The 57,671-nt window shown below is 72.5% G+C and carries 50 protein-coding genes (2 of these 50 cut by a window edge); 16 read left to right on the forward strand and 34 right to left on the reverse strand.

Annotated features, from left to right (window positions below; genetic code table 11):
* The 3 genes in view from LX83_RS23385 to LX83_RS23395 are tightly spaced (at most 19 nt apart) and all read left to right on the forward strand, a layout consistent with a single transcriptional unit that may run on beyond the window.
* Window positions 1-1,080: the 3' portion of a TldD/PmbA family protein gene (locus tag LX83_RS23385; RefSeq protein ID WP_253774924.1), read on the forward strand. 408 nt of this gene lie to the left of the window's left edge; the window shows 1,080 of its 1,488 coding nt (coding positions 409-1,488); its start codon lies off the left edge, out of view; the stop codon is at window positions 1,078-1,080.
* A complete protein-coding gene (locus tag LX83_RS38505; RefSeq protein ID WP_253774926.1) occupies window positions 1,077-2,441 on the forward strand; it encodes a metallopeptidase TldD-related protein in 1,365 nt (454 codons plus the stop codon). The genes LX83_RS23385 and LX83_RS38505 overlap by 4 nt, the downstream gene beginning before the upstream one ends.
* A 19-nt stretch (window positions 2,442-2,460) precedes the next feature.
* The gene (locus LX83_RS23395; RefSeq protein WP_253774928.1) at window positions 2,461-3,087 is read left to right on the forward strand and encodes a class I SAM-dependent methyltransferase; all 627 of its coding nucleotides are present in this window, start codon (window positions 2,461-2,463) and stop codon (window positions 3,085-3,087) included.
* A 287-nt stretch (window positions 3,088-3,374) separates the two neighbouring features.
* On the opposite strand, the gene LX83_RS23400 is transcribed toward LX83_RS23395, so the two are convergent.
* From LX83_RS23400 to LX83_RS23420, 5 genes are all read right to left on the reverse strand, one after another.
* The gene (locus LX83_RS23400) at window positions 3,375-3,983 is read right to left on the reverse strand and encodes a DUF2017 family protein (protein WP_301328755.1); all 609 of its coding nucleotides are present in this window, start codon (window positions 3,981-3,983) and stop codon (window positions 3,375-3,377) included.
* Entirely contained in the window at window positions 3,983-4,228 is a 246-nt protein-coding gene (locus tag LX83_RS23405) for an ATP-dependent Clp protease adaptor ClpS (RefSeq protein ID WP_253774932.1), read from the reverse strand. The genes LX83_RS23400 and LX83_RS23405 overlap by 1 nt, the downstream gene beginning before the upstream one ends.
* 28 nt (window positions 4,229-4,256) lie before the next feature.
* Window positions 4,257-4,784 (reverse strand): MOSC domain-containing protein, encoded by a 528-nt coding sequence (locus LX83_RS23410; protein ID WP_253774934.1) that lies wholly within the window; start codon window positions 4,782-4,784, stop codon window positions 4,257-4,259.
* The gene (gene msrA, locus LX83_RS23415) at window positions 4,763-5,266 is read right to left on the reverse strand and encodes a peptide-methionine (S)-S-oxide reductase MsrA (RefSeq protein ID WP_308204032.1); all 504 of its coding nucleotides are present in this window, start codon (window positions 5,264-5,266) and stop codon (window positions 4,763-4,765) included. Before msrA ends, LX83_RS23410 begins: the two co-directional genes overlap by 22 nt.
* 158 nt (window positions 5,267-5,424) lie before the next feature.
* Window positions 5,425-6,024: a lipase family protein gene (locus tag LX83_RS23420; protein WP_253774936.1), complete on the reverse strand. Its 600-nt coding sequence runs from the start codon at window positions 6,022-6,024 to the stop codon at window positions 5,425-5,427.
* An 823-nt stretch (window positions 6,025-6,847) separates the two neighbouring features.
* Between LX83_RS23420 and LX83_RS23425 the strand changes: the two genes are divergently transcribed.
* Entirely contained in the window at window positions 6,848-8,455 is a 1,608-nt protein-coding gene (locus LX83_RS23425) for an ABC-F family ATP-binding cassette domain-containing protein (RefSeq protein WP_253774938.1), read from the forward strand.
* A 134-nt stretch (window positions 8,456-8,589) separates the two neighbouring features.
* On the opposite strand, the gene LX83_RS23430 is transcribed toward LX83_RS23425, so the two are convergent.
* The 3 genes from LX83_RS23430 to LX83_RS23440 all read right to left on the reverse strand — a co-directional run bounded on the left by LX83_RS23430 (window position 8,590) and on the right by LX83_RS23440 (window position 10,756).
* Window positions 8,590-9,420 (reverse strand): universal stress protein, encoded by an 831-nt coding sequence (locus LX83_RS23430; protein WP_253775195.1) that lies wholly within the window; start codon window positions 9,418-9,420, stop codon window positions 8,590-8,592.
* Between the two features lie 45 nt (window positions 9,421-9,465).
* Window positions 9,466-9,900, reverse strand: a complete 435-nt coding sequence (locus LX83_RS23435) for a universal stress protein (protein ID WP_253774940.1) — start codon at window positions 9,898-9,900, stop codon at window positions 9,466-9,468.
* Window positions 9,901-10,018: 118 nt separating this feature from the next.
* Entirely contained in the window at window positions 10,019-10,756 is a 738-nt protein-coding gene (locus LX83_RS23440) for a class I SAM-dependent methyltransferase (protein WP_253774942.1), read from the reverse strand.
* 143 nt (window positions 10,757-10,899) lie between these two features.
* On the opposite strand from LX83_RS23440, the gene LX83_RS23445 reads away from it, so the two are divergent.
* A complete protein-coding gene (locus LX83_RS23445) occupies window positions 10,900-11,538 on the forward strand; it encodes an HD domain-containing protein (protein WP_253774944.1) in 639 nt (212 codons plus the stop codon).
* Between the two features lie 114 nt (window positions 11,539-11,652).
* Here LX83_RS23445 and LX83_RS23450 read toward each other — a convergent pair whose 3' ends face one another.
* The gene (locus LX83_RS23450; protein WP_253774946.1) at window positions 11,653-12,273 is read right to left on the reverse strand and encodes a TetR/AcrR family transcriptional regulator; all 621 of its coding nucleotides are present in this window, start codon (window positions 12,271-12,273) and stop codon (window positions 11,653-11,655) included.
* A gap of 84 nt (window positions 12,274-12,357) precedes the next feature.
* On the opposite strand from LX83_RS23450, the gene LX83_RS23455 reads away from it, so the two are divergent.
* Entirely contained in the window at window positions 12,358-13,890 is a 1,533-nt protein-coding gene (locus LX83_RS23455; protein ID WP_253774948.1) for an FAD-dependent oxidoreductase, read from the forward strand.
* A gap of 77 nt (window positions 13,891-13,967) precedes the next feature.
* Here the strand turns inward: LX83_RS23455 and LX83_RS23460 are convergent, their stop codons facing one another.
* The 4 genes from LX83_RS23460 to LX83_RS23475 all read right to left on the reverse strand — a co-directional run bounded on the left by LX83_RS23460 (window position 13,968) and on the right by LX83_RS23475 (window position 19,319).
* Window positions 13,968-15,104, reverse strand: a complete 1,137-nt coding sequence (locus LX83_RS23460) for a right-handed parallel beta-helix repeat-containing protein (protein ID WP_253774950.1) — start codon at window positions 15,102-15,104, stop codon at window positions 13,968-13,970.
* Between the two features lie 330 nt (window positions 15,105-15,434).
* Window positions 15,435-16,403, reverse strand: coding sequence for an ArsR/SmtB family transcription factor (locus LX83_RS23465; RefSeq protein WP_253774952.1), 969 nt, complete (start codon window positions 16,401-16,403; stop codon window positions 15,435-15,437).
* A gap of 9 nt (window positions 16,404-16,412) precedes the next feature.
* Window positions 16,413-18,155, reverse strand: coding sequence for a right-handed parallel beta-helix repeat-containing protein (locus LX83_RS23470; RefSeq protein WP_253774954.1), 1,743 nt, complete (start codon window positions 18,153-18,155; stop codon window positions 16,413-16,415).
* A gap of 246 nt (window positions 18,156-18,401) precedes the next feature.
* Window positions 18,402-19,319, reverse strand: a complete 918-nt coding sequence (locus tag LX83_RS23475; protein WP_253774957.1) for a peptidoglycan-binding protein — start codon at window positions 19,317-19,319, stop codon at window positions 18,402-18,404.
* A 140-nt stretch (window positions 19,320-19,459) separates the two neighbouring features.
* Here LX83_RS23475 and LX83_RS23480 point away from each other — a divergent pair, with 140 nt between their 5' ends.
* The 6 genes from LX83_RS23480 to LX83_RS23505 all read left to right on the forward strand — a co-directional run bounded on the left by LX83_RS23480 (window position 19,460) and on the right by LX83_RS23505 (window position 28,599).
* Complete coding sequence (locus tag LX83_RS23480) at window positions 19,460-21,151, forward strand: glycoside hydrolase domain-containing protein (RefSeq protein ID WP_253774959.1); 1,692 nt, start codon at window positions 19,460-19,462, stop codon at window positions 21,149-21,151.
* 221 nt (window positions 21,152-21,372) lie between these two features.
* Window positions 21,373-22,860 (forward strand): hypothetical protein, encoded by a 1,488-nt coding sequence (locus LX83_RS23485; RefSeq protein WP_253774961.1) that lies wholly within the window; start codon window positions 21,373-21,375, stop codon window positions 22,858-22,860.
* Between the two features lie 10 nt (window positions 22,861-22,870).
* Window positions 22,871-24,400, forward strand: a complete 1,530-nt coding sequence (locus LX83_RS23490) for an alkaline phosphatase D family protein (RefSeq protein ID WP_253774963.1) — start codon at window positions 22,871-22,873, stop codon at window positions 24,398-24,400.
* Between the two features lie 161 nt (window positions 24,401-24,561).
* Complete coding sequence (locus LX83_RS23495) at window positions 24,562-25,149, forward strand: class I SAM-dependent methyltransferase (RefSeq protein ID WP_253774965.1); 588 nt, start codon at window positions 24,562-24,564, stop codon at window positions 25,147-25,149.
* 3 nt (window positions 25,150-25,152) lie between these two features.
* On the forward strand, window positions 25,153-26,619 hold the full coding sequence (locus tag LX83_RS23500; RefSeq protein WP_253774967.1) for a purine-cytosine permease family protein: 1,467 nt from the start codon (window positions 25,153-25,155) through the stop codon (window positions 26,617-26,619).
* Between the two features lie 3 nt (window positions 26,620-26,622).
* Complete coding sequence (locus LX83_RS23505) at window positions 26,623-28,599, forward strand: carbamoyltransferase family protein (protein WP_253774969.1); 1,977 nt, start codon at window positions 26,623-26,625, stop codon at window positions 28,597-28,599.
* Between the two features lie 12 nt (window positions 28,600-28,611).
* Here LX83_RS23505 and LX83_RS23510 read toward each other — a convergent pair whose 3' ends face one another.
* From LX83_RS23510 to LX83_RS23525, 4 genes are read right to left on the reverse strand one after another with little or no spacing between them, the layout of a single operon-like run.
* On the reverse strand, window positions 28,612-29,682 hold the full coding sequence (locus tag LX83_RS23510) for a TetR/AcrR family transcriptional regulator (RefSeq protein ID WP_253774971.1): 1,071 nt from the start codon (window positions 29,680-29,682) through the stop codon (window positions 28,612-28,614).
* Between the two features lie 51 nt (window positions 29,683-29,733).
* Entirely contained in the window at window positions 29,734-30,552 is an 819-nt protein-coding gene (locus LX83_RS23515; RefSeq protein WP_253774973.1) for a MerR family transcriptional regulator, read from the reverse strand.
* Window positions 30,536-31,390, reverse strand: a complete 855-nt coding sequence (locus LX83_RS23520; RefSeq protein WP_253774975.1) for an alpha/beta fold hydrolase — start codon at window positions 31,388-31,390, stop codon at window positions 30,536-30,538. Before LX83_RS23520 ends, LX83_RS23515 begins: the two co-directional genes overlap by 17 nt.
* 60 nt (window positions 31,391-31,450) lie before the next feature.
* Window positions 31,451-32,608, reverse strand: a complete 1,158-nt coding sequence (locus LX83_RS23525) for an LLM class flavin-dependent oxidoreductase (RefSeq protein ID WP_253774977.1) — start codon at window positions 32,606-32,608, stop codon at window positions 31,451-31,453.
* 477 nt (window positions 32,609-33,085) lie between these two features.
* Between LX83_RS23525 and LX83_RS23530 the strand changes: the two genes are divergently transcribed.
* The 3 genes from LX83_RS23530 to LX83_RS23540 all read left to right on the forward strand — a co-directional run bounded on the left by LX83_RS23530 (window position 33,086) and on the right by LX83_RS23540 (window position 35,721).
* Window positions 33,086-34,156 carry a non-reducing end alpha-L-arabinofuranosidase family hydrolase gene (locus tag LX83_RS23530; RefSeq protein ID WP_253774979.1) on the forward strand — a complete coding sequence of 357 codons (1,071 nt, stop codon included), beginning with the start codon at window positions 33,086-33,088 and terminating at the stop codon, window positions 34,154-34,156.
* A 163-nt stretch (window positions 34,157-34,319) separates the two neighbouring features.
* Entirely contained in the window at window positions 34,320-35,102 is a 783-nt protein-coding gene (locus LX83_RS23535) for a DUF899 domain-containing protein (protein WP_253774981.1), read from the forward strand.
* Between the two features lie 70 nt (window positions 35,103-35,172).
* Window positions 35,173-35,721 (forward strand): AAA family ATPase, encoded by a 549-nt coding sequence (locus LX83_RS23540; RefSeq protein WP_253774983.1) that lies wholly within the window; start codon window positions 35,173-35,175, stop codon window positions 35,719-35,721.
* A gap of 50 nt (window positions 35,722-35,771) precedes the next feature.
* Here LX83_RS23540 and LX83_RS23545 read toward each other — a convergent pair whose 3' ends face one another.
* The 6 genes from LX83_RS23545 to LX83_RS23570 all read right to left on the reverse strand — a co-directional run bounded on the left by LX83_RS23545 (window position 35,772) and on the right by LX83_RS23570 (window position 42,767).
* Entirely contained in the window at window positions 35,772-36,236 is a 465-nt protein-coding gene (locus LX83_RS23545) for an MFS transporter (protein WP_253774985.1), read from the reverse strand.
* A gap of 307 nt (window positions 36,237-36,543) precedes the next feature.
* Window positions 36,544-37,305 carry an SDR family NAD(P)-dependent oxidoreductase gene (locus tag LX83_RS23550; RefSeq protein ID WP_253774987.1) on the reverse strand — a complete coding sequence of 254 codons (762 nt, stop codon included), beginning with the start codon at window positions 37,303-37,305 and terminating at the stop codon, window positions 36,544-36,546.
* Window positions 37,306-37,334: 29 nt separating this feature from the next.
* Window positions 37,335-38,942, reverse strand: a complete 1,608-nt coding sequence (locus tag LX83_RS23555) for an NHL repeat-containing protein (RefSeq protein WP_253774989.1) — start codon at window positions 38,940-38,942, stop codon at window positions 37,335-37,337.
* The gene (locus LX83_RS23560; protein ID WP_253774991.1) at window positions 38,942-40,774 is read right to left on the reverse strand and encodes a flavin-containing monooxygenase; all 1,833 of its coding nucleotides are present in this window, start codon (window positions 40,772-40,774) and stop codon (window positions 38,942-38,944) included. The genes LX83_RS23555 and LX83_RS23560 overlap by 1 nt, the downstream gene beginning before the upstream one ends.
* A gap of 226 nt (window positions 40,775-41,000) precedes the next feature.
* On the reverse strand, window positions 41,001-41,603 hold the full coding sequence (locus tag LX83_RS23565) for a TetR/AcrR family transcriptional regulator (RefSeq protein WP_253774993.1): 603 nt from the start codon (window positions 41,601-41,603) through the stop codon (window positions 41,001-41,003).
* Between the two features lie 252 nt (window positions 41,604-41,855).
* Window positions 41,856-42,767, reverse strand: a complete 912-nt coding sequence (locus LX83_RS23570; RefSeq protein ID WP_253775197.1) for an MBL fold metallo-hydrolase — start codon at window positions 42,765-42,767, stop codon at window positions 41,856-41,858.
* Between the two features lie 104 nt (window positions 42,768-42,871).
* Between LX83_RS23570 and LX83_RS23575 the strand changes: the two genes are divergently transcribed.
* Entirely contained in the window at window positions 42,872-43,801 is a 930-nt protein-coding gene (locus LX83_RS23575) for an AraC family transcriptional regulator (protein WP_253774995.1), read from the forward strand.
* Between the two features lie 215 nt (window positions 43,802-44,016).
* Here the strand turns inward: LX83_RS23575 and LX83_RS23580 are convergent, their stop codons facing one another.
* The 11 genes from LX83_RS23580 to asnB (LX83_RS23630) all read right to left on the reverse strand — a co-directional run.
* The gene (locus LX83_RS23580; RefSeq protein ID WP_253774997.1) at window positions 44,017-44,475 is read right to left on the reverse strand and encodes an SRPBCC family protein; all 459 of its coding nucleotides are present in this window, start codon (window positions 44,473-44,475) and stop codon (window positions 44,017-44,019) included.
* Window positions 44,476-44,834: 359 nt separating this feature from the next.
* Entirely contained in the window at window positions 44,835-47,243 is a 2,409-nt protein-coding gene (locus LX83_RS23585; RefSeq protein WP_253774999.1) for an FAD-dependent oxidoreductase, read from the reverse strand.
* The gene (locus LX83_RS23590) at window positions 47,240-48,841 is read right to left on the reverse strand and encodes an ATP-binding cassette domain-containing protein (RefSeq protein ID WP_253775001.1); all 1,602 of its coding nucleotides are present in this window, start codon (window positions 48,839-48,841) and stop codon (window positions 47,240-47,242) included. Before LX83_RS23590 ends, LX83_RS23585 begins: the two co-directional genes overlap by 4 nt.
* Window positions 48,838-49,677: an ABC transporter permease gene (locus LX83_RS23595; protein ID WP_253775003.1), complete on the reverse strand. Its 840-nt coding sequence runs from the start codon at window positions 49,675-49,677 to the stop codon at window positions 48,838-48,840. Before LX83_RS23595 ends, LX83_RS23590 begins: the two co-directional genes overlap by 4 nt.
* A complete protein-coding gene (locus tag LX83_RS23600) occupies window positions 49,674-50,852 on the reverse strand; it encodes an amidohydrolase family protein (RefSeq protein WP_253775005.1) in 1,179 nt (392 codons plus the stop codon). Before LX83_RS23600 ends, LX83_RS23595 begins: the two co-directional genes overlap by 4 nt.
* Entirely contained in the window at window positions 50,849-51,808 is a 960-nt protein-coding gene (locus LX83_RS23605) for an ABC transporter permease (protein WP_253775007.1), read from the reverse strand. Before LX83_RS23605 ends, LX83_RS23600 begins: the two co-directional genes overlap by 4 nt.
* Window positions 51,805-53,451, reverse strand: a complete 1,647-nt coding sequence (locus LX83_RS23610; protein WP_253775009.1) for an ABC transporter substrate-binding protein — start codon at window positions 53,449-53,451, stop codon at window positions 51,805-51,807. Before LX83_RS23610 ends, LX83_RS23605 begins: the two co-directional genes overlap by 4 nt.
* Complete coding sequence (locus LX83_RS23615; RefSeq protein WP_253775011.1) at window positions 53,438-54,160, reverse strand: SDR family NAD(P)-dependent oxidoreductase; 723 nt, start codon at window positions 54,158-54,160, stop codon at window positions 53,438-53,440. Before LX83_RS23615 ends, LX83_RS23610 begins: the two co-directional genes overlap by 14 nt.
* A complete protein-coding gene (locus tag LX83_RS23620) occupies window positions 54,153-55,400 on the reverse strand; it encodes an MFS transporter (RefSeq protein WP_253775013.1) in 1,248 nt (415 codons plus the stop codon). Before LX83_RS23620 ends, LX83_RS23615 begins: the two co-directional genes overlap by 8 nt.
* An 11-nt stretch (window positions 55,401-55,411) precedes the next feature.
* The gene (gene asnB, locus LX83_RS23625) at window positions 55,412-57,262 is read right to left on the reverse strand and encodes an asparagine synthase (glutamine-hydrolyzing) (protein WP_253775015.1); all 1,851 of its coding nucleotides are present in this window, start codon (window positions 57,260-57,262) and stop codon (window positions 55,412-55,414) included.
* A 15-nt stretch (window positions 57,263-57,277) separates the two neighbouring features.
* On the reverse strand, window positions 57,278-57,671 hold the 3' end of the coding sequence (gene asnB, locus LX83_RS23630; RefSeq protein ID WP_253775018.1) for an asparagine synthase (glutamine-hydrolyzing). The gene runs 1,433 nt beyond the window's last position; 394 of the gene's 1,827 nt are visible here — the last part of the coding sequence; the start codon falls outside the window, past its right edge — the gene reads right to left on this strand; the stop codon is at window positions 57,278-57,280.

Here is a 57,671-nt window from a genome sequence, read left to right on the forward strand (position 1 = left end):
GCCGGGTGGAGCCGGGACCTGCTCGCCGCGCCGCACGTGTCCTCCGTGCTCGCCAAGCTCACCGCCGTGCAGGAGAACCGCTTCTACGCCGACCTCGCCGGCACGACCACCACCCAGCAGCGCGTGCGCGTGCACCCGCAGGTGCTGGCGGCCGGAGAACACCCGCGCACCGGCGCGGTGGCGACACTGCGCTCCCTGGGCCCGCCCACCGCACGCGGCTGGGAGTACCTCGGCGGCACGGGCTGGGACTGGGCCGGCGAGATCGCCGCGATGCCCGAACACCTGGCCGCGAAGCTCGCCGCGCGGCCGGTGCGCCCCGGCAACTACGACCTCGTGCTGGACGCCTCGAACCTCTGGCTCACCGTGCACGAGACCGTCGGCCACGCCACCGAACTGGACCGCGCGCTCGGACACGAGATGTCCTACGCCGGCACCACCTTCGCCACCCCGGAACTGCGCGGCAGACTGCGCTACGGCTCCGAACTGATGACCGTCACCGCCGACCGCACCGCACCGCACGGCATGGCCACCGTCGGCTTCGACGACGAGGGCGTGGCCGCCCAGTCGTGGCCGCTGATCGAACGCGGCGTGCTCACCGGATTCCAGACCGACCGGTCCACCGCGGCCGCCATCGGCGCCACCCGCTCCACCGGATGCGCGTTCGCCGAGTCGTCCTCACACGTCCCGCTGCCGCGCATGCCCAACGTCTCACTGCAACCGTCACCGCTCCCGTGCAACACCCAGGACCTCATCGCCGGCGTCGCGGACGGCCTGTACCTGGCGGGCTCGGCGAGCTGGTCGATCGACTCGCGCCGGGAGAACTTCCAGTTCACCGCGCAGCGCTGCCACCGCATCCGAGCGGGACGATTGGCCGAACCGGTCTCCGGCGCCGCCTACCAGTCGTCCACAACAGACTTCTGGCGCTCACTGGCCGGCCTGGGCGACGCCAGCACGGTCACCTCCTTCGGCGCGGACTTCTGCGGCAAGGGCCGCCCCGCGCAGGCGGCGGCCGCCAGCCACGCGGTGCCCTCAGCCCTGTTCCACGGCGTGTCCGTGCTGCACGTCGGCGGTGCCACGTGATCCCCGCGCACGAGGTGGTGGAGCGCGCCCTGGCCGAGGCACGCCCCGGGGACGGAGTGGTGGCGGTCGTGGACGAGACGGTGCGCTCGCACCTGCGCTGGGTGGGTGCCACGGCGACCAGCGCCGCGCACGTGCTCGACCGCAGGGTGCACCTGGCCGTGCTGACCGCACGCGGCACGGCCGGAGTCGTGTCGGCCAGCGGCGCCGTGGACGCGGCCGCGGTGCACGACCTGGTGGCGGCCGCGGCACGGGCGGCCCGGCGACCGGACGCCGAAGCCGACCTGCCCCCGCTGGTGCCCGCCGACCAGCCCGAGGCACCGCACTGGCGCGACCCGGCCGCGACCGCACCACCAGCCGCACTCACCGGGCTGGCCACCGACGCGGCCGAGGCCGCGCGCTGCCGCGCGCCACGCGGCCGGGTGCTGCACGGCTACGCCGAGCACGAGGTGCGCACCACCTGGGTCGGCAGCACCACCGGCCTGCGGCTGCGACACGTGCAACCGACCGCCCTGATCGATGTGACCGCACGCGACGAACACCTCGCGGCGTCGAGTTGGGCGGGCGCGGAGGTGGACGACCCGACACAGTTCGACCTGCCCGCGCTGCTCACCGGACTGGACCAGCGACTGGACTGGAGCGCCCGCCGCACACCACTGCGCCCCGGCCGCTACGAAGTGCTGCTGCCACCCTCCTGCACGGCCGACCTGATGCGCCAGCTCTACTGGTCGGCGGGCGCACGCGACGCGCAGGACGGCCGCAGCCCGTTCAGCGGGCGGCTCGGCGACCGGCTCAGCGGCCTGCCCCTGACCCTGCGCAGCGATCCGGGCGAACCAGGCCTGGCCTGCGACCCGTTCGTCGTCGCCCGCACCTCCGGCGCGGACACCTCCGTGTCGGACAACGGTCTGGCGCTGCGCCCGACGTCCTGGATCACCGACGGGGTGCTCACCGCCCTGGTGCACACCCGTGCGTCCGCGAACCGGGCAGGCACTCCGGTGACGCCGCGCATCGGCAACCTGATCCTCGACGGCCCACCCGGCGGACCGTCCCTGCCCGAGCTGATCGCGTCCACAGTGGACGGCCTGCTGCTCACCTCGCTCTGGTACCTCAGGGACGTGGATCCGCGCACGCTCCTGCTGACCGGTGTCACCAGGGACGGCGTGCACCTGGTGCGCGACGGGGAAGTGGTGGCCGCGGTGGACGACTTCCGGTTCAACGACAGCCCGGTGCGGTTGCTGGACCGCATCACCGAGGTGGGGTCGACCACCGCCGCACTGGCCAGGGAATGGGACGACGAACGCACCCGCACCGCCATGCCACCACTGCGGGTGGCCGACTTCGCCGCGGTGAGTCCAGCGGCGTGACAACCGGAGGAGGACGGGCGTGACCACCACACGCGACGCCGAAACCACCGACCGCACCGACCACGTGCTGGCGCTGCTCGGCGACGTGCGCGACCGAACCGTGCTCGACCTCGGCTGCGGCGACCTGGACGTGGCCCGGAACGTGGCCGCGCACGCCCGCGGCTACACGGGTCTGGCCGCCGACAACGCGATCACCACCCAGACCCGCGCCGCACTGCGCTCCCACCCGGCCGAGGTGCGCACCACCGACCTGGACCGCTGGTGGGGCGAGAACCTGGGCACCTTCGACCTGGTGGTCTCGGTCACCGCCCCGCAGCACGTGCGCAACCTGGCCCGCCTGCTGGAAACCCTGCACCACCACGTGGTGCCCGGCGGCCGGTTCGTGTTCCAGGTCGACCACCCGTCCACCACCGCCGGCCCGGCCGGCTACTTCACTGACGGCGCACGCCCCGAACTGCCCACCTGGGCAGGCCGACCCGCCCACCACCGAAGCCTGGAAACCTACCTGCGGGACCTCCGCTACTGCGGTTTCCGACTCGACGAGTTCTCCGAGGGCAAGCCCGGCGAGGTCGGTTTCCGCACACCAACAGCCGCCCCGCCGCACAATCCCCGCTGGGCCCTCTTCCGCTGCGTCCGCACCCCGTGACCCCACATCCCGGAGAACCCCAGTGTCACCCGACGACGAAATCTCCTACCTGCACCGGTTGACCGCCCCGCCGCCCACCACCCCGGACACGCACCAGGTGCCCGACCAGCAGCCGCGCCCGCCAACCACCGCGCGTGCGCAAGACGATCCCGGCCGATGAGTCAACACCCCGCTCGGTGATCAACCAGACCACGCCCGCCCCCGACATCGGGATCAGCACCCCCCTGCCACGGCAGACCCCGCACGGCTGCTCGCGGAACTCCCCGCCCCGGCTACCGGCCGTCGACCTACCCCACGCCGACACCCGCCGCGCGGTCTCCCCCACCACCGGTGCCCACCCGACCCAGTTCGACCAACAGCGAAGGGCACACGGCCAACACGAACCGCTCCAGCAGGAAGTTCAACCACAGCGTGGTCAGAGCGGCCTGCCCCGCGGCGGACCCCACGCCCGGCGCGGTCCGACCCCCGCCGGCCCGCGCGCTGAACAGGAACCGGGCCAGGCCCAACACCATCAGCCAGTCGTCGACCTCCACGAGATCGAGATAGGCCGATTCCGCGCCACCCCACCGGCCGAGCACCCGCTCGGTCGCGGCCAGCGCACCGGCCCGCAGTGCCGGCAGGTGGCGCTGCCGGAACCAGTCGGCGTGGGCGGAGTCGGTGTAGGCGTTGGGAAACATCCGGCGCAACACCTCATCGGCCGTGGCCGGACGGCGCAGCCGCCAGCCGCGCCGCTCCTCGGGCAACCGCCCGTCCCGCAGCAACCGAGCCAGCCGCTCCAGCACGTCTCGCAGGGTGACCGCGACGTTGCCGGACATCCGCAACACCACACCGTCACCAGCCCTGACCACATCGCCGTGGTCAGCGTCCGGAACCCGCGCGTACTCGCCCGCCTCCATCAGGACGACCCCCACACCAGACCGTGCAACCCGAAGGACTGCAGGCGGACGGCGAGCTGTTCAGCCTCGGCCAGCTCAGCGAACCGGGCGACCTCGGCCGACCCCTGCTCGTGCACGCGCAGCATCGTCCACGCGGCGTCGTCGGGCGACAGACCGGCCACGTGCCGCAGCAGATAGGTCACGGTCACCATGGTGTTGACGTCGTCGTCGAGCACGACAACCCGCCAGCCTGCCTGATCAACCACGCCCACACCCTAGGGCGCGCTGACCCGGTCAGCTGACCAGGGTCGCCGGGCCGAGCCGCAGCAGCCCGTCATCCAGCGGGACGCACCGCATCCCACCGCGGCCGCGAAGCGCCCGGAACGCTCCTGGCGCGAGCACGGCGTCCATCCACGCGCACGGGTTCGCCGGACGCCACGCCTTGAACCGCACCGGGCCGGCACCGGAATCCAGGCTGATGATGTCGTGCCGGGCCAGTCCGTCCACATCGAACCCGCGCAGCACGATGTTGCGCCGCACGGCCAGCGGACTGACAGCGGCGTCCAGGCCGAGCCCCGCCGCGACGTTCTCCAGCGACTCCACGGCGAAGAGCGTCACGGCGGCCAGGCGGTGCGCGGCCTGGTTGAAGTAGCGGTCACCCACCAGGCCGAGGCCCGCGCGGACCACCACGTGGTCGCGCGAGACCGGCTCCGGATCGGGCCGCGGCCCATCACCCGGCCGCCCCTCGAAGGCGTGCACCGGCGACACGTGCAACGCCACGATCTCCACCACCGCGGTGCTCAACGCTCGCCCAGCCGCCATTCCGGCCTGACGTAGTGGCAGGTGTAGCCGTTCGGGTAGCGCTCAAGGTAGTCCTGGTGCTCCGGCTCGGCCTCCCAGAAGTCACCCAGCGGACTGACCTCGGTGACGACCGCACCCGGCCACTTGCCGGACGCGTTCACGTCGGCGATGGTCGCCTCCGCGACCTTCCGCTGCTCCTCGCCGTCGTAGAAGATCGCCGAGCGGTAGCTGGCACCGATGTCGTTGCCCTGGCGGTTGCGCGTGGTCGGGTCGTGGATCTGGAAGAAGAACTCCAGGATCTGCCGGTAGCTCAGCCGCTGCGGGTCGAAGATGATCTCGATGGCCTCGGCGTGGTTGCCGTGGTTGCGGTACGTCGCGTGGGCGACCTCACCGCCCGTGTACCCCACCCGCGTGGCGATGACGCCCGGGTGCCGGCGGAACAGGTCCTGCATGCCCCAGAAGCACCCGCCCGCCAGCACCGCCTTCTCGGTCACAGTGGTCACGTGGTCACTCCGCTCTCGCACTGGTCGATGTCCACCACCTTGAACGCTCGCGCGCCCCGACGTCATCCCAACCCGACTGGGATCAGCGCACGCGGCGGCAGCAGCGGGTGACCCCCTGGTCGGCTCCGCGCCGACCTCGGCGCGACCCGCGCGACCCGTCAGGGCTGGACCGGCATTGACCAGCAGTTCGAGTTCGCGGCCCGACCGGAGAGGCGATCCGTCAGCCAGGAGATGGCCCTGCCCTGGTCGGTGATGAGCGGCATCAGGTGGTTGGTCAGCAGGCCGTCCCCCAGGTCGGGCAGGTGGATGGCGTCGTAGGTGACGTTGGCGCCCTTCTCGCACCAGTCGACCGCGAGCTGGCGGGCCTGGGCGTGCGGCACGATGTCGTCCTGGACCCCCGTGGCGACGCGCACCGCGGTCGCGGGCTTCCCCGCACCGATGCGCTGGGCGTCGAGCGTGGCCCGCAGGCGCGGTTCGCCGCGCACGATGGCACCGAGGAACTGGCCCGTGGTGGTCCACAGGGTGCTCCGCTTGAAGGCGTAGCCGACGATGCTGTCCCCCACGCACATGGTGGCCAGGTCGTCCAGCGCGGTGGCGTCGTCCGCTCCGGTGGCCGACGCGGACACCGCCGGGGCGCACACGAGGGCCAGCGTCGTGAGAGCCGCGGTGAGCAGGCGGTGGCACGCGAACGGCCCGGTTCGACCGGAGCTGACAAGTCCGGCGGGTGGCAGGTTCGGCCGGCGGGCGGATCTGTTCATGTGCATCGCTCCCTGCTTCGTTGGATGGAGCGGCGCCGGTCGGAGGAGTCCACCGGCGTCTGTCGGTTGCCGAGGAGAAGCGGCAGTGCCTGCTGGTCGGCCGGGTGGTGGTGGCTGTCCGGAGCCGAGCGCCCCGGTGTCCCCGGCCCAGCCGGTGACACCGCCAGCCCTTAGCTACTCGCGAGTTAAACACAACGAGTAGTGGCGGCGTCACCCCGGCGACAAGGCATCCCTCTGTGGCAGCTCATCGTCGCGATGAACAGCCGTGCGCGACGATGAGAATTAATTTTGGTAAGCACTGAAGAATTTATGAACAGGAAATCCTAGTGCTGTCGGCGGGCCCGGGCAGGGGACGCCGCGCGCGGTTCTCCGGGGGTCGCCGGATGAGCAACGGGCCTTGCTAGGGTGGACCGGCATTGATCAGCTTCTGAGGGGACCAGACATGGCGGGTGACGACGACATCTCCGGGTGAGCCCGGATGTGATCGGCCACCGGTGGGCGCCGTCGAGCGCCACCGCTGTGGCCATGTCGTCGTCGCACCGATCCACGTCTCCCGCTGGGCGCCCGTGACGCGCCCGCGGCACAACCGAGGGCTCCCCCGTGTCCGATGCGTTCCTGCGGTGCTCACCGCTGCCCGTTTTCTGGCCCGCTAGCTCCGCGCGCCACCAGCACCCGCTCCTGCCCGGCGACCTGACGACCGGGGCCGCGGGCGGCTGGCTGCTGCGCTCGGCCGGCTGACCGACCCCGGCGGCAGCACCCGGCGGTTCCCGCGAACCGCTGTTCCCGTCCCGTCCACTGACGACAGACGTATTGGTGGTTTCCCATGCCTCAACCAGCTCTGCTCGCCCACGACCTCGTCCGCACCCTGGGCACGCGACGCGTGCTCGACGGCGTCTCCCTCACCGCAGCTCCGGGACACCGGATCGGCCTGATCGGCGAGAACGGGGTGGGCAAGTCGACGTTGTTGCGGCTGCTCGCCGGAACGGACGAGCCCGATTCCGGCAGCGTCGTGCGCCCGGCTGATCTCGGCTTCCTGCACCAGGAAATGCCCTTCGACGCCGGATCGACCATCGCCGACGTGCTCGACGACGCGCTGCGCGACGCCCGCGAGGACCTCGCCGCCCTCGCCAGGCTCACCGAGGAACTCGCGCGGACGTCCCAGGACGCGCCCGGCTACGCCGATCTCCTCGACCGGTACGGCGAGCGGCTTGAGCACGCGCAGGCGCACGCGGCCTGGGACGCCGACCGCCGCGCCGCGATCGTGCTCACCGGGCTCGGTCTCGGGGAGATCCCCTGCGGGCGCACGCTCGGGTCGCTGTCCGGCGGACAGCGCGGCCGGCTCGCACTGGCCGCGCTGTTGACCCGGCGCCCCGCCGCGCTGCTGCTCGACGAACCGACCAACCACCTCGACGACGACGCGGCGGTCTTCCTGGAGGAGCAACTGCGCGAGCTGCCCGGGGTCGTCGTGGTGGCCAGCCACGACCGGGCCTTCCTGGACGCGGTCTGCACCGATCTGATCGATCTCGATCCGGGCTTGGCCGGCCCCACCCGCTACGGCGGCAACTACACCGCCTACCAGGCCGAGCGGCGCGCGGAGCGGGCCCGCTGGGAGCGGCGCTTCGCCGAGGAACAGGAAGAACTCGCCGAGCTGCGCCGCGCGGCGGCCGTGACCGCGCACCAGGTCGCGCCGAACCGCCCCAAGCGGGACAACGAGAAGATGGGCTACGGCCACGCTGGCGGCCGGGTGCAGAACCAGATCTCCCGACGGGTGCGCAACGCCAGCCGCAGGCTTGCGGAACTGGAGCGCACCCAGGTCCGCAAACCGCCGCAGCCCCTCCGGTTCCACCCGACCGCACTCGCCGCCTCCGCCGCCGGCGGAACCCTGCTGTCGCTGCGGGAGGTGTGCGTGCCCAACCGGCTGCGCATCGACCGGCTCGACATCTCAGCCACGGAACGGCTGCTGGTCACCGGGGCGAACGGGGCGGGCAAGTCCACTCTCCTGGCGGTGTTGGCCGGGCAGTTGGAACCCGTCGGCGAGGTGCACCGGCGGCGCGGTCTCACCGTGGGGCTGCTGGCCCAGGACACCGAGTTCGACCGGCCCGACCGCACCGCGCGGCAGACCTACGAGCTGGCTCTCGGTGCGGCGCGTGCCGCGTCCGTCCCGCTGGCTTCCCTCGGTCTGTTGGCGCAGCGGGACCTGGACCGGCCGGTCGGGCACCTGTCGGTCGGTCAACGCCGCCGGCTGGCCCTGGCGCTGCTGGTGGCACGCCCGCCCGAGCTGCTGTTGCTGGACGAGCCCACCAACCACCTGTCCCCGCTGCTCTGCGACGAACTGGAGGAAGCCCTGCGCACGGGGCCCGGCGCGATCGTGGTGGCCAGCCACGACCGGTGGCTGCGATCCCGGTGGCAGGGCAGGGAGATCCGCCTGTGAGCCACGGGATCCGTCGACGCGGGCACCGGAGACCACGCCGGCCGCGGTGACGTGCGCCGACAGCGGCACCCGCCGGTCACCGGGGTGATCGCCGAGCGCCTGAAGCCGCCCCGCACCAGCGCCGCCCCGGCTCCTCATCGAGGTTGCCGGGGGGCGCGGACGACGGCCACCGGGCACGCGGCGTGGTGCAGCACCCCGTGCGCCACCGAACCCAGCAGCATGCCGGCGAACCCGCCCCGGCCGCGGTGGCCCACCACCAGCAGCCGCGCCGCCTGGGCCACGTCGGTCAGCGCCACCACGGGATGGCTGCGCCGGTCGAGCACGAGGGTGTGCACCGCCGGGTACTGCTGGTGCCACGCGGCCAGCTTCTCGGCGAGGTGGGTGGCGATGCGCTGGCCCACCACGTCCCAGTCGGGCAGGGGCGTGGTGTCGATGAAGGTGAACCCGAAGGCGGCCTCCTGCCACGCCTGCACCGCCACCAGGCTCGCCCGGTGCTCGGCCGCCATGCCGAAGGCGAACTCCAGCGCGGCGTCACTGGCCGGCGAGTCGTCCACGCCCACCACCACCGGTCCGGTGGCCTTTCCCCCACCCCGCACCACGACCACCGGGCAGTGGGCGTGCGAGGCCACCGACGTGCTCACCGAGCCGAGCAGCATGCTCGCGAAACCCCCACGCCCCCGCGAGCCAAGCACCACGAGCTGCGATCGCGCCGACCGAGCGAGGAGTTCCTCGACCACGTGCCCGTGGACCACCTCCTCCACCACGTCCACCCCCGGCGACCGCTGCCGGCACTGGTCGGCGGCCTCGTGGGCGGCTGAGGTGGCGTGGTCCTCCCGCTCCGGATCGTCGTTAACCACCAGCACGACCAGTGGCGCCTGGCGCAGTTCCGCCTCTGCCGCGGCCCACAGCGCCGCCGCCACTGCCGGTGCTGACCCGTCCACTCCCACGACAACCGGGTGCGTCATCGTCGTCACGGCGGCTCCGTTCGCCTCACGCCCTGCGGCCGGTGCTCACGGCTGGGGCTGTCGGATCACGACCACGGGGCAGCGCGCGTGCTGGATGCACTGCTGGCTGACCGATCCGAGCAGCGCCCCGGTGAACCCGCCATGCCCCCGGCTGCCCACCACCAGCAGGTCGGCGTCCTCGGACTCGTCCACCAGCGCCCTGGCCGGGTTGCCGTGCACGACCGTCCGGTGCACGGCACCGGCGTCGCCGCCAGCCGCCACTTCCGCCACGGTGTCGGCCAGCTTGCGGGCGGTGGTCCGCTTCGGACTCAGCTCGGGCGGCAGTTCCCAGCCGTAGATCGGTGGCTCGTCCCAGGCCATCACCGCGTTCACGGCGCCTCGGGTGAGTCCGGCCTGCCACAGCGCCCACCGCAGCGCCGCTTTCGACGGCGGGGAACCGTCGACGCCGACGACGATGCGGTACCCGTCCTGCGTGCTCATGTCCTCACCGTGCCGCACAACGGACGGACCGGCCAGCCGATCAGCCGTTCCACCACGCCGACTACCCCAGGCCCGGATTCCGCGTGGTGAGCACGAGAGCCGCGTGGCGGACCAGCGGCTAGACGGCCTCCAGGACGAAGAACAGGAAGCACAGGAAGGCCGACCTGTCCCCGAGTTCGTCGGGGAACAGGTCGCGGGCGCCCGGCGCCGGGGGTGGTTCGCTGATGACGGCGGTGCGGAAACCGGCCGAGGTGAAGGCGTCGGTCATCGCGTGCAGCGGCCGGTGCCAGTACGTGAGCACGGCCTGCTGGCCGCTGAAGGTGTACTCCTCGGACCACCTGACGGTCGCGAAGTAGTCGGCTTCGGGATGGAGCAGCTTGACGATGACGGGGTGGTTGACGGCGATGATCAGCCGGCCGCCGGGCCGCAGCACGCGACGCAACTCGGCCAGCGGCCCGGTCCAGTCCTCCAGGTAGTGCAGCACCAGGGCGACGATGACGTCGTCGAACGCGCCGTCGGGAAACGGCAGCGGGTCGGCCAGGTCGGCGACGTGCAGGGCCGCGTCGGGGCCGAGCCGCCGGCGGGCCAGCTCCACCATCGTGGTGCTGGAGTCGAAGCCGGTCACGATGGCGCCCCGGTCGCGCAGCGCCGCGAACAGGGGGCCGGCGCCGCAGCCGGCGTCGAGGATCCGCCGGCCGGCCACGTCCCCGGCCAAGTCCAGGATCGCGGGTCGCGTGTAGTAGGCGTTGATGAGGCTGTTCTCGGTCTCGGCCGCGTACGCCTCGCCGAAGGTGTCGTAGTCGTTGGCCGCGGCCCCGCCGGCGGATTCGTTGGAACTCTCGGGAATGGCAGGCACGCGGCCCATCCTGGCACCACACTCGTGGGAGTCGACTGAGCGATGTGGACGATCGCGGTCGAGCGGGCCCCGGTCGGGTGAAGCACCGCACGCCTCTTCCCGGTCCAGCGACTGATCAGGCAGAAGGAAGGCAGGACACCACGATGAGCACCGTGATCGCCGGGATCGCCATCCCCGACTCCGCCCTCGCCGCCGAGGCGACCGAACTGGTCCGGGACGCCGCACCGGATCTGCTGTTCCACCACTCCCGCCGGGTGTTCCTGTTCGGCTCGCTGCGGGGACGCCGTCTCGGCCTGACCGCCGACCCGGAACTGCTCTACGTCGGCGCGATGTTCCACGACCTCGGCCTGACCGAGCGGTTTCGCGGCGCGACCCAGCGGTTCGAACTCGACGGCGCTGACGAGGCCCGCCGCTTCCTGGAGTCCCACGGCGTGCCGGCGGAGTCCGTGCGCAAGGTGTGGGAGGGCATCGCCCTGCACACCACCCCCGAAGTGCCGTGGCGCCTGGAACCCGAGGTCGCGCTCGTGACCGCGGGAGTGGAGACCGACGTGCTGGGCATCGGGCGCAGCGAACTGGCCGAGGCCGAGCTGGCGGCGGTCGTGGCGGCGCACCCGCGCCCGGACTTCAAGCGGCGGATCATCCGCGCCTTCGCCGACGGGTTCCGCCACCGCCCGGACTCGACCTTCGGCACCGTCAACGCCGACGTCCTGGAACACCTGGAACCCGGTTTCCGCCACACCGACTTCGTCGAGGTGATCCTCGGCAGCGACTGGCCGGAATAGTGTCGGCGGAGCCAGCGCGGGCCGGGTGATGCCGACCTCGCCCGCGCCCGGCGCCGCGCTTCACCGGCTCGAAGTCGTCCGACGCCGTCCGCCCCCCACCCCTGGCGTCAGCACTCACCGCTTCGACCGAAGGTGGTTCCGCACGAGGGGCAGGAAGAGTTCGTCGACGATCGACTGGATGCGTGCGGGCTCCAACGGCTTGAGGTCCATGAGCATGTCGTGGCGCACCAGGTCGAACGGCATGGTGAGCACGGCTGCGGGGATGCGGTCGAGGTCGATCTCGCCGCGGTCGTGCGCGCGTTCGTAGATGACTCGGACGTGCGGGAGCTGCTGGGCGTCGATGGCCCTGTCGCGGACCTGGGCCGGGGTGAGGCCGGTGTCGGCGAGCAGCCCAGAGAAGGCGGCGGCCGCGGCGATGGCGAAGAAGCCGGCGAGGGCTTCGCTCATGGCTGTCAGCTGGGCGAGCAGGTCGCTGCGCAGGGCACCGGTGTCGGGAACCGCGACCGGGTGGGTGTTGCGGTAGTGCTCGATCGCGGCGAGCACGAACTGGTCCTTGTTGGCCCAGCGGCGGTAGAGCACGGACTCGCTGGTGCGAGCGCGCACCGCGATCGACTCCATCGTCAGGCGGGCGTATCCGACCTCGACCAGCTCGTCCCATCCGGCGGCGAGCAGCGCGGCTTCGAGCTGCTTGCCGTGCCGGCGCCGGCGGACGGGTTCGGACGCCTCGGTGACCACCACCCCACGATAGAAAGCTTTGCCTTTCTTAGCAAGCGTGCCTACGCTGCTTAGAAAGTGATTCCTTTCTTGGATGGGGTTGAGATGACCGAGACGACGAGAACCACGCTGTCGCCGCAGGTGCGCAACGCACTGACGGTGCTGATCGTCGGCGCCGGTCCGACCGGCCTGACGCTGGCCTGCGAACTGGCCCGCAGGGGCGTCTCGTTCCGCCTGATCGAAGCCGCGCCCGGCCCGCGACCCGGCTCGCGCGGCAAGGGCGTCCAGCCGCGCACCCTTGAGGTGTTCGACGATCTCGGCATCGTCGAACGCGTCATCGCCAACGGCCGGATGGCGATGCCGATCCGTTGGACCGCTCCCGACGGCCAGGCGCGGCTGGATGCCGCCGAGACGGTCAAGGCTCGCCCCGACATCCCCTATCCCGCAGGCCTGATCACGCCGGAATGGCGGATCGAGGAAGCCCTGCGGCTGCGGCTGGCGGAACTCGGCGGCGCGGTCGAGTTCGGCACCGCGCTCAGCGGCTTCGAGCAGTCGGACGACGCCGTGTCGGCGGTGGTCGTCACGGATGGCGCGGCCGAGACGGTGACCGCGCGCTGGCTGGTCGGCTGCGACGGCGGCCACAGCACCGTCCGCAAGCGCGCCGGTATCGCTTTCGACGGCGAGACCCACCAGGAGGTGCGGATGATCGTCGCCGATGTCGAGGTCGACGGCCTCGATCGCGACGCCTGGCACATGTGGCGGCATGCGGAGGGTCTGGTCAACCTCTGCCCGCTGCCCTCGACCAACGCCTTCCAGTACCAGGCCGCCATCACGCCGGGACAGGACCCCGCGCTCAGCCTGGCGAACATGCAGGCGATCCTCGAACGGCGCAGCGGCCGCACCGACATCCGCCTGCGCGAACCGGAGTGGTCGTCGCTGTGGCGCGCCAACATCCGCCTCGCCGACCGCTACCGCGAGGGCCGCGTGTTCCTCGCCGGCGACGCGGCGCACGTCCACTCGCCCGCGGGCGGCCAGGGGATGAACACCGGTATCCAGGACGCGCACAACCTCGGCTGGAAGCTCGCGGCGGTCGCCAGGGGCGCCTCGCCAGCGCTGCTCGACAGCTACGAGGCCGAGCGGCGACCGGTCGCGGCCGACGTGCTCGTGCTGTCGACCGCGCGCTTCAAGCAGGCGATCGAGCAGAAGGCCGTTCCCGTCCAGCGCGACGCGAGCACGACCCAACTCAGCGTGGGCTATCGCGACTCCGCCCTGGCCCGCGACGACCGCGACGAGACCGCCCCGCTCCGCGCGGGCGACCGCGCCCCCGACGCGACCAGGCTGGTGACGGTGGAAGGCGAACGCCGGCTGTTCGACCTGACCCGCGGCGGGCACTTCACGTTGCTGGGCTTCGGGCCCACGCCCGCACTCGACGCCGCTCCGTTCGACCTCAGGACTTTCCACGTCGTCGGACAACCGGCCGGCCCCGACGACGTCGCCGACACCGAAGGCCATCTCGCCCGCGCCTACGGCGCGACCGACCGCACCCTCGTGCTGATCCGTCCCGACGGCTGTGTCGCGCTGATCTCCGACGCCGGTGACGTCTCGACGGTATCCGACTACCTCGCCGCGATCGGCTGAGCCGATCGGGTGCCATCACGGCGACCAGCGCACCGGGGATGCCCGGTATCGCCACCGCCACCACCGCAACGGTCGGGCTAGCTGGTGGTGTTGCCGGCGGTGTGCAGGCGCTGCTCGCCGGCGGGGATGGTGCAGGGTGCGCCCCCGGCGTTGGTCAGGCCGGCTGGCTGCAGGGTCCACGCTTCGCTGGAGTTGTCGCCGTCGTAGTCGGAGATCAGGTGGTTGTAGGCGAAGCGGTTGTGGTACGAGGCGCACTGGCGGGTGCCCACCTCGGGGTTCGCCTTGAGGCAGGCGGCGTCGCAGAACTCGTCGCGGTAGAAGCCGGCCCGTCCGGTTCGGGTGAAGGTGTTGTCCTCCACCGTGTTGAAGTTGCTGCGGTCGCGGATCTTCACCGGATCGCCGTTGATGTGGGAGAACCGGTTGGCGCTCATGGTGTTGCCTGAGCTGAAGTGCGTCACGTACAGGCCGTGGATATGGCCGCCGTAGTTGCCGTGGTTCTCGATGTTGACGAAGTGGTTGTTGGTGATCCTGTTGCCCGAGGAGTTGGTCAGCACGATCGCGCCGTAGCCGTAGCAGGTCGCGCCGCACGGTGCCCACTTGCTACCCAGGTGCGTGAACACCATGCCGAAGAAGGTGTTCCCGTTCAGCCCCTTGCTGCCGGGCTTGCGCATCGGCGGGGAGTACGTGTCGTCGCTGATGTCGCGCTCGGAGTCGCCGTGCACCGACACCGCGCCCGCCGAGTAGTACTCGACCTGGAGGTAGTAGAAGCGCAGGCCGCTGTCGCCGCCGTCGTAGAGCGGGTCGGTCTGGTCCCTGGGCAGTCGAGGTTGGAGCCAGTAGCCACTGGGCAGGTCGGCCGCGTTGCGGAAGACCGGCCGGCCGGCGATGCCGTCCTGGCCTTCGCCGTACTGGTAGTCGATCGGCAGGAACGAGATGGTGTGGCCGGGAACGTAGAAGCGCCAGTCGTGCATGGGTGGCGCCACGTACGTGCCCTGCTTGATCCTGACCTCCACGTCAGTGCTGGGTTTCGCGCCGCGCAGCACGTCCTGGACCCGCACCAGGCTGCGCACCGCGGTGGTGGGGCTCAGCCCGTCCGCGCTGTCCGAACCGGTGGGCGACATGTACACGGTGAAGACGTCCGCCGCGTGCGCGGTTCCACCGCTGAGGCACGTGGCGGCGAGCACGGCACCGACGAGCAGCGAGCCGATACGCATACCATTCCTTCCCAGGAACACCATGTCCGGGCACGCTTCCGGGCGAAGCGACCAGGCAACGCTACGACGGCGCGTCGCGGGTGCTGAAGCCTTTCCACCCGCGCTGAAAGGGTCCTTCCGGCAACAGGTTTCCGGGTTCGACCAGCTGTCCTGTCCTCGGCTGCCCGTGTCCCTCGTGCGGGGACCTCCGGGATCCCGCACGAGGGACACCGCCACGAATCACGCCGCACCGAGCGCGCCCCGCTCGCCGAGACCGTCACCTTCCTCGACGGCTGAGCGGTGCCGAGGGACTCGGACGCACGCCGCGGGCGGCGCCCGAGCCCGGTCCGGCTACGTCGGGTTCTCCGCCAGCAGGGCGAGCCCGAGCGAGGTGATGGAGTGCAACACGGACTGGCCGTTCTGCCTGCTGGCGACCAGACCGGCGGCCCGCAGCGCGGACGCCTGCTGGCTGGCCGTGGACAGGGTGGTGTCCGTGCGGCGGGCCACCTCGCTGGTGGTGCAGGGGCCGTCACCGATGGCCGCGAGCACCTTGGCCCGGGTCCGGCCGAGCAGCGAGGCCAGTGGCCGGCGTGCGTCGCCACCCAGTGACCAGCCCGCGTCGTGCTGGATCGGGTACACCAGGACCGGGTCCAGGTCGCCGTCGAAGAACGTCGTCGGCAGGCCCCAGCAGAAGAAGGACGGCACCAACTGCAGGCCCCGGCCGTCCAGGTGCAGTTCGTGCTCGACCGGATAACCCAGCTCCAGCACGGGATAGCGCCACCGGGCCGTGGGGTGCAGCTCGGCGAGCAGGCGCTCGCAACCGCCGTCCGCCATCAACCTCGCCTGCCGGACGCGTTCCTGGTCGACGCGGGCGCGCACGCCTTTCCAGTGCGGGGCCAGGCAGGTGGCGAAGTAGCGGTCGGCCGCGTCGGCGAGCCGGACCAGTGGTTCACTGCGTCCCTCGGCCAGTGCGGTCGTCCACGACGGCAGCCGCCGGTTGCCGGCCAACACCGACAGGTCCCGGCGCACCCGGCGCCGGGGCGTGCGGCGCAGCGCTTCCAACCCGTCGGCGAGGGAGACCTCCCTGGTCATCGGGGTGAGGAAGTCCACGGCGTAACCGGACACCGGCGCCAGGTCGGTCAGCAGTCGGGTCGCCGCCGGCGCCCTGGGACCGACCGACCTCCGCCACTCCTCGAACACGACGCCGCTCTCCCGCCGGCGCAGCCGGTGCAGGCTGAGCAGCAGCTCCCACATCGGGTGTGGTGCCGGGCTGATCCTTGTTCTGGCCAGATCCTCGGGAGTGAAGTGGATCCTCAGCACCGGGTACTCCTAGGGCCAGCGCAGCGCGCCCAGCGCGACCGGTCCCGTGGCGGGCACCCCGATCGCGGCGGCCACGTCGGCGGGCAGTGCCGCCCCGGCGGTCTCCGCCGGGCTGCCCGGGACCAGCCGGTAGTCGCCGGCGACGAAGTAGCTGGTCTCCTGGTAGCTGCCGTGCGTGTCGCGGCCGGTGGCGCGGAACGCGGGCAGCGACGCGTAGGCGGAGTAGCCGGTGTCCGCGGCGTGCACCCAGTTCACCAGGGTGGCCGGCTGGGTGGCCCTGGCGCGGTAGTAGCCGTTGTTGTCCATCTGGCCGGCCGGGATCATGCCGGCCGCACCGGGCCGCTTGCCCGAGGACACCGGGTTGCCGTCGACGGTGTCGACCAGTGGCGTGGTCGCGGTGCCCGCCGCGAAGATGTTGTTCACCAGGGTCACGTCGGCCGTGTCGTAGGTGATCCCCAGTGCTGCGTCCGCCGGCAGCGGGCAGTTGTTCGCGTCGTTGGTGCACCCCGCCTTCGGCCTCGGGTCCTCGGCGACCAGCAGGGCCTGACCGTTGTCGGCGAAGGTGTTGTTGTAGGTCCGGACGTGGTTGGCGCCACTGATCTTCAGCCCGGTCGAGGTGTTGCCCACGGCCAGGTTCGACGCGATCAGGCCCTGGCTGGAGACCTCGTAGTACAGGCCGTGCTTGGTGTTGTTCCTGGCCGTGTTGCGCACGATCGTCACCCGGTAGCAGGCCAGGTCGCACCAGAACCCGGTGCCGTGGTTGTCGGCGAACACGTTGTCGCTGATCACCGAGTCGTGCAGGAAGGTCGCCTTCATGCCGGCGCCGGCCAGGCTGTTGCCCTGCAACCCGGTGTCCTCCAGGTTGTTGGCGACGACCTGGTTGCCCCGCAGCGTCAGGTTGCTCGCCCGGTTGGAGAGCAGACCGTTGGAACCGTTGCGGGTGATGGTGTTGCCGATCGCCCGGACGTTGGACGCGTGCAGTGCCATGCCCGCCGCCGCGTTCAACGTCACCGTGTTGTTCTCGAAGACCGTTCCGCTGGCCTGGGTGATCAGCGCCGCCGGGTGCTTGCTGTAGTTCAGGCTCGTCGCGTACTGCGCGAAACCGAGCCCGCGCACCACCGAGTTCTCCGCGCCGGCCATGAAGTGCAGCGCGTAGGACTTGTCCGCGATCTCGACGGTGTGCCCGGCCGGGTTCTGGCCGAGGAAGATCTGGAACTTCACGCTGTCCCAGTAGAAGGAGTTCGCGCCGACCTTGGCCAGCGCGTCCACCTGGGTCTGCGGCGTGCCGTCGACGAACACCATCTCCGGGTCGCCGCCGATCGGGTTGGCGGCGGTGAGGTCCGCCGGGTTCACCACGCACGGGTTGGCCGTGCCGAGCACGTTCTTGGTCAGGCACATGTCGGTCGGCTGCCAGTTGTCCAGCCGCCACCGGGCGCCGTCCGCGACGAAGCTCGCCGGCGAGACCACCGAGCTTCCCTTGAACCACGCCTGTTCACCGGGATAGGGCTGCAGCGTGATCGGCTTGACGATCGCGCCCAGGTTCTCCCGGTAGACCCCCTCGCGCAGCACGATCGTGGTCATCGTGCCGGCGGTGGCACGCCGGAGCGCCTGCTTGACCGTCTTCAGCGGCTGGGCTTCCGTGCCCGGCCACGAGTCGTTCCCCGCGGTGGCCGACACGATGATCGCGTTCGACGGTACCGGGTCTGCGTTCGGCGCCACCAGGCCGACCGCCGACATGAGCATTCCCGCCATCAGGACACGTAACAACGACGTTCCCCCTCTGCCCGGGTCGGTCGCACACCGACCCCCGTCCAAGCCCCTGCGGGCATTCCCCAGTTCCGGGCGGCCCGATGCTAGGGCAGGGCGGGGTCCGTCGACAGCGTCGTACGCACAAATACCGCCAAAGTTTGGTCTCGCGTACGGCCAGGGTTTGAACTCGGCACAGCACTGTTCGGGCGAGCAGCAGGCGTGCTCGCCCGAACAGTCCAACCGCGTTGGTCAGTACGAGCAGCCCGAGGTGGGCAGGCTGGACGGCGCCGGCGGGTTCTGGCCGTCGTAGATGGCCAGCAGCAGCCGCTGCGGGCAGTGGCTGGTGCTGCCGATCTTGATGCCGAAGTGCAGGTGCGGACCGGTCGAGTTGCCGGTGCTGCCGGTGTAGCCCACCAGCTGCCCCGCGGTGACCGCCGCACCCGCCGCCACCACCTGCTGGGACAGGTGGCAGTAGATGTAGCGGACGCCGGCCGCGGTCACCACGACTCCCTTGCCGCACGAGCTGTCGTTGACCAGGCTCGCGGTGCCGGCGGTGACGGCGAGCGCACGGGTGCCCGTGCCGACCGGCAGGTCGATCGCGGGATAGTCGTGGTGCGGGTCGTCGTACTCGCTGCGCGGCAGCGCGGTGCGGGGCAGCGGCAGGGACCACCCGTTGACGGTCGGGGTGCCGCCGATGAGCCACTGCCAGGTGGTGGCGTCCACCAGCGATGTCGCGGCGAGGCCGTGCTTGGTCTTGAAGTCGGTCACCGCGCTGGCGGTGCCCGTGCCGAACACCCCGTCCGCGGTCAGCGCGTAGCCGTGCCGCACCAGCTGGTGCTGGGCCGCGGTGACCGCGTCGCCGCGTGCCCCGCTGTCCACCTGCACCACGAGCTTCGCCCACGTCAGCGGGCCCACGATGCCGTCGGCGTCCAGGCCCTGCGCGGTCTGGAAGGCCTTTGTCGCGGCCTGGGTCTGCGGACCGAAGATGCTGTCGGCGGTGATCTGCGCGCCGTGCGCGCGCAACAGGTACTGCGCGGACGCCACCTCGGGCCCGGTGTCACCCGAGTCCACCAGGGGCCACGCCGGAGGTGCCGCCGCGCTCGCGGTGCCGACGCCCAACCCCACCAACGCCAGCGCCGCGACCAGAACCGCCATCAATCGCGCCATGTCACTCCTTCCCGGATCGGACAGGGCCGAAACGCTATTGCGGCCGCCCAGGGCCGCGGAAACCTTTTCACCACGGCGGAAACGCTTCCGGTTCGCTCCGGCGCGCCCATAGCCTGCCGGCTTCCGCCGGAAGGAGCGCGATGAGGAATTCGTTGTGGCGCACCGGGTTCGCCGGAGTTGCCTCGGCAGTGCTGGCCATCGGGCTGGCGCAGCCGTCGGCAGCGGCCGGCACCGCACTGCGCACGATCACCTACCAGGGCTACCAGATCGATGTTCCCGCCACGTGGCGCGTGGTGGACCTGGCCGCGAACCCGCGGGCCTGCGTCCGGTTCGACACCGAGACCGTGTACCTGGGCCACCAGGTCGAGGAACCGGAGTGCCCAGCGAAGCTCGTCGGACGCAGCGTCGGGCTGGTGCTCGAACCGCTCGCCGCGGTGCCGCCCGAGCAGGTGCACGACGGCATCGTGCCCGCCCTGCCGGGTACGGCCGTGCCGCCGGAGGACACCCCCTCCCGGGACGGCACCATCCAGGTCGCCGTCGAGGACACCGGGGTGCTGGTCACCGCGGCGCACACCGAGGACACCGAGTCCGCGGTGCGCCAGGTGCTGAACAGCGCGCGCCTGGTGCCGGGCGGCACGCGCAGCCAACTGTCCACTGTGTCCGAACGAGCCGCCGAAGCGCAGTCGATCACCGCCCCCGGAACCTACCTGGGCAAGGGGTTCGACGTGTGCTCGGCGCCCTCGCAGGCGACCATGGACGCGTGGCGGGCCTCACCGTACCGGGCGATCGGCATCTACAGCAGCGGCGGCCTGCGCGCGTGCACCCAGCCCAACCTCACCCCGACGTGGGTGGCCAACCAGTCCGCCAAGGGCTGGCGGTTCATCCTGACCGACGTGGGACGACAGGCTCCGTGCACGGGTTTCCGGCTCAGGATGTCCACCGACCCGGCCACCGCGCGGCAGCAGGGCCGGGACGCCGCCGCCGAGGCCATCGCCAGCGCGGTCGGGCTGGGCTTCGGCAGCGGCAGCGCGATCTACAGCGACATCGAGGCCTATTCGGACAACGCTGCCTGCCGGGCCAGCGTGCTGTCGTACGTCAGCGGCTGGACCGAAGCGCTGCACGCCAAGGGGTGGCTGTCCGGCGTCTACTCCAGCGGGGCCTCCGGCATCCGCGATCTGGCGAACGCCTACACCAACCCCAGCTACACCCGACCGGACCACATCTGGTTCGCCTGGTGGAACGACAGGGCCGACGTGGACGCCGGTTCCTACGCACCGGCCTCGGCCTGGGCCCACCACCAGCGCATCCACCAGTACGCCGGTGACGTCCCGGAGACCTGGGGCGGGGTCCGCATCGCCGGGATCGACCGCAACTACCTCGATGTCGGCCAACCAGGGCCTTGCGACGCGGTGAGCCTGGACTTCACCAGCTATCCCACGCTCCAGCCGGCCGCGACCGGGAACGCGGTCAAGGCGGCGCAGTGCCTGCTCGCGGTCGAGCCGACCGGGACCTTCGACGCGGCCAGTGTCGCCGCGGCCACGGCGTTCCAGCAGCGAACCGGGTTGGCGGCGACCGGCGTGGTCGACGCGCGCACCTGGACCGCGCTGCTGTCCACAGGGGACACTCCACTGCTGAAGCAGGGCTCAACCGGCGCGGCGGTGAGCCGGCTGCAGCGCGCGCTGACCGCCGCGCTCGGCACCGCGCTCGGCATTGACGGCGACTTCGGGCCGAACACCGACAAGGCGGTGCGCGACTACCAGGGCTCGCGCGGCCTCGGCGTGGACGGCGTCGTCGGCCCGGCCACCTGGAGTGCGCTGCAGGCGGGCAGGTGACCCGGGTCCGCGGGTGGCGCCGGGCAACCGGCGCCACCCCGGCCGGACGTTTCCACGTAGCCGGAAACGCTTGTCCGGCCTGGACCGGGCTGCCTAGCGTCCCGCGGGTGGCAACGCACAGATCCGTGGTATTGGGAGTTATCGCGGCCACCGCTCTCCTTGGTTTCCCGGCCGCGCCAGCGAGCGCGGCGGCAGCACCGGGAGCGGCGACCAGAGCCGACGTGAACGGGGACGGCATCGCCGACCTCGTCCTGTCCACCGGTGCGCGGCTGACCTACAGCGGCGACACCGCCCTGCTACCGAACGACCTCGGCGGCTCCGTCCAGGTGATCCCCGGTGGGACGACACCGCCCGGCGCGCCGGCCGCCCTGGTCAACCAGAACACCACCGGCGTCGGGCTGGGCATGGAGGCCGACGACAAGTTCGGTGCCGCGCTCGCGACCGGCGACTTCAACGGCGACGCCCTCGCCGACGTCGCGATCGGCAACCCCGACGAATCGCTGAACGGTCTGGACAACGCCGGATCGGTGTCCATTCTGTACGGTCAGCGCACCGCGCCCTACCTCAGAACGCTGTCCGGCGCGCTCAACACCATCAACCAGGACACCGCTGACGTGCCCGGCGGGATGGAGGCCGGTGACCTGTTCGGTGCGGCGCTCGCCTCCGGTGACTTCAACGGCGACGGCTACGCCGATCTGGCCGTCGGCGCACCGGGTGAGGCGATCGAGACCAAGGCGCGCGCCGGCGCGGTCTGGATCTTCTACGGTGGTGGCGCCGGACTCACCACCCGCAACGTGATCGCCCCCAACCAGGACGACGAGAACCTCGCCGGCGTGGCCGAGGCCGACGACCTGATGGGCTTCGCGCTCGCCGCCGGCGACGTGACCGGCGACAACCGGGACGACCTCGCCGTGCTGTCCGCCGGTGAGGTGATCAACGGGACCACCGGTGCCACCGGTGCGGTGCACCTGCTGCACAGCTCGGCCAGCGGACTGACCACGGCCGGCTCGTCGTACGTGAGCGTGGGCAACGCCGCCACCGAGGGGAAGTGGCGCAGCCTGGTGATCGGCCGGTTCCACGGCGGGGCCAACGCCGACCTGGTGGTGCAGGCCGAACGCCGCCGAGGCGGCCCGGCCAACTCCGGGGCCCTGGTCGCCGTGCGCGGCGGTGCCGCCGGCCTGACCACCACCGTCCAGGTGATCGACCAGGACACCGCGGGCATCCCCGGCTCGGCCGAGGCGAACGACCTGTTCGGCGGTTCCCTGGCCGTCGGTGACCTCGACGGCGACTCCGTCGACGACCTGGCCGTGGGCGTGCTCAGGGAGAACGACCGCACGGGCGCGCTGTGCCTGCTGCGGGGCGGTGCCGCCGGACTGCTGACCGCGGCCGGCACCGGGGTCGGTGAGAACACCGCCCCGATCAACGCCACCGAACAGGTGGGTGAGGGGTTCGGCTACGGCCTGCGCGTGCTCGACATCACCGGTGACGGCACGCCCGAACTGGTCGTGGCCGCTCCGTGGGAGAACGGCTCGCTGCAGGGCGGCGCGCTGTTCGTGCTCAGCACCGCGCTCTCCGGAACCGCGCTGACCGTGACCGGCTCGCGCCAGCTCACCCGCGCCGACATCGGCACCGCCTCCGGCTACGGGCCGGGCGCGCCGATCGCGGGCGGCGCGCACGTGCTCAACGACAACCTGGACTCGCCACGCTAGGGGGACGGACATGACCAAGGTCAACCGCCGCATCTTCGTTCTCGGCGGCCTCGCCGCCGCCAGCACACTGGCACTGAGCCGACCGGCCTCGGCCGCCCTGGCCTTCCCGTTCAACCTCGGCGTCGCCTCGGGCGATCCCCTGCCGGACGGGGTCGTGCTGTGGACCCGGCTCGCGCTGGCGCCGCTGAACGCGGACGGGCAGGGTGGCATGCCCAACCAGTCGATCCCGGTGGAGTGGCAGGTCGCCACCGACGACAAGTTCACCAGCATCGTGCGCAGCGGGACGGTGACCGCGACCTACGCCGACGCCCACTCGGTCCACGTGGAGGTGGACGGGCTGCAACCCGACTACGAGTACTACTACCGGTTCCGCGCGGAGGGGCACATCTCCCCGGTCGGCCGCACCCGCACCGCACCCGCGCTGGACGTGGTCGGCCGCGACCTGCTGATGGCGTTCACCTCGTGCGCGCACTACGAGTCCGGGTACTACACGGTGTACCGGCGGATGGCCGAGGAGCGGCCGGACCTGGTCCTGCACCTGGGCGACTACATCTACGAGGACGGCGCCAGCTCCGGCGAGGGCGTGGTTCGCTCGCACGCGGGCGGTGAACTGGTCAGCCTGGCCGACTACCGGCGGCGCTACGCCCAGTACAAGAGCGACGTGGACCTGCAGGCCGCCCACGCGGCCGCGCCCTGGCTGGTCGTGCCGGACGACCACGAGGTGGAGAACAACTACGCCAACATGGTCCGCAACGACAACAGCCCGGCGCTCGACCTCACCGGGTGGAAGAACCGCAGGGCCGCGGCCTACCGCGCGTACTACGAGAACATGCCGCTGCGCGGGCCGGCCAAGCCCAACGGGGCGGACATCCTGCTGTACCGCCGGGTGCGCTGGGGCCAGCTGGCCACCTTCCACATGCTCGACACCCGCCAGTACCGGGACGACCAGGCGTGCGGCGACGGCACCAAGTACTGCCCGGAGGCCGGTGACCCCAGGCGCAGCCTGCCGGGCATCACCCAGGAGAACTGGCTGCTCGACGGGCTGGCACAGCGCAACGGCGTCTGGGACGTGATCGGCCAGCAGGTGTTCTTCGCCAGGCGGGCCAACGCCAGCGACGCCGTCAGCATGGACGCCTGGGACGGCTACCCGGCCTCCCGCGACCGCATCCAGAAGGGCTGGGTGCAGCGCGGCGTCCGCAATCCGGTGGTGCTCACCGGCGACGTGCACCGGGCGTGGGCCAACGACCTCAAGGTGGACTTCGCCAACCCGGCCGCACCGGTCGTCGGCACCGAGCTGGTCACCAGTTCGGTCAGCTCCGGCGGTGACGGCACGGCCAGCACGACCATCCCCGACGCGGCCTACAACCCGCACCTGAAGTTCTACTCCCAGCGGCGCGGCTACGTCCGCGCCAAGGTCAGCCAGACCAGGATGGACGTGGACTTCCGGGCCGTTGACAAGATCACCACGCGAGGGGCCGCGGTGAGCACGCTGCGGTCGTTCGTCATCGAGGAGGGCCGCCCAGGTCTGCAGAACCCCTGAGCACCCGTGCGCCCGTGGTCGGGGTCGGTGGGCCGCCGCCGGCTCCCCCACCCCGGTCACGGCCAGGGATCGATCCGGGAAATCCGCGTCGTCACCCGCCATCAGCCCATCACGAGTTGTAGCCTCGTACACACGCTCGGTGGTGACGGAGGGAGGGCGGCGTGGGGTTCGTCCGGGAGTTCCTCCGCGATCCGCGGCGCACCGGCGCCGTGGCGCCCAGCACGCCCTGGGCGGCGCGGACGCTCGTGGCCGAGGCCGACCCCGCTGGCGCGCGCGTCGTGGTGGAGGTGGGCGCGGGAACCGGCGCCATCACCAACGTCCTGCTCCCCCGGGTGCCGCCGGGCGGGCACCTGCTGGCCGTGGAGGTGAACCCGGTCTTCGCCGCCCGGCTGCGGCGGCGGTTCGGGGCCGATGAGGTCGCCGTGGTGTGCGCCTCCGCGGTGCACCTGCGCGCGGCCCTGGCCGAGCACGGGGTGTCCAGTGTGGACCGGGTGATCAGCGCGCTGCCGTGGACGACCATGCCGGACGGCCAGCAGGAGGACATCCTGGCCGCGGTGGCCGGGGTGTTGGCCAGCGACGGCCGGTTCAGCACGCTGCTGTGCCGGCACCGGATCGGCTCGGCCGGCGCGCGGCGCTTCCTGGACCTGCTGCACCGCCACTTCGGCAGGGTGTGGTCCGGCCGGACGGTGTGGGCCGCGGTCCCGCCGTTGGTCGCCTACCACTGCGCGGACCCCGTGCGAGGAGGCTGAGCCGTGCCGGAGCCCCGATCCGCCCTCACCTCGGCCGTGGAACGCCACTCGATCGACTGGGTGCCCCACGCGGAACGCCACGGCAGGGTGGCTCATCTGGGGGCGGTCTGGTTCGTCAGCAACGTGAACCTGACGGCCATGGCCACCGGCGCGGCCGCGCTGGCCGTGGGCGCGCCGCTGTTCTGGACGGTCCTGGCCACCGTGCTCGGCTCCCTGTTCGGCACGTTCTTCATGGCGTTCCACTCCGCCCAGGGCCCCCACCTGGGCCTGCCGCAGCTGGTCCAGTCCCGGCCGCAGTTCGGCTACGTGGGCGCCGCACTCACCGTGTGGGTGTTCGCGCTCGTCAACTACCTGGCCTACAACATCTCCGACGCGATCATGGCCGGCTCGGCCGTGCACCTGATGACCGGTCTGCCGGCCAGTCTGGGCTATCCGCTCGCCGCCGTGCTGGCCGCGCTGGTGGCGCTGTTCGGCTACCGGTGGATCCACCGCATCAACCGGTGGCTGGCGCTGCCCTCGATCATCCTGCTGGTCGCGCTCACCGCGGTCGCGCTGAACAGCGACGGGCTCTCACCCGAACTGTGGAGCGCGGCGGGATTCCGGGCCGCACCGGTGATGACGGTGTTCGTCATCGTGGCGGGTTTCCAGCTGGGCTGGGCGCCCTTCGTGTCGGACTACTCCCGCTATCTGCACGCGCACGTGCCGGCCGGCCGCGTGTTCTGGTGGACCTACCTGCCCAGCGCGATCTCCGCGGTCTGGGTGTTCGTCATCGGGTCGATCCTGACCGCCGCCGTGCCAGGCGTCGATCTGGTCACCGCCCTGGCCACGGCCACCGACCGGGCCCTGCCCGGCCTGGGCGCGGTCGCCATCGCCGTCCTGCTGGTCGGGCTGCTGGACGTGATGGCGATCAACCAGTACGGCGGCGCGCTGACCATGATCTCCATCAGGGACTCCTTCCGCCCGGTGGTGCCCACCCGTCGGGTGCGCGCCACGGCCATCGGCGCGATGCTGGTGCTGGTCTGGGGCGTGGCCCAGTTCGTGGGCACCGAGCACTTCGCGGTCTTCTACGGCAACGTGCTGATCTTCCTCGCCTACCTGTTCACCCCGTGGACCGCGATCAACCTGGTGGACTACTTCCTCGTCCGGCGCGGCCAGTACGTGATCGCGGAGATCTTCACCGCGGACGGGATCTACGGCCGGTGGGGCTGGCGCGGCAACACCGCCTACCTGATCGGGCTGGTCAGCATGGTCCCCTTCATGGTCACCGCGCCGTTCACCGGGCCCGCCGCCACCGCGCTCGGCGGTGTGGACTACTCCATGTTCGTCGGGCTGCCCGTCGCCGCCGTCGCCTACCTGGTGTTCAGCCGGAGCCTGGATCTCGCCGAGGAACGCCGGCTGGTCGCGCGGGAGGGGCTTCTCCAGCCACCCCGACCGGCGCCGGCCCGGCCGACGCGACCTGCAGGGAGGTGAGCCGTGCTGGTGTTCGGCATCAACTGCTGCCTGTCCCCGGCCGACGACGACTTCATGGCGCGCCGTTGGGAGCTGCACTTCCACGACGCCGCCGCGGTGCTGCTGCGCGACGGCCAGGTGGTGGCCGCGGTCGAGCAGGAGCGGTTGAACCGCGTCAAGCACACCACCGCCTTCGCCGGGCAGGCCATGCGCGCCTGTCTGGACACCACCGGCCTGCGCCTGTCCGATGTGGACCGGATCGCGTTCTTCTTCGGCGAGCACTACACCGACCGCGAACTGTTCCAGCACTACGTCACGGACCACTCGCTGCCGCTGGCGGGCAGCCGTGAGCTGCTCGCCGCGCGCGTCCGGGAGCACTTCGACGTCGATCTGCCCGACACCGCGTTCGCCTTCGTCCGCCACCACGTCGCGCACGCCTACTCCGCCTACCCGCAGTCCGGGTACTCCGACGCGCTGGTCGTGGTGATGGACGGGGCCGGCGAGGACAACGCGATCTCCGTCTACACCGCCAACGGGTCCACGGTGGACCTGTTGAGCACGCACGAGATCAGCCGCTCGCTCGGCATGTTCTACCTGGCCGGGACCAGGCTGCTGGGCTACGGTCTCGGCGACGAGTACAAGGTGATGGGGCTGGCCCCGCACGGTGATCCAGCCACCTACCGCGCGGTGTTCGGCTCGCTGTTCGAGCTGCGCGGTGACGGTCACTTCCTGCTCGACCACACCGGCATGCACCCGGCGTTCACCGCCGCGGGATTCCGGCCGAGGCGCCGGGGCACGGCCTTCACCCAGGCCCACCGGGACTTCGCCGCCGGTCTGCAGCAGACCGTGGAGACCATCGCCTGGCACGTGATCAGCCACTGGCAGCGGGCCACCGGGCACCGGCGGCTGGCGCTGGCCGGCGGGGTGGCCCAGAACTGCACGCTCAACGGTCGGCTGCTGCGCGGCGGGCTCTTCGACGACGTGTTCGTGCACCCGGCCGCGCACGACGCGGGTGCGGCGCTGGGCGCGGCCATGAAGGTGCACGCCGACACCGCCGGGTCCGTTCCCCGGTCCCGCATCCGCCAGGTGTTCTGGGGCCCGCCGCTGCCGCGCCGCGAGGACACCGTCCGGTTGCTGCGGCGGTACCGGCGGTTCGTCACGGTCACGCGCTCGGCCCAGGTGGAGCGGGACACCGCCGCGCTGCTGGCCGAGGGCAAGGTGGTCGGCTGGGTGCAGGGCCGGTCCGAGTTCGGCCCGCGCGCCCTGGGCAACCGCAGCATCCTGGCCGACCCCCGACCGGCCGCCAACCAGGACCGGGTCAACCGGATGATCAAGCAGCGGGAGAGCTACCGCCCGTTCGCCCCGTCCGTGCAGGCCGAGAGCCTGCGGGACTACTTCGAGTTCCCGGCCGAGGCCAGCACCCCGGACTTCATGGTGTTCACCGTGCCGGTGCGCCAGGACCGGCGGGAGCTGCTCGGCGCGGTCACGCACGTCGACGGCAGCGCCCGCGTGCACGCGGTCGATCGCCGGGTCAACGAGCGCTACTGGCGGCTGCTGGAGGAGTTCGAGGCGCTCACCGGGGTTCCGGTCCTGCTCAACACCTCGTTCAACAACCACGCGGAGCCCATTGTGGACTCGGTGGCGGACGCGCTGCGGTGCTTCCTGACCACCCAACTCGACCACCTCGTGGTCGACGACCTCATCGTGTCCAAACTGGACCACTCCGAGGCCGACCTGTGCGCGCTGGCGCCCGCCCTGGTGCCCGCGGTCCGCCTGCGCGCCGAGCGCACCTCCGCCGGCGGCACCCGCCACGTCATCGCGTTCACCCACGTCGGCGGCGGCCAGGTCGAGCTGGACCAGCCGACCCACCAGGTGCTCAGCCGGGCCGACGGCAACTCCTCGCTGCACCAGCTGGGCGTCCGCCCCGGCAGCGCTGTCCTCGCCCGCGTCCGCGCCCTCTGGCAGGACCGCTACCTCGACCTGACGCCGCCCCAACCCTGACGGGGGTCCGCACTACGCGGATGCCGCCGCGTGGCACGCGCCGTAGCCGTCGGCGCGGGCGACGATCCGGCCGTCGTGGATCCGCACCGCGCTCTCGGTGGTGTCGCTGGTCGTGGTCACCCCCGCGGCCGCGGCCACGACGCCGGATTCGTCGTGGACGATCGTCAGGCGGGGCCAGGCCGACCGCGCCACCGCGGCCCGCAGGCAGCCGCGCAGGTCGGTGATGGCCAACCGCGCGAGGGGGCCCAGTTCACCGGGATCGCTGGTGACCAGGACCGCGGTGACCGCGCCGGTGGCCGGCGCGCAGCGGAGCGCTTCCTCGATGGCGGACAGGCGGTGCAGCCCGAGCACGGCGAGGACACCGTCACCGTCCAGGCGCGCCGGCTCGTCGCGCAGCGCGTCGGTCACCGGTGGTGGTGACCACGGCTCGTTGACCGGTCGCGCCGGCGAGACGTGCGGCAGGTGGGCGGGCTGCCACACGTCACCGAGGTCCAGCTCGGCGAGTTGCTCGCAGGCGCGGACGATCGCGAAGGGTTCGCCGAACCCGGGAGCGGCCGCGGCGAGCTGGCTCGCGCCGTGCAGTGTGGTCAGGGCGATCTCGGCCACCTGGACCAGGCGGGACGCGGCCCGCGGCGCCGGCCGCACCCCTTCCAGGCACAGCCCGAGCACGATCGCGCTGAGGCGGGTCAGCTGGGCGAAGGGCTCCCTGGTCCGCTCATCGGCCGCGATCTCCGGGAGCAGGTCTCGGCCGAGCCGGGCCGCGCTGTGCTGGTCCTCGCTGGCCAGGGGGTTTCGGACCAGCCAGGCGCGGGCGAAGTCCGCCAGTGCGGCAGCGGCCGTGCCGGCGGTCGGCGGGTAGTCCGGTTCGGCCGCCCGGTCGGCGTTGTGGGCCAGGACGGCGAAGTAGAGGGCCCGCTTGCTCGGGAAGTTGGAGTAGACCGCACCCCGGGTCAGCTCGGCCCGTTCGGCGATCTGGTCGATCTTGGCGTCGCGGTATCCGCGTTCGGTGAACTCGGCGCGGGCAGCCGCCAGCACCTTGGCGCGGTTGTGCTCCTGCATCTCCGCCCTGCTCAACCGGACCATCGCGCCCCCTCGTCCCCGCCGCTGCCGCGAACGAGAGGATACTCCCCCCATTCAGATGTCGTGAGCATCTGAATGGGGGGTGCAGTGCGGTCGGCGCGGTGTCGGGCGCACACGCTCAAGCCTGGTCCAGCCGGTCCAGCCCCGCCGCGCCAGCAGTTCGACCAGGCGACGGGCCGGTGGCGTGGTGTCGAACACCAGCGTGTCCATCAGCTTGGCGAACGGTGGCTCGACGTCCACGTCGGCCACGTAGTCCTCGCCCTGCTCGTCGGCCATCCGGGTGAGGTAGCCGGCCAGCCGGTCGGCCAGTTCGGCCAGCCGAGGGTCGTCGTCGGTCCGGTCGAGCGCCTCGCCCAGGGTGAGGTAGAAGTCGGTGACCCGGGGGTCGGCGATCTGCTCCCGCTTGCGGGCGATCCACTCGGGGACCCGCTCGGGCGAGTGCGCGACCAGCGGGATCCAGCCGTCGCGTTCGACCTGGACGATCCGCTCGTCAACGCCGAGCGCCCGCAGCCGGTCGAGGAACCCGACCACCTCCGGAGGCAGCGCCAGGTTGTCCCCGGCGGCGAGGTGGGCGATGCGCTCGCGGTGCCGCTGCCGCTGCCGGATCTCCGCCCGCAACCGCGCGTCGATGTCCGCGACCGCCGCGGCGAACTCCTTCGCGTCGGCCCGCAGCAGTTCTCGCACCCGGGCCAGCGGGACCCCGGCCTCGGCGAGGGTCCGGATCCTGATCAGCTCGATCACGGCGCCGGCCGGGTAGCGCCGGTAGCCGGCGTGATCCCGCTCCGGCTCCGGCAGCAGCCCCTTGGCGTGGTAGTGCCGCACCGCGCGCACCGTCACCCCGGCGTAGGACGCCAGCTCACCGATGGTCAGCACCTGAGCAGTCTCCCGTGCCGGGCAGCTGGTCAGCACCTCGCCGGCCGACCGCGCCGGGCGTGCCCCGGATGAGCTGGGCGATCTCCACGGCGTGGGTGACCACCAGCCCGTGGCCGGCGTCGAGCCAGCCCGTGGTGATGTCCGGCCGCTCGCGGACCAGCCGCTCGACGCCGGCGCGCCAGTTCTGGTTGCGCCACCGCGCCCGCTCCGCGCCGCTGTCGCCGGCCATCGAGGTCGACATGATCGCGGTGATCGGACAGCTGATCGTCCGGTACCGGTCGAGGATCACCGACCGCAGCACGTCCACCTCCAGGTTCAAATCGAGGATCTCCCGCGCGGTGAGCAGCACCTGCCGCGCGGTGCCCCTGACCGGCTCGGTCTCGCGCCGCAGGTCCTCCGCCATGGCGCGGAACTCCGGCAGGTCCGCCTCGGTGATGAAGGGTTCGGGCACCGGGTTCGCCCCGTCGATGAGCACGAGTTCGGCGACGGCGTCGGGATGCTCGGCGGCGTAGTGCACGATCAGGTCCGCGCCCAGCGAGTGGCCCACGAGCACGGGCGCTGGCATGCCGCGACGTGCCAACTCCGCCAGCACCGCGACCAGGTCGCCGAGCAGGGCCGCGAAGGAGTACCGGCCGGCGGCCGAGGAGCGCCCGTGGCCCCGCAGGTCGAAGGTCACCACGTCGTGGTCGCACCGCAGCGACTCGGCCAGCTCGTGCAGGCCGGCCTGGGTCGTGAGCAGCCCGGGACACAGCACCAGCGGTCGTCCCCGACCGCCGCGCGACACCGGGATGGTGACCCCGTCGTGGTGGACCGTGAAGTGGTGGGTTTTCGCTGTCACGCCGACCATGCTGCGCGGTTGACCCTGCGTCAGGGTCAACTCCGGGGCGGCGCGGCACCGTCAGGCCGGGTTCGCGCGTTCCTGCGCGTGCCGGTCCTTGGCGGACTGGATGGCGTTGCCGGCGCGCGCGTCCAACTCGCCCCAGCGCGACATCCCGTAGTCCCTGGCCCGCGCGAAACCGCCGGTGCCGCGCTGGAACCGCGGCTTGACGTGGTTGGCGAACAGTTCGTAGCTGCGCAGCGTCGCGTCGTGCCGCGCCCACTCGTGGTGGATCAGCAGGTAACACCCGAACCCACCGGACTGCCGCTGCAGGCGCTCGATCTGCGCGACCGCGTCGTCCACGGTGCCGATGACACCCAGCCCGCTCTCGGTGACCCACCGCACGCGCTCCTCGAAGGTGTCACCCGCGGCGCGGAAGTGCGGCGCGGCGAGCACCTTCTGGGTGTAGTCGCACCACGCGTCCAGGCCGTGGCGCACGTCCTCGATGGCCTGCTCCCGCGTCTCGGCCAGGTGCATCGGGCCGCACAGCCGCCACCCGGACCGGTCGGGGGTGTGGCCGTGGCGCGGGGCCCACTCCGCCACGACGTCCCAGTGCAGCGCGAGAGCGTCGAAGCCGCCCGCGGCGGTGGCGCCCACCGACAGCAGGTCCAGCCCGTGCTTGGCCGCGGTCCTCGGCCCGGTGGGCGAGGCGATCGCCGCGACCGCGATGTCGAAGTCGCTGTAGGGCTCGTACTGGGTTCGCGCGTCGACCAGGTTGTAGCGGCTGGTCCGTGCGGTGACCGTCGCTCCGCGCAGGATCGCCATCAGCACGTCGACGTCCTCTTCGAGCGCGGTGCGCTGCTCCTCCACGGCCAGGCCGATCATGGCGGCGTCGGTGGGCAGCGCACCCGGGCCGAGCCCGAGCATGAACCGGCCGCGCAGCAGCCGGTCGGCGAACAACGCGCGGTCGGCCACCCACAGCGGGTTGTGGTACGGCAACGAGACGACCCCGGTGCCGAGCTTGATGTGCCGGGTCTGCGGAGCGGCGTAGGTGATGAACATGAACGGGTCCGGGATCAGCTCGTGCCCGCACGAGTGGTGCTCTCCGACCCAGGCCTCGTCAAAACCCAGCTTGTCCAGGTGCTTGATGACGTCGAGGTCCCGCTCGTAGGCCGCGGTCGGGTCCTGGCCAACCGGACAGTGGAACGGGGCCAGGAAAGCCCCGAACTTCAGCGTCATGTCAGCTCCCTCGCCGGTCATGCGGTGATCCGTCGCGACGCGCCGGGCGCCTGGAATCACTGTCACACACGCGTCCACGCCGGTCGAGGTTCATTCGGCTGACAGCCTTGACGCGGTGGCCGCACCCGCGCGGCCCGCGCCACCCGGTCCCGTGTCCACATCGGAGCGATGCGGGCGTCCAGGGCGCCGGTTGTCGAGGCGCTGTCGGTGGCGGTGCGCCCGGGCCGGCGGGCGCCCGGGCGCGCCCCGATGGTTGGCGCTCACATCTTCCGGCCGGGATGACGTCAAAGCCTTGATCAGACGGCTGGAACACCAAGGTGAGCGATCACAACTCGGGGACCTCGGGGATGGTTGACCCGCTTGTCCGGCTGCCGCTACATTGGTGAAACTTTCGCTTTGACTGCGAAAGTTTCGACCCGGTTGGAGTCGCGCCGGAACGGTGTGGCTTGTCCGTCAACGGTGACGATGGGACTTCCTATGCGTGCAGCACGCTGGTGCGCGGCGCTCGCCGCGATCACCTTCTCCCTGGGCGGCGCGACCGCCGCCGCCGAACCGCAGGCACCGGTCGGCGACGTGTCCTCGGCCGCCCTGCCGTCGACCTTCAGCTGGTCCTCCAGCGGAGCGCTGATCGGCCCGAAGTCCGACTCGACGCACAACATCCTCGCGGTCAAGGACCCGACCGTGGTGCGCTACGACAACAAGTGGCACGTGTTCGCGTCGACCGCGAACTCCGCGGGCAGCTACAACATGATGTACACGAGCTTCGGTGACTGGTCGCAGGCGGCGTCCGCGCCGCAGTACTACCTGGACCGGTCGGCGATCGGCACCGGGTACCGGGCCGCGCCGCAGGTGTTCTACTTCGCCCCGCAGAACCGCTGGTACCTGGTCTACCAGACCGGCCTGCCGTCGTACTCCACGACGACCGACATCAACAACCCCGCGTCGTGGTCCGCGCCCCGAAACTTTCAGAGTTCGATGCCCGACATCATCCGGCAGAACATCGGCAGCGGCTACTGGGTGGACTTCTGGGTCGTCTGCGACAGCGTGAACTGCTACCTGTTCTCCTCCGACGACAACGGCCACCTCTACCGCGCGCAGACCACCGTGGCGAACTTCCCCAACGGCTTCACCAACACCGTGATGGTGATGTCGGACTCGAACAAGTACGCGCTGTGGGAAGCGTCCAACGTGTACAAGGTGCAGGGCACGAGCAACCAGTACCTGCTGGTCATCGAGGCGATCGGCAGCAACGGCAGGCGCTACTTCCGGTCCTGGACCGCGAACGGCATCACCGGCTCGTGGACGCCGCTGGCGGCGACGGAGAGCAACCCGTTCGCCCGGTCGAGCAACGTCTCCTTCCCGGCCGGCGCCTGGACGCAGGACATCAGCCACGGCGAGATGATCCGCGCCGGCGTCGACCAGACCATGGAGATCAACTCCTGCCGGATGCAGTACCTGTACCAGGGCATGAACCCCGGGTCCGGCGGTGACTACAACAAGCTGCCCTGGCGGCTCGGCCTGCTCACCCAGACCAACTCCAACTGCTGATGGGTGGGAGCGGCCGGCCGCTCCTGTCCGGCCGCTCCTGTCCGGCGATCCGTCCGCACGGGTGTCCTCTGCCGTGTCGCGATGAGTTCCGGCCGGGCCGCGGGTCTGTCCTGGTGACGGCGCGGACGTCGGACGACGCCGCGCAGACACCACGGAGGACACCATGACGGCCACGCCGAACGACCCGACCACCGCGCTGCCCGGCCGCCCGCCCATCGTCGACCTGGCCACCTGGCAGGCCGCCCGGGACGAGCTGCTGGCCCGCGAGAAGGCCCACACCCGCGCGGGCGACGCCATCGCCGCGGCCCGCCGACGGCTGCCGATGGTGGAGTTCGACGGCACGGTCGAGGTCGTCGGACCCGACGGCCCGGTGCCGTTCCTGACCCTGTTCCAGGGCCGCGACGAACTGCTGGTCTACAAGCACATGTGGCACGACGGCGCGCCGCACCAAGGGCAGTGCGAGGGCTGCACCATGACGGCCTGGCACCTCAGGGACGCCGTCTACCTCAACGCCCGCGGTGTCTCGTTCGCCATCCTGACCACCGGCCGCTGGGCCGAGGTGGCCGCCTACGTCGAGTTCATGGGCTACACCCAGCCCTGGTACTCGGTGCGCGACGTGGCCGAGCCGGTCGGCGGGGACATGGGGTACCTCACCTGCTTCCTGCGCGACGGCGACCGCGTGTTCCTCACCTACTCCACCACGGGCCGCGGCAACGAGCCGGCCAGCGCCTCCCTGGGCCTGCTCGACATGACGCCCGGCGGCCGCGGCGAGGCGTGGGAGGACAACCCCGAGGGCTGGCCCGAGGGGCGCGACGCGTGCTGGTACTGGCGCACGGACGCCGACGGGACCGCCACCTGGGGCCCGACCAGCCGCCCCGTGCCGCAGTGGACCCGTCCCGGCGCCACCCCGGTGCGGACCCTCGGCCGGCACGGCCACCACCACTGACCCGCCCGTGCGCGGCACCGACGCGGTCCCGGTGGGCACCCGTTGGTCGCAGCGCCACTAGGGTCGCGAGGTGCCACGACTGCTGTTGTTCAACGGCCCACCAGCGTGCGGCAAGTCGACGCTGGCCCAGCACTACGTCGACGATCACCCGCTGGCGCTGAACCTGGATGTCGACCGCGTCCGGAGCCTGATCGGCCGGTGGCGCGACGATCCGCACGCCGCCGGCCTGCTCGCCCGGCAGGTAGCGCTGGCTGCCGCCCGCGCCCACCTGGCATCCGGGCACGATGTGGTGGTCCCGCAGTTCCTGGCCCGGATGACGTTCATCGAGCAGCTTGAGCGGCTCGCACGCGAGGTGAACGCCTCGTTCCACGAGTTCGTGCTGCTCGACAGCAAGGAGAACGCGCTGCGGCGCTTCGCCGAGCGCGCCCGCGCGGCGGTTGATCCCGCGCACGTCGAGGCGCGGGAGATGGTCGAGCGCGGTGGCGGGTTCGACGACCTGTCGGTGATGTACGACCGGCTGATGACGGTGATCGCCGCGCGGCCCGCAGCGCGGATCGTCCGCATCGAGGAAGGCGAGGTGGACCTGGCGTACCGGGCGGTGCTGCGCGGCCTCGGGTGAGGCCGGCACCCGGGACGCGCGGCCCTCGGGGCCGGTTCCCGGTCGTCCGGTCAGGAACGCGTGTCGGGCCGGGGTGCTCCGGGTTGGCGCCGTGCGGGCCTGGGCAGGCTGGCCGCGGTGATCAGGGTGATCAGTTGGCGGCGGAAGTGGTGGTAGTCGTCCCCGGCGCCGAGCAGGGACTCGGACTCCTGCTCCGCGCGGCGAGCGGCGGCCAGGGTGCGGGAGAACGCCAGTCCGACCAGCAGGAAGCCGGGCACCAGCACCGCGAGGTAGTTGGAGTCGACGTCGATGCGCAGCAGCAGGGCGTAGCCGATGGCGGCCAGGGTGAGCCCGGCCGCGGTCATCGCCGTGACACCGGACCGCGCGGTCAGCGGCGGCGCGGTGCGCGGGGCCAGCAGCACCACGGTCAGGCCGGTGGGGACCACGGCGAGCCCGGTCTCCAGCGCGGACCAGCCACGCAACTGCTGCCGGTAGAGGGTGAGCACGAACAGGCAGCCGACCCAGGTGCCCCGCAAGCGCGACCGCGCCCACGTTGGCCCTGGCCAGCGCGCCGGACCTGAGGATGCCAAGGCGCATCAACGGCGCGGCGTCCGGCGCCGTCGCCTTCGCCTTCGCCTTCGCCTTCGCCGAGGACGTCGTGTACGCAGAGGTCGGACGGCGGCAGGCGGCGGGCAGCGGCTGAGCCCGGCCGAGCGGGGTGGGCGGGGTGGGCGGGGTGGGCGGCTGCCGCGACCGTCCTACCGCAAACCGCGCACCCCGCCCTGACGGACACGCGCTCACCTGCGTCCGCCAGCTCGTCGAATCGGTCAACTCGACGCGCGGCTAGGCCACCGACCAGCCGCCGTCACTGGGCAGCACCGCGCCGTTGATGTTCGCGGAGTCGTCGCTGAGCAGCCAGGTGATGGCCGCGGCGAGCCGTTCCGGCTGGGCCAGTGCCGGGGTGGTGGCCCGCATGACCGGCCCGATCCGGCCCGCCGCGAACTCGGACCTCATCGTCGCCTCGATGCTGGTGGCGACCGGGCCGGGCACGACGACGTTGGCCCGCACACCCTGGGGGCCGTAGAAGAACGCGACGCTCTTGGTGTAGCCGACGAGCGCGTGCTTGGCCGCGGTGTAGGCGGCCCCCGAGGTGGAGGCGCGCAGCGCGGCCTCGGAGGCGACGTTCACGATCGCGCCGGCGCCGGCCGCGATCATGCCGGGCAGCACCGCCCTGGTGAGCCGCATCGGCCCGGTGAGGTTGACGCCGAACACCCGCTCCCAGGTGGCGTCGTCCACCTCCGCGGGCGGCAGGAAGCCGTCCATGATGCCGGCGACGTTGGCCAGGCCGTCCACCTCGGTGCCGGCCGCCGCGGTGATCGCGTCGATGACGGCGGGGTCGGTGATGTCCCCGGCGACGGTGTGCACGTCGAACTCGCGGAGTTCGGTGGACAGGCGGTCAAGCCGCGCCGGGTCCACATCGGACGCGATGACCCGGCCGCCCTCGGCGGCGACGCGGACCGCCGTGGCTCGGCCGATGCCCGATCCGGCTCCGGTCACGATGATGGTCCTGCCGGCGAAGCGGCGGGTGTCGGTGGCGGGTGTCATGTCTTCTCGTCTTCGCTCGGGTTGGGTGGTCATGGACTGGTGCGGATCAGGCGCAGCACGCCGCCGTCGCCGTTGGCCGCGACCAGCAGTGCGCCGTCCGGGGCCACCGCGATGTCAGCGAACTGGGTCGGCGGGCTGACCGTGCCGGGCGCGGCGGCTGGTTCGCTCCGGGAGATCCCGGGTGGCAGGCCCACCGCCAGGTGCTCGACGTCGACCGCGCTCTCGCCGGTGCTCAGCAAGATCCTGCGCAGCCGCCGGTGTGCCACCTCGACCACGAACAGGTCCGCTCCGCTGATCGCCAGTCCCTGGGGCGTGCCCAGGTCGTCCGCCACGACCACGGCCGTGCCGTCGCCGTCCAGCCGGACCACCTGTCCGAGGCGGTCCTCGCTGACGTAGCAGCGTCCGGCGTCGTCGAAGGCCACGCCCACCGGGTGGTCGAGCGCGTCGGCGAGCACCGCCCGCTGGCCGACCGCGTCGATCAGCAGGACACGACCGGCCCCGCTTTCGGCGACCGCGAGCCGTCCGTCCGGCCCGACGGCCACCCCGGTGGGCTCGCTCAGCTCTGTTGCCCGCACCCGGCTGGTGCGCCCCGCCGGGTCGTAGGTGTGCACCTCCCCCTGCACGGTGGTGAGGTGGAGCAGGTCGCCGTCGCTGGCGATGCCTCGGGCGAAGCCGGGCAGGCCGCCGGAGATGACGTCCACCGTGTCGACACCGCCGGTACCGGTGGGACTCGCCACGCTGAAGTGGTCGGTCAGGTAGACCCTGCCGCGCCGGTCCGCCGCCACCCCGAAGGGGCCGTTGAGGCCGTGCGGCACCACCGGGCGGGTTCTGCCGTCCTCGTGGACCTCGGTGACGCCGCCCCTGGCGTAGCTGGAGACGAACATCCGGTTGTCCCCGTCGAACGCCGCGTTGTCCAGGCCGGCGATCCCGGTGACGGTGGTGGACCGCCGTCCCGAGTCCAGGTCGATCCGGGTGATCAGGCCTTCGGGGCCCAGGGACAGCACCACCAGGGTGCCGGCCAGGTCGAACCGCACGGCGACCGGGGCGTCGACGTCGGCGGCGACCAGTTCGGGCGGGCCGCCGTCCGGGGAGACCCGCCAGACCTGCTGGGAGAGCATGTGCGGGTAGTACAGGTAGCCGTCGGGGCCGACCTGCATGGCGTTGCCCAGGGCGATGTCGTCGGCGAGCAGAACCGGCGAGCCACCGTCCGGGAACAACTCGAAGAGCCGGCCGTTCGGGCGTATCTCGTTGACGAACAGCCGGTCGCCGACGCAGGTGATGCCGTTGGGCACCTGGACCTCCGCCGAGACGAGGCTGAACTCGCCCTCCGGTGTCCGCCGCCACACCCGACCCGGGGTCAGGTCGGCGATGTACATCGCCCCGTCCGCGCCGAACGCGAGGTCGTCCGGCGCCCGCACCGGGCTGTCCAGGGGAACCACGACCTCGACGTCGCCGGAGTCCATGTCGACGGCGCTGATCTGGCCGGCGAGGAACTGCGCCACGTACAGCCGGCCGTCCGGCCCGAACGCGACGCCGTTGGCGCCCCACAGGCGGTTCGGCTCGGTCAGCCGCGCGATGTCCCACCGGGCGCTCGTCGGCCGCAGCTGTCCACTGTGGTCGAATCGGCTGCCCGACATCACTGTTCCTGGCCGGGCACGAGCACGTCGGCGAACCCGTTGTCCTCGCGCCACTTCCTGATCAGTTCGTGGAACTCGACGGCCCCGCCGCTGTACCCGTCCGGGCGCGCCACCGGCTTGCCCTCGTTGTTGTAGTAGCCCGGGGTGCACTCGGCGAGCACCGGGTTGGGCCGCGCCGTCCGCCGCACGAAGGTGACCCACTCCTGCTCGGCCTCGGCGCTGGGCTCGACGTAGCGCGCGTGCCGCTCCTCGGCCTGCGCGATCATCGCGGCGATGTGGCTGGCCTGCTCGTCGAGGATGTGGACGAAGTTCACGGCCGCGGCGTTCTGCGCGGTGCCCATGCTGAACAGGTTGGGAAAGCCGTGACTGGTCATGCCGTGCAGCGTGCGCACACCGTCCCGCCAGTGCTCGGCGAAGGTGCGGCCGCCACGGCCCTGCACCGAGGGGCTGCCGGTGAACCCGGGGTGGGTGAGGCCGACCTCGAAGCCGGTCGCGAAGACGATGCAGTCCACTTCGTACTCGACGCCGTTGCTGACGATCCCGCGTTCGGTGATCCGCTCGACACCGCGCCCCTCGGTGTCGACCAGCGTCACGTTGGGACGGTTGAACGTGGGCAGGTACTCGTCGCTGAACGTGGGCCGCTTGCACGGATACCGGTACCACGGCTTGAGCGCCTGCGCGGTCGCCGGGTCCGCGACGATCGCGTCCACCCGGTCGCGGATCTCGTTCATCTTCCGGAAGTCGGCGATCTCCTGCACGAGTTCCCGCTCGTCCGGGGACAGGTCGGTGCGCCCCAGCTCGGCGAAGGCGGCCTGGGTGCGCTGGCTGAGATCACCCCACCGGTCGCCGACCATGTCCTCCCCCGGCCAGCCGCCGCTGACGATGGTGAGGAAGTTGTCCCGCCTGCGCCGCTGCCAGCCCGGCGTGAGCGTCCTGGCCCACTCCGGGTCGGTCGGGCGGTTCCCGCGCTCGTCCACAAGGGACGGTGTGCGCTGGAAGACGTACAGGTGCGCGGCGTCCTCGGCGAGGCGCGGCACGCACTGGATGGCCGTGGCACCCGTGCCGATGACCGCGACCCGCTTGTCGGCCAGCTTGTGCATGCCGCCGGTCTGGTCGCCGCCGGTGTAGGAGTAGTCCCACCGGCTGGTGTGGAAGGTGTGCCCCCGGTAGCTGTCGATGCCGGGGATGCCGGGCAGTTTCGGCCTGCTGAACGGTCCACTGGAGATGATCACGTACCGGGTGGTCATCCGGTCACCGCGATCGGTGGTGACCGTCCACCGGCACGCGGTGTCGTCCCAGCTGATGGTGGTGACCTCGGTCTGGAAGCACGCGTCGCGGTACAGGTCGAAAGTTCTGGCGATGGCCTGGGCGTGCCCTCGGATCTCCTCGCCGCTGGCGTACTTCTCGGTCGGCAGGTAGCCGACCTCCTCCAGCAGCGGCAGGTAGATGTAGGACTCGATGTCGCAGCGCACGCCCGGGTACCGGTTCCAGTACCAGGTGCCGCCGACGTCGCCGGCCTTCTCGATGATCCGGATCGACCCGACCCCGGCCTGGCGCAGTCGCGCGCCGGCCAGCAGACCACCGAAACCGCCGCCGATGACCACGGCGTCCACCTCGTCGGTGAGCGGTGCGCGGGTGAAGTCGGGGTCGGCGTGCGGGTCGTCGGCGTAGTAGCCGAAGTCACCGGTTGGGGCGATGTACTGGGCCGATCCCTCGGGCCGCAGCCTGCGGTCGCGCTCGACGCGGTACTTGGCCCGCAGCTCCTCGGGGTCGAAGCCGAGTTCGTCCGGGTTGAACAGGGTTGACCTGGGTGAAGGATCGGTGTGCGTCATCTCCCTGCTTTCTCTGGTCATTGTTCGCCCGAACACGTCGGGTGGCGCGAAGGCGTGAACACCCGGACGGTGCGCCGGATCGCGCGGAAGGCGGCGGAATGCCCGCGGGTGCCCCGAAGCGCTCGGCGGCCGGCCGCGTGGACATCAAGAATCAGGTCGTGGTGTTGGTCACCGCCCGCCGCGCTTCGCGGGCGGGCGGTGCTTGCTCATTCCACCGCCAGCTCGGCTACTCGCTGAGCGCGGGGCCGAGCAGGTGGGCGACGGCGTCCACGAGCAGGTCGAGTGGGTCGTCGGTGTCCATCGGCCACTCCCCCGCGGTCCACACCGAGAGGAACGACTCCAGTTGCAGCACGGCCATCAGCGCCCGCTGCCGCGCCACCGCCGGTGGGGTGCCCCGCCAGCGGTGCGGGTCACCGGCCAGTGTGGACACGTAGCCCTCGTGCGCCACCATGTAGTGCTCGCGGGAACTGCTGGAGTCAATGCCCACCACCGGGCCGGCCGCGCTGAGCACGTGGATCATCGGCGCCATCTCCCGCCAGCGCACCACGGCGCCGTCCAGCCAGGCCCGGATCGTCGCGCGGTTCCAGGCCGGCACGGCGGCCAGTGCGGCGTAGACCTCGTGGGAGATGTCGTACACGCGCACCAGGAGCGCCCGGATGATCTCGTTCTTTCCCGGGAAGTGCGCGTACACCGTCGCCCTGGTGACCCCGGCCGCCCTGGCGATGTCCTCCATCGTGGCGCCCACGAAGGATTTCTCCGCGAACACCGTCACCGCCGCGTCGAGCACCCGGTTGCGGGTCAGGTTCTTCTGCTCCTCGCGCAGGCTCACCCGGGACTCCGACGTGGCCGGGCCGCCGCTGCCGCGGCGGGCCGCGCCGGCACTGACGACTCGGTGGTCGAACCGGTGCCCACCTTCGGATCGCGCCCCATGTGGTCACTATACAAACTGTCAAACGAGCCGACAATGTGTCTACCGACACGGGCGACCGTGGGCGCGCCGGAGCGGCCGGCAGCCGTGGACCGGACTCAGCGGCCACGGCGACCGGCCGCACTCCCCTCCGACTGACCGGGACCTATCTGTCTACTTCGGACTGAACGGTGCCCAGGGGCCGAGGGTGAACCCACCGTTCTCCCCGCGGACTTCCACCGCACCCGCACCGCCGAAGTGCGCGGGGACGAGCAGTTCCCGTTCCTCAGCCGCCCGCTGGAGAATCCGGCGGCGACTGGCCGCCGCTTGTTCCGGGGCCAGGCAGAAGCCGCTGTTGCAGGAGGGCCGGAGGACCTGCACCGGGCTGTGCAGCAGATCTCCGACGAAGACCGCCCGGTCGCTGCCAGAGGCCAGGCGCAGCACCGACGAGCCGGGAGTGTGGCCGGGCGCGGCCTCCAGGGTGAGGTGTTCGTCGATGCGGTGCACGCCATCCCACAGCACGACCTGACCCGCCTGGTGGACCGGTGCGATGCTGTCCTGGTAGGTCAGCCGGTCGTCCTCCCGCAGGCCCTTCCCGTACCCGTTGTCCGGCCCGAAGTGGAAGTCGTCGGCGGCCGGGATGAGGTACTGGGCGTTGGGAAAGGTCGGCACCCACTCCCCGTCCGCGTCAACGGTGTTCCAGCCGACGTGATCGACGTGGAGGTGGGTGTTGACGACGACGTCGACATCCCTCGGTTGGACACCGGCCCTCGCCAGCAGGCCCAGAAAATCCCCCTGCCAGTGGTGGAACGGTGGCGAGTCCGGTCGCTCGCGCCCGTTGCCCACTCCGGGATCGACCACGACGGTCCGTCCACCGCTGCGCAGCACCCACGTCTGCAGCGCGAGCACCGCCCGGCCGCTGTCCGGCTCCCAGTGGTCCGGCGCCAGCCAGTCCGCGTTGTCCTGCCACACCTCGGCCGGAGCCTCCGGAACCAGGTCGGCGGCCGGCACGAACGGGCCGTGCCACTCCACCACCCGGATGACCTCGACATCCCCCAGCACGAGGCTCCGCACTTTCTCGTTCATCACGCGTTCGACCCTAAGAAGGGCCGGACGACCTCCTCAATGATCGCTCAGCTCAGCCGAATACGCATACGTCTCACGGCTGGTACGCGCGATACCGTGAGCGAATGGACGTGGTGAGTGACGCGATCGCGGCCGTGCGCCTCGGGCACCCCCGGTCCAACCGGGTGCGGATGAGCGGGAGCTGGTGCGTGCGGCAGGACCCGTACCAGGGCGCGGGCTTCCTCGTCGTCATGAAGGGCAGCTGCTGGCTGTTGCCCGACGGCGGTGCTCCGGTGTCCCTCGGCGTGGGTGACGCGCTGCTGCTGCCCCACGGCACCGGCCACGTGATCGCCGACTCCCCGGTCGACACGGCCACCGCGCTGGACAGGGCGGTGCCCCTCCAGCAGTGGCTCGCAGGGCCAGGACCGCGAGCCCAGCCCGAGCCCCGCGACGTGGAGGCGCTCTGTGGCAAGTACCGGCTCGACTGCAGCCGGCTGCATCCGCTCCTGGCGGAACTGCCCAACGTCGTCCACCTGCCCAACCGGGTGGGCGGCCACCGCGAACTCCGCACGGCGATCGACCTGCTCGCCGGCGAGCTGGGCGAGCGGCGGCCCGGCTCCTGCATCGCGCTCCCGAGCCTGCTCGACCTCCTCCTCGTCTACATGATCCGCGCCTGGATGGCCGAGGCCACCAGCGGAACCTGGCCCGGCGCCCTGGGCGACCCGGTGACGGCCGCCGCCCTGCGGGCGATGCACTCGGACCCGGCCGCCCCGTGGACCAACGACCGCCTGGCCGCGCAGGCCGGCGTCTCCCGACCCACCCTGGCGCGCCGGTTCACCGCCCTGGTCGGCCGCCCTCCCATGGCCTACCTCACCTGGTGGCGCCTGACCCTGGCCGCCACCCTGCTCCGGGACACCTCGGACACCCTGGCCGTCATCGCCGAGCGAGTCGGCTACGGCAGCCCGTACGCGCTCTCCCACGCCTTCCAGCGGGAGTTCGGCACGACCCCGGGGCGGTATCGAGTGGAGGCCGCGGTTCGGTCGACGATCGGCTGACGACCCGGTGTGGCGGCGCTCGGAGCGGGTGACCGGCAGCCAGGCGCCGGCCCGGTCAGGTGGTGTGCCCGGGCGGTGGTTCTGGCGTCCCGGCGGGGTTTTCCGAACCGGCGGCCGGCGCCGCGTGCGTTGCCGAGATGGGCGTGCCGACCAGCGCGTGGATGCCTCCGCAGGGCGGCCACTCCCCTGCCGGACGCCGGTGCCAGCGGCAATGCCTAGCGATCGAGGTCCTGGCGCGCCTGCGTGGCGGCGTGGGCGGCGAGGCCGTCGGCCATCCGCTGCATCACGCGCCGCATGACACCCTTCATCAGCCACCCCATCCCCCACCGGGCTTTGTAGGTCCCGTGCCAGTGGATGACCGTGCCCCCGTCGGCTGTGGGGGTGAGGTCGATGACCGCCCGGTAGTCGTGGATGGTCGGGTTGAAGGCGTCCTCGTAGGTCAGTTGCTTCTCCTCGACGAGTCCGGTCAGCCGCTCCCCGGTCACCGTCCGCCCGGTGCGGAACGCGCGGACCGCGCCGACCTGGTCCCGGCCGTGGGGATCGAGGCCGCTGGAGCGTTCGGTGACCAGGCTGTCGACGGCCGACCAGACCGGCCAGGTGCGTGCGTCGACGAGCAGGCGCCAGACGACGGCTGGAGGTGCTGTCGTGGTGGCGGTCGCATCGTATTTCAGCATGGTTGACGTCCTTTCGTTCGGCACCGCCGCCCCGTGGCAGGGCTCGACCGGGCTGGGTGCTCATCGTGGGAGTCGCGACCGGGGCTGCCCGGAGGGGAGCACCCCCGTGTCCGGGGTCGCCGGTGGGTGCGCGGCAACCACACAGCTGCTCGGCACTGCCCGAACCTAGGCGAGCGACCGGCCGAGGAACATGCGCTGGATTGCCGAGTTCCGATCGGAAGTTGCGGTACCCGACCGGACGCCGACGTGGCTCAGGAAGGCCGCCGACAGTGCTCCGGGACTGGCGAACCCGCACCGCTCGGCGAACTGTCCGACGGTGAGGGTGCCGCCGGAGCGCGGCCGCCGGGCCCGCTCGCCCCTCAGCCGGGCGCGCCGTGCAGGACGAGCTGGTAGATCCGCGCGCCGCGCGGTGTGCTGGCGCGCAGTTCCCGCGCGCCGTCGCGCTGCCAGTAGGACAGCTGCTCGCGCCGCTGCTCGGTCAGTTCCTCCTCGTTGGTCGCGGTGACCTCGACGCGCAGCGCGGCCACGGTCACCTCGGGCAGGTCCAGCCGGTTCACGCGTTGCACGTTGTCGCGCACGGTGGCGAGCACCCGCCAGTCGGTGTCGCCGGGCGCGCGGCCGAGCACCCGGTAGTCCCGCACGCACTCCGGCGCGCGCCACAACGCCGGGGCCAGGCCGAGCTTGGTGTTGAGTCCGGTGTCGAACCACAGCACCAGCCGGGTCGGCCGCACCGGCCTGTCCCAGGCCAGTTCGATCCACTGGGGCAGGCCCTGGGCCGGGTCGGAGGCCCACTGGTTGGTCCAGTCCTCCGGGTAGGCCACCCCGGTGCGCACGTCCTCGGCGCGGTACGGGTACTGCCGGGGTGTGACGCGCAGGCTCAGCGCGAGCCACTTGTCCTGGCACCAGTGCGCGAACTCGGGGAGTTCGGCCCACGGGCTGGTGGGGTGCGCGCGGGAGTCGTGGTGGAACTGGGCGACCGTCGCCACCGGCTGCTGCCGCGCCGCCGTCCAGCTCACCCGCTGCTCCGCGCCGAGCACCAGGCGGTGCAGGCCGGTGCGCACCTCGCCGCGCACCGGGATGGTCAGCCAGCCGTGGTGGTGCGCACCGACCCGGAGCCGTCCACCCGCGACCAGGACGCCGTCCTCGCGCTGCCACAGCGTGGCGACCCGTTCCAGCCGCCACCGCAGCTCCACCGGTACCGGCGCGGTGCTGCGCAGGTGCACGGCGAGGTCGTCGATCCACCGGGTGGCCACCGGGAAGACCTGCGCCCAGGGGCGGTCCAACGCCCGGCCGTCGTCGTGGTCCGGCTCGTCCAGAACCAGTGGCGCCTGCGAGGAGGCGGTGATCCGGGCGGCGCGCGCCAGATCGTCCGGAATGGACAGTCGTGATCCGGGAACGCGCACGTCCTGGTAGAGCGCGCGGTCACGGATGTGCTCGACGTGGCCGGGTTGGGCGGCCTGCCTCGGGGTCAGCCCGTGGGCCAGCGCGTACGCGGCGGCGACGCCGGTGGCCTGGCCGATCTGCGCCAGGGTCTGCTGCACGCGCAGCGCGCCGTTGGCCACCCGGGTGGAGCTGAGCAGCCGCCCACCCAGCCACAGGTTCCGCACGGTGCGGCTGTAACAGGCGCGCAGCGGTACCGTGAACGGGGGAACCCGCACCCAGGCCCGGTAGTTCTCGTCCACAAGGGACGGTTCGCCGGGCTTGGTGACGTCCAGCAGCCCGGTCCCGGTGTGCAGGTCGAGGTACCAGCCGGCGCCGGCGACGCGGTCCGGCCAGTGCCGGTCGGTGTGGCAGTCCCGCTCGCTGAGCACCACGTCCCCGAGCACCCTGGCGCTTTCCCGCTTGCCCACCACCGAACCCACCCACTCCAGCGCGTAGTTGGCGAACCGGTCGCGGTCCGGGTGGTGGTTCTTGATGTAGTCCCACACGCCCATGACGTGCCGCAGCAGCGTGTCCCTGACCTCCTCGGTGCCGGTGATCTGGTGGAAGGGGTAGCCGATCTCCAACCACCAGAAGCCGCCGAACTCCGGCCGGTCGACGTTGCGCAGCACGCGGAACGGGCCGAGGTCCTCGGGCCGGCGGTAGGGCACGGCCCAGGCGGGCGCGGTGAACGGCACGGGCCGGCCCACGTCGCGCGCCTTGATCGAGAGGGTGCTGCCCGCGGTGACGCGGTCCCGGGTCGCGGGCGCGATGATCTCGTCGTACTCGGCCCGCGCCTCCCGCCCGTAGTCCAGGTCGGCGCCGGCCAGCCGGGACAGCGTGGCGTCCCCGGTGCAGTCGGCGAACTGGGTGGCGCGCAACCGGATCAGCCGGGCGGTGCTGATCTGCACCGCCTCCACCGCGACGATCCGCTGACCGGCCAGCCGGACCTGGTTGACGTGGGTGTTCAGCAGCACGGTGAGCGCCGGCTCGGCCGCGGCGATGCCGTGCAGCACCAGGTCGTACCCGGAGTTGGTGAGGCCGTTCTCCCAGAACTGCGCGTGGTTGCTGGCCCGGTCGGCGAGCAGGATCTCCTCGATCAGCCCGGTTTCCCTGGCCCACGCCGAGTGGTGGCTGGCCCCGGCCGGCACCACCCGGACCTCGCTGGAGGAGTTGCCGCCCAGCACCGGGCGGTTGTGCACCAGGGCGGTGCGGCAACCCTCCCTGGCCGCGGCGACGGCCAGGCACAGTCCGGCCAGCCCGCCGCCGACGACCACCAGCTCGGCCTCGACGTCGCACTCGTAGCGCGGCTCGGCATCGGCGTGGTCGCGCACGTCCACCCCGCTCACGCCTGCCCGGCCTGGAGCGCGGGCAGCCGGGGCACCGCGGCCAGCAGCTGCCGGGTGTGCTCGTGCGCGGGCGCGCCGAGCACCTGCTCGGCCGGGCCCGCCTCGACCACGCGTCCCGCGTGCACCACCACCACGTGGTCACTGACGTGCCGCACCACGCCCAGGTCGTGCGAGATGAACAGCACGCCCAGACCCCAGGCCCGGCGCACCTCCAACAGCAGGTCCACGATCTGCGCCTGCACGGACACGTCCAGCGCGGACACGGCCTCGTCGCACACCAGCAGCGCCGGCGCGGGCGCGAGTGCGCGCGCCACGGCCACGCGCTGGCGCTGCCCACCGGACAGGTCGAGCGGGCGGCGGTCGAGCACGGACGCGGCCAGCCCCACCGCCGCGAGCAGCTCCCTGGCGTGGGCCGGGCGCTGCCGCCGGGGCACCCCGCCGGCGGCGAGCGCCTCGGCCAGCACCCGGCGCACGGTGTAGCGCGGGTCGAAGGAGCCGAGCGGGTCCTGGAAGACCGCCTGCACGCCGGCGCGGCGGTCCGCGTGCCCGCACCGCTGGACCGAGCCCTGGTCGGGGGTGTCCAGGCCGAGGATCAGCCGGGCGAGGGTGCTCTTGCCGGAACCGGACCCGCCGACCACGCCCACCACCGCGCCGGCCGGCACGGTGAGGTCCACCCCGGCCAACGCGACCAGTTCGGTTCCGTCCGGTCGGGCGAAGACCTTGCCCGCGCCGGACAGGCGCACCAGCGGCTCACCCGACCCGGCCGGCGGGCGGGATGGGCTCACCCTGGCCAGGTCGAACACGGCGGTGGACAGCCGGCTACCCGGGGCGTGCGCCGAGGGCACCGCGGCCAGCAGCGCCCTGGTGTACTCATGTGCGGGCGCGCCGAGCACCTGCCGGGTGGGGCCCTGCTCGACGATCCGACCGTCGCGCAGCACCGCGACGCGGTCGGCCACCGCGCCGACCGCCGCCAGGTCGTGGCTGATCAGCAGGACGCCCGTGCCCGCTTCGGTGATCTCGCGCAGCAGCGCAAGCAGCTGCCGCTGCACGGTGGTGTCCAGCGCGGTGGTCGGCTCGTCGGCGACGAGGAAGGCCGGGCGCCCGGCCAGTGCGGTCGCGATCAGCACACGCTGGCGCAGCCCACCCGACAGTTCGTGCGGGTACTGGTCGAGCCGGCGCGCCGGGTCGGGCACGCCGACCGACTCCAGCAGCTCCACCGACCGCCGGCACAGCCGCGCCGGGGTGAGCCGGTGGTGCAGCCGCAGCGCTTCGGCCAGTTCCTGCCCGATCCGGCGCAGCGGGTCGAGCGCGCCCAGCGCGTCCTGCTGGACGAACCCGACCAGCCTGCCCCTGGCCCGGCGCCAGTCGCGCCGCGTCCAGGCGCGGGCGTCCCGCCCGGCGATCTCCAGCCGGGTCGCGCTGACCCGGGCCTGCCGCTGCGCCAGGCCGAGCAGGGCGCGTGCGGTGACGCTCTTGCCGGAACCGGACTCGCCGACCAGGGCGAGGCATTCGCCGGCGGCGACCCGCAGCGACACGCCCCGCACCGCGTGCAGTCCGGGAAAGGTGACCGAGAGGTCGGCAACCTCCAGCGCGGTCATGCTCGTCCCCTTCCCTCCAGCGCTGCCTGCCAGTGCCGACCCAGCACGGTGACGCAGATCGCCGCGGCCGTGACGCACAGCCCGGGGAAGACCACCACCCACCAGGCGCGGCCGAGCAGGTTGCGGCCCTCGGCGAGCATCGCGCCCCACTCGGGCGTGGGCGGCGCGGTGCCCAGGCCGATGAAGCTCAGCCCGGCGCCGGCGATGATCGCGGTGCCGACCCCGAGCGTGGCCAGGACGGTCAGCGGCGCCAGCGCGTTGGGCAGGATGTGGCGCAGTGCCACCGTCATCCGGCCCTGACCGAGGGTGCGGGCCGCCTCGACGAACCCGCTGCCGCGGAGCACCTGGGCCTGGGCGCGGACCAGCCGCGCGTACTGCGGCACGCTGGCCACGCCGATGGCGACCGCCGAGTTCACCGGTCCCGGCCCGAGCACCGCGATGCACACCAGCGCGAGCAGCAGGCCGGGGAAGGCCAGCAGGATGTCGACCACGCGCATCAGCACCGCGTCGACGACGCGGGACAGCACCGCGGCGAGCAGGCCGAGCACCGAGCCGACCAGGAAACCGATGGCGGTGGCCCCGACCCCGACGGCCAGGGAGACCCGCGCGGCGTGCACGGTCCTGGCGTACACGTCACGGCCGAGCTGGTCGGTGCCGAAGGGATGGCCCGGGGCCGGTGGTCGCAGCGCCTGGCGGAAGTCCATCGCCTGCGGGTCCACTGTGGACAACACCTGCGGGGCCAGCGCGGCCAGCAGCAGCACGGCCAGCACCGCCGCCGGGAACAGCACCGGCCAGGGGATCCGCCTGGACAGCGGCGACAACGCGGGTGCGCTCACGCCCTGATCACCTCCGGTCGGTGCGGGCGGCCGTCGACGACGACCAGCCGTGGCGCGTCCAGTTCCGCGATCCCCGCGCGGGGATCGCCGTCCAGCAGCAGCACGTCAGCCTTCTTGCCGGTGCTCAGCGACCCGGTCCAGGAGTCGATGCCCAGCTGCCGCGCGGTCGCGGTGCTGGCCAGCCGGAGCAGGCCGGGGACGTCGAACCCGATCTCCGCCCAGATCCGCAGTCCGTCCAGATAGGACCGTCCGGGCCGCACGCCGCGCAGCCCGCAGTCGGTTCCCACCGCCAGGGCCACGCCGTGCTCGACGGCGGCGCGGACCGCGTCCACCCGGAACCGGCGGTGCGGGAACCGGGGCAGGTCCCACAGCCCGCTGACGCACGGGCTGAGCGCGACGCCCTTGTCGGCGGCTTCGGTGAGCACGGCCCGGTCCAGCACCGGACCGTCCGGTGTGGACCAGGAGGCGTGCTCGACGGTGGCCACGCCGACGCGGACGCAGTCCCGGATCGCCTGTGTGCCGTGGGCGTGCGCGGCCACCGGCAGCCCGAGCCGGCGCGCCTCGCCCACCACGATACGCAGTTCCTCCTGCCCCCACTGGGACTGCCACGGCGGGGGCGAGCCCGGGGTGAGGTGGCCGCCGGAGACCATCACCTTGATCACGTCCGCGCCGGCGTCCGCGTGCGCGCGCACCCGGTGGCGCAGGTCCCGCCGGTCCGCGACCACCCCGCCCAGGAACCAGCAGTGCCCGTTGGGCACGGTCAGGGGCTCGCGCGCGGTGAGCACGCGCGGCGCGATGCCCGGCTCGGCGCGCACCGCCGCCACCAGTCCGTCGCGGTCGCCCAGGTCCCGGACCGTGGTCACCCCGGCGGCCAGCAGGTCGGCCAGCCGCTGCCGGATGCCCCGCCGGTGCGCGGCGTCGTCCTGGGTGAGCACGCCGCGCACCACGTGGTCTCCGGCGTCGAACAGCAGGTGCACGTGCGCGTCGACGAACCCGGGCAGCAGCGTCCCGCGCGGGGCGTCCACGTGCCGGGCGTCCGGCCCGGCCACGGCCAGCGCCCGCGCCCGGTCCCCGACGTAGCTGATCCGGTCGCCGTCCACCACCACCCCGCAGGCGCCCTCGGCCAGCCGGCCGGCCGGGGTGAGGTGCCTGGCCGCGGTCAGCACCAGCGTCATCGCGCCGCCTCCCGCGCTCGCCCCGGCTGGCGCAGCCGGGGGTCGACCACCAGCGACACCAGGTCCACCAGCAGGTTGATGACCAGGAACAGCAGCGCGGCCAGCAGCACGACCGCGGTCACCACCGGGAAGTCCTTGGCGATCACCGCGGTGACCAGGGTGCGCCCGATTCCCGGCCGCGCGAACACGGTCTCCACCAGCACGGTGCCGGTGAGCAGGTCGCCCACCAGCCAGCCGCCCATGGTGATCAGCGGGACCGCGCCGTGGCGCAGGCAGTGCCGCAGCCGCACGGCCACCTCGGACAGGCCGCGCGCCCGCAGCGTCGTCACGTAGGGCTGCTCCAGGGTGCGGTCGAGCGCGCCGCGCAGCACCTGGGCCATGACCCCGCCCAGCGGCAGCGCCAGGGTGACCGCGGGCAGCACCAGCCCGGCGACGCCACCGGCGCCGGCAGCGGGCAGCCAGCGCAGCTGGAAGGAGAACACCGACAGCAGCAGCAGGCCGACCCAGAACAGCGGCGCGGACACGGCGAGCAGTTCGCCACCGGACACCCACGCCGCCACCGCCCCGCCGCGGCCGGCCGTGGCGGTCGCCGTCACCACGGCGATGGCGGCGGCCAGCCCGGTCGCGGCCAGGGCCAGTTGCGCGGTGGGGCCGAGCTGGGACGCGAGCACGTCGCCCACGTCCTGGGCCAGCTGGTAGGAGCGGCCGAGATCGCCGGTCAGGGGCCGCACCAGGGACCGCAGGTACTGCAGCCACCACGGGTCGGCCAGGCCGAGTTCGGCGCTGATCCGCTCGCGCAGCTGCGGTGACGCGCCGACCTGGGGACCGAGCACGGTGTCCACCGGATCACCCGGCGCCGCCCGCAGCGCCAGGAACGTCACGGTCAGCGCGCCCCACAGCACCAGCACCCCGCCCCACAGCCGGTGGGCGGTCACGCGCAGGAGTTGGCGGGTCATGCCGGCTCCACCCAGGTGTCGTAGAAGGTGGTCCAGGAGTTGGCGTCCAGCGCCAGCCCGTGCACGGTGGCCCGGTACCCGTAGGCCTGGGTGCTGGTGTGGACGGGCAGCGCGTAGGTCTCGTCCAGGATGCGCTGCTGCACCCGGTGGTAGGCCTGCGCCCGCCGCCCCGGGTCGACGGCGCCGCGGCCCTCGGCGAGCAGGGCGTCGATCTCCGGGTCGTGGATCCGCGACCCGTTCGCGCCGCCGTCGGCGAACTGGCTGCCGCTGGCGTAGATGGTGCTGAGCAGGTCGGGGTCGGCCCGCGCCCAGCTGAACCCGATCAGGTCGTAGCGGCCGGCGTTGCGCTCGGTGAGGTAGGTGCCGGAGTCGACCGGGCGCAGCACCAGGTCGATGCCGACCTTGCGCAGCTCCTGGTGCACGGCCTGGCTCACCAGGTCCTGCTGGTCCCGCACCAGGTTGGCCGACCACGGGTGCACCACGGTGAAGCGCTGGCCGTCCCTGGTGCGGTAGCCCTGCGCGTCCCGGCCGGTGTAGCCCAGCTCGTCGAGCAGGCGGTTGGCCAGTGCCGGGTCGTAGTTGCGGCGGGTCTCGGTGCCGGGGTCGTAGCCGAACGTCGGCGGCGACAACGGGCTGTGCGCCCGGTCGTACTGTCCGAAGTAGACTCCGGCGACGATGCCGTCCAGGTCGATCGCGGCCCGCACCGCCTGACGCGCCCTGGGGTCGGCGAAGGGCTGCCTGGCGGTGTTGAAGAAGTACGTGTACGGCTGGCCGGGTGCGGCGTGCTTGAGCACGGCCAGCGCCGGGTCCTGGGCCACGAACGCGATCTCGGTGGGCGGCAGCGCCGCGGCCACGTCGACCTGCCCGCTGCCCAGCGCCCCGGTGCGCACCGCGTCCTCGGGCAGCACCCGCACGCTGAGCCGCTCCAGGTGGGCCGGGCCCTGGTGCGCCGCGGTGGCCGGCGCCCACCGGTAGGCGTCGTTGCGGACGAACTCCACACCCTGCCCCTTGACGGCGCTGACCTCGCGGAACGGACCGGAGCCCACCGCGTGCGGCCCGCCGGCGCACAGCTCGTCGCCGTGCTCGCGCAGCGCCCTCGGCGAGTAGAAGCCGAGGTAGCTGGTGCTGGCCGCCTGCAGGAACGGCACGTACGGCTGGTGGAAGCGCACGCGCACGGTGCCGGCGTCGAGCACGTCGGTGCCCGCGTACGGGCCGAGCAGGCTGACCGCGTACTGCGATTTCGTCTCCGGAGCGGCGATGTGCTCGAAGTTGGCCCTGACCGCCTCGGCGTCGAAGCGCTCGCCGTCGACGAACCGGACGTCCTCGCGCAGGTGGAAGGTGTAGGCGCGGCCGTCCGGGGCGACCTCCCAGGAGCGGGCCAGCCAGGGCGCGAACCCGCCGTCCGGGCGCTGCGCCACCAGCGAGTCGAACGCGTTGCGCTGGATCTCGCCGGTGATGTCGGCCGGGCTGACGTGCGGGTCGAGGCAGTCCGGTTCCCTGGCCACCGCGTAGACCAGGGTGCCGCCGCTGACCGGGCCGGCCGAGGGCGCCGCCGGCGGGGCCGCCGCCGCGCACCCGGCCGCCAGCAGCGCGGACACCGCGAGCACGGCCCACTGCCGCGCGCGGGGCTCAGTAGTCGCCATTGGCCGTCCACCCACCGTCGACCCGGATCGTCGAGCCGGTCACCGCCGCGAAGGTGGCCCCGGTCAGTTCGTGGATCACCGCGGCGACCTCGGCCGGGTCGAGCAGCCGGCCCTGCGGGGTGCGCCGGACGATGGCGGCCTCGTCCAGCCCGCCGGCGGCCAGCGCCCGCTCCACCATGGGGGTGCGCACGTAGCTCGGGCTCAGCGCGACGACCCGGATGCCGTCCTCGGCCCACTCCAGGCCGAGCACCTCGGTGAGCATCCGGATGGCCGCCTTGGAGGTCGCGTAGGCGGCCCGGCCTCGGCCGGCGCGGTGCGCGGTGACCGAGGCCAGGTTCACCACGAGTCCGCCGGCGCGGGACAGCGCGGGGTGCAGTGCCTGACTGACGTAGAAGGTGCCGGACAGGTTGGTGGCGATCACCCGGTCCCACACCGAGGGCGGCAGGTCGCGGGCCGGCCCGCTGCCGCCCACGCCGGCCGCGTTGACCAGCAGCCGCACCGGCTCCAGGCCGGCGGCGGCGGTCCGCACCGCGGCGGGATCGGTGACGTCGACGGCCGTCCAGGCGATCGCCGGGTCGCTGCCGGGCTCCCGGTCCCAGCCCACCACCCGCCACCCGCGGTCGAGCAGGTAGCTGGCGGTGGCCGCGCCGATTCCGCTGGCCGCGCCGGTGATCACGGCCAGCGGCTGGGCAGTGCTCCGGTCAGGCATCGGCGGCTCCTCCCGCCGGGCTTCGCCGCCGGGCGGTGGCCACGGCACCGGCGAGCGCGAGCGCGGCCAGCACCGTGCCGGCCGCGGTCACGGCGAGCACCCGGTCCGCGCCGAAGCTCATCACCCACACCCCGAACGCCGCCGCCGCGTAGAGCACGGACAGGTTCCAGGACAGGGCGACCGCGGTGAATCCCGGGGACTGCCCGGCGATCAGCGTCTGCTGGTTGGTGTCGAAGGCCCCGGCCGCGACGAACCACACCGGGATGAGGACCAGGCTCACCCACAGGCCGGAGGCGCACACCGCGCCGACGAAGGTCACGATCAGCACGCCCAGCCAGATCGGCAGCAGCACCGCCTCGGTCCGGCCGGTGCCCCGCAGCCGGTCGGCGACCCGGCCGCCCAGCAGCGACCCCACGAACATGCCCAGCCCGCTGAGCAGCCCGACGAACCCGAGCGCGTACCCGGGCAGGTGGTGCCGGTTGGCCAGGATGTCGGACAGGAACGTGTAGGCGCCGAGGTTCGCGGCGTGGAACAGGAACGTGATCAGCAGCGTGGTGCGCACCGGCGCGTGCGTCCACGACCGCAGCAGGGTGCGCACCTCGCCGCGCACCCCGGTGCGGGCGCCGGCCGCGGTGGGCCGGGCGGTGCGCAGCGACCACCACAGCAGCGGCAGGGTCAGGGCGGAGGCCACCGCCAGCGCCCCGAACGACCAGTGCCAGTTGGCCGCTGACGCGATGAACGCGCCGATCGGGACGCCGAGCACCTGGCCGATGGCGAAGCTGCCCATCCCGCCGCCCACCGCGGTGCCCCGGGCGTGCTCCGGCGCGGTGGCCGCGATCCACGACCAGATCGCCGGGCCCGACATGGCCACACCCAGCCCGGCGACACCGCGCACCACGGCCAGCACGGTGAAGTCGGAACTGATCGCCGCCACGGCGTTGCCGACCGCGAAGACCAGCGTTCCGCCGACCACCATCACCCGCGCCCCGGTCCTGGCGTAGGCCAGGCCCTGGATCGGCCCGGCGATCGCCTGGACGAGCACGTACACGGTGACCAGCGAGGCCACCGCGGTCACCGGGACCCCCAGGTCGGGCGCGATCACCGGCAGCAGCGGCGCCACCAGGTACATCTCGGCCCCGAACAGGAACAGCAGCAGGTACAGCTCGGCGTAGCGCAGCAGCACCCTGGGCACCGCGAGCCGCGGCGCCACCTCGGCCGCGTCGCGTGATGTGTCGCTCATGTGATCCCTGTCTACAGTGGAATGTCAGGCTGGTATTCGGTCAACCAGACGTCGAAGTTGAGCATGATCTCCGCGCCCACGTTGCTGATCAGGCTGCCCGGCTGGGACACCGGGTCGACGGCGGCGCGCAGTTGGTCGGCGGCGAACAGCTCCGGCAGCCGGCACGCCGGGTCGGCCAGCCGGGCGGCCAGCTGGCCGCTCACCGCCGCGGCGTAGGCCGGGTCCGGTGTGGACGGATAGGGCGCTTTCCTCCTGGTGGCCACCGACTCCGGCAGCAGGTCGCGCACTGCCGCGCGCAGCAGGCTCTTCTCCCTGCCGTCGGCGGTGAGCGCGGCCCACGGCAGCGGGTGCACCAGTTCGACCAGCCGGTGGTCGCAGAACGGCACCCGGACCTCCAGGCCGGCGGCCATGGTCAACCGGTCCTTGCGGTCCAGCAGGGTGGGCAGGAACCGGGTCAGGCCGAGGTGGCGCAGCTCCCGCAGCCGCCGCTCCACCCGGTCCTCCCCGGGGTGCCCGGCCACCTCGGCGACGGCGGTCCGGTACTGGTCGGCCACGTAGTCGTGCACGCCGAGCCGCTCCCGCAGCTCCGGCCGGAACAGCCGCAGGATGCGCGGGTGCAGGCGGCCGTGCGCGGGTGAGTCGGCCATCCACGGGAAGGTGTCCGCCCAGACCGAGTCGTCCCGGTGGAACCACAGGTAGCCGCCGAATACCTCGTCGGCGGATTCACCCGAGAGGGCGACCGTGGAGTGCTGCTTGATCCGCTGGGCCAGCGCGTACAGGCTCATGTCCAGGTCGCCGATGCCCAGCGGCAGGTCGCGGGCGCGCACGCAGGCCAGCCGGGCGGCCGGATCGGCCAACCGGGCCCCGTCGAGCACGATCCGCGTGTGGTCGGTGCCCAGGTGCGCGGCGGCCTCCAGCGCGTAGGGCCCGTCCGCGCCGGCGGCCACCTCGGTGGGCTGGAACGGGGCGGTGAACTCCACCGAGAAGGAGCGCACCGCGTCCTCGTGGCCGAGTTTGTTGGCCAGCGCGGTGATCGCCGTGGAGTCCAGGCCGCCGGACAGCAGCGTGCCCAGGTCGACGTCGGCGACCAACTGCCGTTCGACGATGTCCTCCAGCAGGTCCCTGGTCGCCGCCACCACCGAGGGCCACTCGCTGTCCGCCGCCGGACCGCCCGCGTCCCGCTCCAGCCGCCAGTAGCGGTGTTCCCGCACCCCGCTCTGGTCGACCCGCACCACGCTGCCCGGCCGGACCTCGACCAGCTCGGCGTATGGCGACCGGCCCGGCACCTTGAGCAGCGGGAGCATCAGCTGGATCAGGCCCTCCTCGTCCACCCTGGCCGCGCCCCTGGGGTGCGCCAGCACCGCCTTGGGCTCCGAGCCGAACAGGACACCCGTTGGCAGCCGCTGGTAGTACAGCGGCTTCACCCCGAGCCGGTCGCGCACCAGCCACAACCGCCGCTGCACCAGGTCCCACACGGCGAACGCGTACATGCCGTTGAACCTGTCCACACTGGACAGACCCCACTCGTGCCATGCGGCCAGCACCACCTCGGTGTCGCTGGCGGTGGTGAAGGTGTGCCCGCGCCGCACCAGCTCCGCCCGCAGTTCGCGGTAGTTGTACAGCTCACCGCTGTAGGTCAGGGCCAGCACGGTGCGGCCGTCCCTGGCCAGGGTCATGGGCTGGCCGCCGCCCTCGATGTCGATGACGGCGAGCCGGCGGTGCCCCAGGCCCGCGCTCTCGGACAGCCAGACGCCGGTCGCGTCCGGGCCCCTGGCGTGCAGGGTCTCGGTCATCAGGCGCAGGGTGGTTCCCGCGTCCGGGCCCAGCCCGGTGTAGTCCACCCAGCCGGTGATGCCACACATGCAACAGCCCTCCACTCAGCGGATGCGCACCCGGTAGGCGCGCAGCCAGGCGTCGATGTTGAGCAGGAAGTTCAGTCCGGCGGTCGCGGTGGTCGCGGCCCTCGGGCTGGGCAGCGGCTGGCCGGCGGCGAGCAGGCGGCCCACCCGCTCCCGATCGACCAGGTCGAACACCCGCGCGTCCCGGTCGTGCAGCAGCGCCACCGCGCGCTCGCGCAGCGCGGTCAGGTAGCCGGGGTCCGGGTTGGGTGGGAAGCCGCTCTTGCCCCGGTTGACCACGGCCTCGGGCAGCAGGTCGGCGACGGCCTGGCGGAGCAGGCCCTTCTGCTGGCCGCCCGCGGCCTTGATCGACCACGGCACGTTCCAGACGTACTCGACCAGCCGGTGGTCGCAGAACGGCACCCGGACCTCC

Source organism: Goodfellowiella coeruleoviolacea, from assembly GCF_024171785.1.
GTDB classification, from domain to species: domain Bacteria; phylum Actinomycetota; class Actinomycetes; order Mycobacteriales; family Pseudonocardiaceae; genus Goodfellowiella; species Goodfellowiella coeruleoviolacea.

Coding starts and splice junctions, on each gene's coding strand:
- LX83_RS23460 (WP_253774950.1), bottom strand. CDS start 15,104: ATGCGTATCGGCTCGCTGCTCGTCGGTGCCGTGCTCGCCGCCACGTGC.
- LX83_RS23590 (WP_253775001.1), bottom strand. CDS start 48,841: ATGACCGCGCTGGAGGTTGCCGACCTCTCGGTCACCTTTCCCGGACTG.
- LX83_RS23425 (WP_253774938.1), top strand. CDS start 6,848: ATGCCTCAACCAGCTCTGCTCGCCCACGACCTCGTCCGCACCCTGGGC.
- LX83_RS23435 (WP_253774940.1), bottom strand. CDS start 9,900: ATGAGCACGCAGGACGGGTACCGCATCGTCGTCGGCGTCGACGGTTCC.
- LX83_RS23555 (WP_253774989.1), bottom strand. CDS start 38,942: ATGTCGGGCAGCCGATTCGACCACAGTGGACAGCTGCGGCCGACGAGC.
- LX83_RS23490 (WP_253774963.1), top strand. CDS start 22,871: ATGACCAAGGTCAACCGCCGCATCTTCGTTCTCGGCGGCCTCGCCGCC.
- LX83_RS23605 (WP_253775007.1), bottom strand. CDS start 51,808: ATGACCCGCCAACTCCTGCGCGTGACCGCCCACCGGCTGTGGGGCGGG.
- LX83_RS23455 (WP_253774948.1), top strand. CDS start 12,358: ATGACCGAGACGACGAGAACCACGCTGTCGCCGCAGGTGCGCAACGCA.
- LX83_RS23615 (WP_253775011.1), bottom strand. CDS start 54,160: ATGCCTGACCGGAGCACTGCCCAGCCGCTGGCCGTGATCACCGGCGCG.
- LX83_RS23620 (WP_253775013.1), bottom strand. CDS start 55,400: ATGAGCGACACATCACGCGACGCGGCCGAGGTGGCGCCGCGGCTCGCG.
- LX83_RS23475 (WP_253774957.1), bottom strand. CDS start 19,319: ATGGCGCGATTGATGGCGGTTCTGGTCGCGGCGCTGGCGTTGGTGGGG.
- LX83_RS23550 (WP_253774987.1), bottom strand. CDS start 37,305: ATGACACCCGCCACCGACACCCGCCGCTTCGCCGGCAGGACCATCATC.
- LX83_RS23470 (WP_253774954.1), bottom strand. CDS start 18,155: ATGGCGGGAATGCTCATGTCGGCGGTCGGCCTGGTGGCGCCGAACGCA.
- LX83_RS23480 (WP_253774959.1), top strand. CDS start 19,460: ATGAGGAATTCGTTGTGGCGCACCGGGTTCGCCGGAGTTGCCTCGGCA.
- LX83_RS23580 (WP_253774997.1), bottom strand. CDS start 44,475: ATGCTGAAATACGATGCGACCGCCACCACGACAGCACCTCCAGCCGTC.
- LX83_RS23610 (WP_253775009.1), bottom strand. CDS start 53,451: ATGGCGACTACTGAGCCCCGCGCGCGGCAGTGGGCCGTGCTCGCGGTG.
- LX83_RS23575 (WP_253774995.1), top strand. CDS start 42,872: ATGGACGTGGTGAGTGACGCGATCGCGGCCGTGCGCCTCGGGCACCCC.
- LX83_RS23430 (WP_253775195.1), bottom strand. CDS start 9,420: ATGACGCACCCGGTTGTCGTGGGAGTGGACGGGTCAGCACCGGCAGTG.
- LX83_RS23600 (WP_253775005.1), bottom strand. CDS start 50,852: ATGACGCTGGTGCTGACCGCGGCCAGGCACCTCACCCCGGCCGGCCGG.
- asnB (WP_253775015.1), bottom strand. CDS start 57,262: ATGTGTGGCATCACCGGCTGGGTGGACTACACCGGGCTGGGCCCGGAC.
- LX83_RS23410 (WP_253774934.1), bottom strand. CDS start 4,784: ATGGCGGCTGGGCGAGCGTTGAGCACCGCGGTGGTGGAGATCGTGGCG.
- LX83_RS23445 (WP_253774944.1), top strand. CDS start 10,900: ATGAGCACCGTGATCGCCGGGATCGCCATCCCCGACTCCGCCCTCGCC.
- LX83_RS23535 (WP_253774981.1), top strand. CDS start 34,320: ATGACGGCCACGCCGAACGACCCGACCACCGCGCTGCCCGGCCGCCCG.
- LX83_RS23530 (WP_253774979.1), top strand. CDS start 33,086: ATGCGTGCAGCACGCTGGTGCGCGGCGCTCGCCGCGATCACCTTCTCC.
- LX83_RS23560 (WP_253774991.1), bottom strand. CDS start 40,774: ATGACGCACACCGATCCTTCACCCAGGTCAACCCTGTTCAACCCGGAC.
- LX83_RS23510 (WP_253774971.1), bottom strand. CDS start 29,682: ATGGTCCGGTTGAGCAGGGCGGAGATGCAGGAGCACAACCGCGCCAAG.
- LX83_RS23570 (WP_253775197.1), bottom strand. CDS start 42,767: ATGAACGAGAAAGTGCGGAGCCTCGTGCTGGGGGATGTCGAGGTCATC.
- LX83_RS23420 (WP_253774936.1), bottom strand. CDS start 6,024: ATGAACAGATCCGCCCGCCGGCCGAACCTGCCACCCGCCGGACTTGTC.
- LX83_RS23400 (WP_301328755.1), bottom strand. CDS start 3,983: ATGGAGGCGGGCGAGTACGCGCGGGTTCCGGACGCTGACCACGGCGAT.
- LX83_RS23525 (WP_253774977.1), bottom strand. CDS start 32,608: ATGACGCTGAAGTTCGGGGCTTTCCTGGCCCCGTTCCACTGTCCGGTT.